We start from the raw sequence: 42863 nt of genomic DNA on the forward strand, positions 1-42863 counted from the left end.
TGAGATTCGAGCTCGGGCTCGCAGGAGACCCAGGCTGCGCGTTGGCGAGTCAACCCGCTCGGCAATCAAGGCGCTCACCGCCTTGACTACTGAAGTTTGAACTATTTGAAAGATATAAGGAGACAACCCATGAAACTCAAGCACACCACTGTCTTTGCCGCCCTGCTTGCAGGCGCCGGCCTTGCCTTCGCCGCTGACGCGCCCGTCATCGGCCTGATCACGAAGACCGATACCAACCCCTACTTCGTGACGATGAAAAAGGGCGCAGAGACAGAGGCCGCCAAGCTGGGCGCCAAACTGCTCACGGCGGCCGGGCGGATCGATGGCGACAACGCGGGCCAGGTCACCGCCATCGAAAACATGGTCGCCGCCGGTGCCAAGACCATCCTGATCACGCCGAGTGACGCGAAGGCCATCGTGCCGTCGATCCAGAAGGCGCAGGCGCAAGGCGTGATGTTCATTGCGCTGGACAGCCCGACGGACCCGGTGAGCGCGGCCAATGCACTGTTCGCGACCAACAACTACACGGCCGGCGAGCTCATCGGCCAATACGCCAAGGCGGCAATGGCAGGCAAGCCCGTGAAGATCGCCATGCTCGACCTGTTCCCCGGCAACCCGGTCGGTGCGCAGCGGCACAACGGCTTCATGAAGGGTTTCGGGATGGCGGCGGCCGACGCCAAGAGCAACGAGCTGTCGACCAATCCCGCGATCGTCTGCTCGGCTGACAGCTACGGCGACCAGGCCAAGGGCCAGACCGGGATGGAGAACTGCCTGCAAAAAGATCCCGGCATCAACCTCGTCTACACCATCAACGAACCGGCGGCAGCGGGTGCCTACCAGGCACTGAAGGCCGCGGGCAAGGAAAAAGGTGTGCTGATCGTCTCGATCGACGGTGGCTGCAAGGGTGTCGAAAACGTCAAGGCGGGCGTGATTGCCGCCACCTCGCAGCAGTACCCCCTGAAGATGGCGGCCTTGGGCGTCGAAGCGGGCGTGACGTATGCCAAGACCGGCAAAAAGGTCTCGGGCTACACCGACACGGGCGTCACCCTGATCACCGACAAGCCGCTGGCGGGCGTATCCAGCAAGGACACCAAGTACGGCATGGACATGTGCTGGGGTAACAAGTAAGCGCCCGGCATAAAAAAGGAAGGCGGCGGCGGACCTGCTGCTGCCAGATCCCGTCACCCCCGGAGACCACCATGACCAAGACTTCCAGGCTACCGCCCGTTGCCACGCTCGGCCCGCTGATCGCGTTGCTGCTCGCGGTGATCTTCTTTGCCACGCAGAGCGACCGATTCCTGTCGGTGCAGAACTTCTCGCTGATCCTGCAGCAGGTCATGGTGGTGGGACTGATTGCCATTGGCCAGACGCTGATCATCCTGACCGCCGGCATTGATCTGGCGTGCGGCGCCGTGATGGCGCTGGGCGGCATCGTGATGACCAAGCTGGCGGTGAGCAGCGGCATGAATGCCTATCTCGCCATTGTTTGCGGGCTGCTCGTCACCATGGCCTTCGGGTTGGTGAATGGCCTGCTGGTCACACGCATCAAGCTGCCACCGTTCATCGTCACACTGGGCACCTTGAACATCGCTTACGCCATTACCCAGCTTTATTCGGGCGCGCAAACCATCACCGGCCTGCCGCCGGCAATGACCTTCTTCGGCAATACGTTCCGGCTCGGCCACGCGGAGGTGAACTACGGTGCCGTGCTAATGCTCGTGCTGTACCTCTTCATGTGGTGGGGTCTGCGCGAAACCCAGCCTGGACGCCATGTGTACGCGGTGGGCAACAATCCCGAAGCCACCCGCCTGACCGGCATCGCGACCGATCGCGTGCTGCTTGGCGTGTACGTCACCGCCGGCCTGTTCTACGGCATTGCCTCGCTCGTGTCGGTGGCGCGTACCGGCGTGGGCGACCCGAACGCCGGGCAAACCGAGAATCTGGATGCCATCACCGCGGTCGTGCTGGGCGGCACCAGCCTGTTCGGCGGCCGCGGCATGATCGTGGGCAGCCTGCTCGGGGCGGTGATCGTGGGTGTGTTTCGCAATGGCCTGACCCTGATGGGGGTGGCCTCGGTGTACCAGGTCCTGATCACCGGCATCCTCGTCATTCTGGCGGTCACCACCGATCAACTCTCGCGCAAAGGAGCACGCTGATGAACACACCCAATCAAAAGCCGGCCCTCGTGATGGAGGCGCGCGGACTGGTCAAGCGCTACGGCCAGGTCACCGCGCTCGACGGCAGTGATTTCGAGCTGCGTGCCGGCGAGATCATGGCCGTCATCGGCGACAACGGCGCCGGCAAGTCCTCGCTGATCAAGGCGCTGTCGGGCGCCACGATCCCCGACGAGGGCGAGATCTGGCTGGACGGCAAGATCATCCACTTCAAGTCGCCCATCGACGCGCGCCGCGAGGGCATCGAGACGGTCTACCAGGACCTCGCAGTGGCGCCTGCCATGACGATTTCCGAGAACCTGTTCATGGGGCGCGAGATCATCAAGACCGGCTGGCTCGCACAGCTGCTGCGCGTGATCGACAAGAAGCAGATGCTGGAGCAGAGCGTCGCGCGCATGAACGAGCTGAAGGTGGGCATCCGCTCCATGACCCAGGCGGTGGAAACACTCTCGGGCGGCCAGCGCCAGTGCGTTGCGGTGGCGCGCAGCGCTGCGTTCGCACGGCATGTCGTGATTCTCGACGAGCCGACCGCCGCGCTCGGCGTGAAGGAAGGCAACATGGTGCTCGAGCTGATCCGGCGTGTGCGCGACAAGGGCCTGCCGGTGATCCTGATCAGTCACAACATGCCGCATGTCTTCGAAATTGCCGACCGCATCCACGTGGCCCGACTGGGCAAGCGCGCCGCCCTGCTGGACCCGAAAAAGATCAGCATGAGCGATACCGTGGCGGTCATGACCGGGGCCATGAGTCCGCAGGACGTCCCGCCCGAATGCCTGGCACATTGAGGAAGCAAAGATGTTCAAGGGAATCGATCCGCCGCTCCCGCCTGAGGTGCTCAGGGTGTTGTGCGAGATGGGGCATGGCGACGAACAGTGCAAGGCGCTGGCACGCTTTGGCTTCCACGATCGCGTCGCCGGCGCCTGCGCCATTGTGCAGACGGGCGAACTGCGCGCGTGGCCGGATTTCATGTTGCAGAAGGGCGTGATCGCCGGGGAGTTTCGCCCGTGAACGGGGCACGCGCTGCGGCGGCGCCGATGGAGGCCCGGTTGCGGCCGCGGGGTTCCAACCAGGGTGGCATGCGGCAGTTCAACGAGCGGGTGGTGCTGCAGGCCATCAGGCTGCACGGGACTTGTCCGAAGGCCGAAATTGCGCGCCTCACGGGTTTGACGGCACAAACCGTGCAGCTCATCATTGGCCGCCTGGAGGCCGATGACCTGGTGCGCAGGTTGGCGCCCGTGCGCGGCAAGGTCGGCCAGCCTTCGGTGCCCATGGCGCTCAACCCCGATGGCGCGTTCTCCATCGGTGTGAAGATCGGTCGGCGCAGCGCGGACATGTTGCTGGTGGACTTCACGGGCCAGGTTCGCGAGCGCCTGACACTGAGCTATCTGTTCCCCGATCCCCTCAAGCTTTTCGGCGACATCGACGCCGGGCTGCGGCAACTGCGCAAGTCGCTTAAACCCGCGCTGCGCAAACGCCTGCATGGCATCGGTGTTGCTGCCCCGCTGTCGCTCGGCGGCTGGAAGGTTCTTCTTGGCATCACACCCGAACTCGCGCAAGAGTGGAACGACATCGACATGCGCGAGCGCATCGCATCCCTGGGCGCTGCGCAGGGTCTGCCGGTCGAGTTCGTCAAGGACACGGCCGCCGCCTGCGTGGCCGAACTGGTGGCGGGCCGCGGCCGCAGCATGCGCAGCTTCCTGTACTTGTTCGTCGACACCTTCATTGGCGGTGGCCTGGTGCTTGACAGCCACCTGTTCGGGGGCCTGAACGGCAACGCCGGTGCGGTGGGTTCGCTGCCGATGGGTCTGAGCACCAGCACCGGCGTGCCGCCCGAACAGCTGCTCAACGTCGGCTCGCTGTGGAGTCTGGAGGCCTTGTACACCAAGGCTGGCGTCGACGCGGATGCCTGGGTCGATGCGCGCGCGCTGGATGCGCCCTGGCTGGCAAGCACGCAAGCCTGGCTGGAGCGGGGCTGCCCCGCCATTGCGCTGGCCATCAACAGCGCCGCCTGCCTGCTCGATCTGGGTGGTGTGATCATCGACGGCTCCTTCGGCCGCGAATTGCTGGCGGAGCTGGTGTCCGGGGTCGAGCGTGCGCTCGATCTTTACAACTGGGAAGGTGCGGCGCGGCCCAGGGTGCTGGCCGGCACCATTGGCAGCGACGCGCGCGCCATGGGTGGCGCGCTGCTGCCCCTGTATGCGAATTTCGCACCGGATCGGGACTTGTTCCTGAAGGTCGACCCGTGAAAGAGACTTCATGACGAACTCGCCGCAAAGCCATTCGATGCAACGAGAGATGAGTTTTCGTCGCTGTGGCCGCACCGATGCGTCGACGGCCGGACTCATTCAACGATTGCGTGCGGCCTAGAGCCAACATCCTTCGCTGCACGGCACCACGCAAAGCGCCATGTCATTTGATCTTGTCCTTTTCGGCGGCACCGGCGATCTGGCGTGGCGCAAGCTGATGCCAGCCCTGTTCCAGGCCTTTCGTCACGGCAAGCTGCCGCAGGGCGGGCGCATCCTCGCCGCCGCACGCGAGGACTTTTCCGACGCCACCTATCGCAGCTGGCTGCGCGAGCGCTTTCTCGACGTCGAGGGCGCCAGGCAACCCGGCGGCGAAGAGTTCGCCCGCTTTGCCGGGTTGGTGCATTACCTGAGAGTCGACCTGGCGCAGCCCGGGGACTATGTGCAGATCCGGCAATGGCTGGACGCGCCGCGTGACGATGGCCCGGCGGACACCGTGGTGCTCTACCTCGCCACCAGCCCGCACCTGTTCCCGCAAATCTGCGAACAGCTCGGCAAGGTCGAACTGAACGGACCGAACGTGCGCGTGGTGCTCGAGAAGCCACTGGGTCACGATCTGGAGAGCGCGCAGGAAATCAACCGCGCGGTGCGTTCGGTTTTCAGCGAAGGGCAGGCCTTTCGCATCGACCACTACCTTGGCAAGTCCGCGGTGCAGAACCTGATGGCGCTGCGCTTTGGCAATGCGCTGTTCGAGCCCCTGTGGCGGCGCGAAAGCATCGCCAACATCCAGATCACGCTGGCCGAGCAGCTTGGTGTGGGCACGCGCGGCGACTTCTATGACCGTACCGGTGCGCTGCGCGACATGATCCAGAACCATGCCTTGCAGTTGCTGACGATGATTGCGATGGAGCCGCCTTCGCGCAACGATGCCGGTGCGATTCGCGACGAGAAGCTCAAGGTTCTGCACGCGCTCAAGCCGTTCACCGAAGACAGCGTGCTGCATGACGTGATACGCGGTCAGTACCGCGGCGGCACGGTCGACGGCCGGCCCGTACCAGGCTATCGGGGCGAGACGAAAGTGCCGCCGCACAGTCGCACCGAGACTTTTGTCGCGCTGCGAACCGAGGTCCAGAACTGGCGCTGGTCGGGCGTGCCGTTCTATTTGCGTACCGGCAAGCGCCTGGCCGCGCCCGAGGCGCAGATTGTGGTGAATTTCCATCCTGCGCCGCACCGTATCTTCCCGGGGGCGAATGTGCCGAACAAACTGGTCATCAAGTTGCAGCCTGAGGACGGACTGGAACTGCACTTGCTGGCAGCCAGAGGGTCGGGCCCATCGCAGGCGTTGTCACCGGTGTGCCTTGATCTCGACTTCGACAAGGCCTTCGCCGAGAACCGGGTGGGCGGCTATGAGCGGCTGCTGCTCGAGGCGATTGCCGGGCGCTTGAACCTGTTCGTGCGCAGCGACGAGCAAGAACAGGCATGGCACTGGATCGAACCAGTCTTGCGGGCCTGGGAGCGTGACGACGATGTCTCTGGTGGCCCTCGTCCCTATGTCGCTGGCACCTGGGGACCCGCTGCGGCCAGTGCGCTGGTGGCGCGGGACGGTTTCGCATGGCCCGAAGAACAGTGACGACAACACCCCCGTATCGAAAGGAATGGATCATGACAGACACTGAAAACCTGAAGCAACTGTTCCCCGGCGCAAATGAGATTCCGCCGGAACACCGTCTGGCGTCACCGGTTCACCAGCGCACCTACCTGGTCGGCGGCGAGTTCCGGACCTGGGGCGGCGAGTGCAAGACGGTGCTGTCGCCGATCTGCGAACGGCAAGCCGATGGCAGCGTGCGGCAACTGGAAATCGGGAGCTACCCGGTGATGGGCGAGGCAGAAAGCGACGCTGCACTGGACGCCGCGGTCTCCGCGTACGACAACGGGCGCGGCGAATGGCCCACGATGCCGGTGGCCAAGCGCATCGCCTGCATGCAGGACTTCGTCCGTCAGATGGTTGCGCAGCGCCAGGAGATCGTCAACCTGATCATGTGGGAGATCGGCAAGAGCCTGGCGGATTCGCAAAAGGAGTTCGACCGCACGGTCGAATACATCGTCGCCACCATCGAGGCGGTCAGGACGCTGGACAACAATGCCTCACGCTTCGAGATCGCCGAGGGCACGATCGGCCAGATCCGGCGCACGCCGCTGGGCGTGGTGCTGTGCATGGGGCCCTACAACTATCCGCTCAACGAAACCTTCGCCACGCTGATCCCCGCGCTGCTGATGGGCAACACGGTGGTGTTCAAGCCGCCGCAGTACGGCACACTTTTGTTCTGGCCCCTGATGCAGGCGTTCTGCAGCGCTTTTCCTCGTGGTGTGATCAATACCATTTACGCGCCGGGCGCCGTGGTGGTGCCGCACATGCTGGCGAGCGGCAAGATCGACGTGCTGGCGCTGATCGGTTCCAGCAAGGTGGCCGACCACCTGAAAAAGCAGCATCCCAAGTCGCACCGGCTGCGCGCCGTGCTCGGGCTGGATGCGAAGAACGCCGCAATCGTGCTGCCCGACGCTGACCTCGAACTCACGGTCAGGGAATGCCTGCTGGGCGCGCTTTCCTTCAACGGCCAGCGCTGTACGGCACTCAAGATGCTGATCGTGCACCGTTCCCTCGTCGATGAATTTCTGCACCGCATCACCAAAGCCGTCGGACAACTCAAGATAGGCATGCCGTGGGAGCCGGGTGTCAGCATCACGCCGCTGCCGGGGCTGCATCGTACCGCCTACATGACGGAGGCAATCGAGGATGCCAAGGCCAAGGGCGCCCGGGTCGTCAACCAGGGTGGCGGCGCCTATTGCGCGACGCTCTACTACCCGGCTGTGGTCTATCCGGTGAAGGAGGGCATGAAGTTGTACCGCGAGGAACAGTTTGGCCCGTTGGTCCCGGTGATGGCCTACGACGATGTTGAGGAGGCGCTGGCGTACGTGATCAGCTCCGACCATGGCCAGCAGGTCAGCGTGTTCGGCAGCGACCCGGTGCAGATCGGTGCCCTGGTGGATCCGCTGGTCAACCAGGTGTGCCGCGTCAATCTGAACTGTCAGTGCCAGCGCGGACCCGACGTATTCCCGTTCGCGGGCCGCAAGGATTCCGCCGAGGGCACGCTGTCCGTCAACGATGCCCTGCGTGCCTTCTCAATCCGCTCGATGGTCGCGGCCAGGCAGACGCCGGCCAGCAAGCGGCTGCTCGACGACATCGTGCGCGACCACCGCTCGAATTTCATCAACACCGGCTTCATTCTGTGAACGGTGCCGGATTCGTGCCAGAGCCATGAAAAAGCCGCCCCTTGGGCGGCTTTTTGAGGTGGGATAGCCTGTCAGGTGGCGGCGTGCGGCTCGCCGGCGCCGGGCGCATCGATACTGGCGACGCGCTGCTTGCTGTGATCGGCGCCGATGAACAGGTACATCGCCGGCACCACGAACAGCGTGAACAGCGTGCCGATCGAGAGCCCGGTGAAGATCACCAGCCCCATCGCCTGCCGGCCCGCCGCGCCCGCACCCGAGGCAATGACCAGCGGCACCACGCCGAAGACCATGGCCGCCGTCGTCATCAGGATTGGCCGCAGCCGTATGCCGGCGGCTTCTTCGATTGCCTCGCGCTTGCTCTTGCCGGCGCGCTGCAGCTGATTGGCCACCTCGACGATCAGGATGCCGTGCTTGCTGATCAGCCCCATCAGCGTGACCAGCCCGACCTCGGTGTAGATGTTCATCGACGCGAAGCCGAGAAAGATGAAGATCAGCGCCCCGAACAGGGCGAGCGGCACCGACACCAGTATCACGATGGGGTCGCGGAAGCTCTCGAACTGGGCCGCGAGCGCCAGGAACACAATGATCACCGCGAACAGCATCGTCACCAGGAAGCCGCCCGACTCCTGGATGAACTGGCGTGACTGGCCGGCATAGTCGGCGCTGTAGCCCGTGGGGGCTACCTCGGCGAGCGTGTTGCGCATGAACTGCAGCACGTCCCCTTGCGCCGCACCCGAAACGCCGGAGATCGTGACCGAATTGAGCTGCTGGAAGCGGCTGATGGACTCGGGCACGATGTCGTATTTCAGGTGCGCCACGGTACTGGCCGGAATCATGGCGCCGCTGGGTGTCTTGATGTAGAAGTTGAGCAGTTCGGACGGATTCAGCCGGTCGGTCTGCAGCACCTGCGGGATCACCTTGTAGGAGCGCCCCGCGATCGAGAAGTAGTTGACGTAGCCGCCGCCCAGCGCCGCGCCAAGTGCGGTGCCGACATCCTGCTGCGTCAGGCCCAGGGTGGTGATCTTGTCGCGGTCCACCACCACCGTCGCCTGCGGCTTGTCGATCTTGAGATCGGTGTCGACGAAGTAGAACATGTTGGCGGCGCGTGCCTTGTCGACCACCTGTTGCGCCACGGTGTTGAGGTTCTCGAAGGGCTCGGTCGAGGTGATCACGAATTGCACCGGCAGGCCCGAAGCCCCGGGCAGCGGCGGGAACTGGAAGGCAGCGATGCGCGCGCCGGCAATCTTGTTCCAGCGCGCCTGCAGGTCCTGCTGGATTTCGTGCGCGCTGCGTGAGCGATCGCCCCAGGGTTTGAGCAGCACACCGCCGATGCCCTGGTTGATCGTTGGCACCCCGGTGATCTGGAACATTTGCTCGTATTCAGGCGTCGCCTTGGCCACATCGAACGCCTGCTTCGCATATGTCAGCATTTGCTGCGAGGTGGCCGTGGGCGGGCCGACGACCTGCGACACGACGATGCCTTGATCCTCCTCGGGCGAGAGTTCGGATTTCGACATCTTGAACATCAGGCCGGCGCACAGCATCAGGATCACGCCCATCACGATCAGCACGGGCCAGGTATCGAGCACGCTGTGCAGCACGCGCAGGTAGCCGCGGTGCACCCGCCCGAACACACGGTCGATCGCCTGCACAAAGCGGCCCTGGTCCTGCTCCGGCTTGAAGAAGCGCGATGCCATCATCGGCGACAGCGTGAGCGCAATGACCCCGGACACCGCTACCGCGCCGGCGAGCGTGAACGCGAACTCGGTGAAGAGCGCGCCGGTCAGGCCCCCCTGGAAGCCGATGGGCACGTAGACCGCGATCAGCACCACCGTCATGGCCAGAATCGGACTGCCCAGCTCGCGCGCGGCAGTGAATGCCGCCTGCATCGGCGTGGCTCCCTCCTTCATGTGGCGATCGACGTTCTCCACCACGATGATGGCGTCGTCGACCACCAGGCCGATCGCGAGCACCAGCGCGAGCAGGGTCAGCAGGTTGATCGAGTAGCCCAGCGCCAGCATCATGAAGAAGGTGCCGACCAGCGACAAAGGCATCGCGATGACCGGCACGGTGACGGCGCGCAAGCTGCCCAGAAAGAGGTAGATCACCAGGGTGACGATGATCAGCGCCTCCACCAGCGTCTTGATGACCTCGTAGATCGAGGTGTTGATGAATTCGGTGCCGTCGTAGACGATCTGGCCCGTGAGGCCCGCAGGCAATTGCTGCTGAATGGCCGGAAAGGCTTCGCGCACGCGCTTGGCCACGTCCAGGATGTTCGCCTGTGGCGCGACCTTGATGCCGATAAAGACCGACTGCGTGCCGCTGAATGCGACGTTGAAGTCGTAGTTTTCCGAGCCGAGCGTGACGGTGGCCACGTCTTCCAGCCGCACGATGGCGTCGCCGCTGCGCTTGACCGCGAGGCGCTTGAACTGATCCACCGTGTGCAGGTCGGTGCCGGCCGTCAGCGGCACGCTCACCATCTGGCCCTTGGTGGTGCCGAGTGCCGTGAGATAGTTGTTCGCGGCCAGCGCGGAGCTGACATCGGCCGCGGTCACGCCGTGGGCGGCCATCTTGTCGCTATCGAGCCAGGCCCGCAGCGCGAACTGGCGGGCACCGAGGATTTCGGCGGTCTGCACGCCGTCGATCGCATTGAGCTTGGGCTGGACCACGCGCACCAGGAAGTCGGTCACGTTGTTGGTGGGCAGCGTGTCGCTGTAAAAGCCCATGTACATCGCGTCGATGGTGGAGCCCGTCTGCACCGTGAGCACGGGCTGCTGTGCTTGCGGCGGCAACTGGTTCTTGACCGAGCTGACCTGGGTGTTGATCTCGGTCAGCGCACGGTTCGCGTCGTAGTTCAGGCGCAGCGTGGCGGTGATCGTCGAGACGCCCGACGTGCTGCTCGAGGAGAGGTAGTCGATGCCCTGCGCCTGCGCGATGGCTGTCTCCAGCGGCTGCGTGATGAAGCCCGCAATGGTCTGCGCATCGGCGCCATAGTAGGCGGTTGACACCGTGACCACCGCATTCTCGGTGTGCGGATACTGGTTGATCGGCAAGCTGAACAGCGAGCGCAAGCCCAGTACCAGGATCAGCAGGCTGACCACCGTCGCCAGCACCGGCCGCCGAATGAAAATGTCGGTGAAGTTCATGAACGCGGCCTCACTTTTCCTGCGGAGTCGGGTTCGGACTGTTCGCGGGCTGGACCGAGTTGTCGACGGTCACGGGCGAACCGTTCTTGAGCTTCAACTGGCCGCTGGTGACGATCTGCTGGCCTGCCGTGAGGCCGGTCAGGACCGCAACCTGGTCGCCACGGGTCGGTCCCGTGGTCACGAAGACCTGCTGCGCCTCGAGCTGGGCGTTGCCCTTGTCGTCCTTCTTGTCGCCGGGCTTGAGCACGAAAACCGTCGAGCCGTAGGGGTTGTAGGTGATCGCCGTCTGCGGCAGCGTCAGGTAGCTCTTCTTGTCGCCGGCGTCGACGTCGACGTTGGCGAACATGCCCGGCAGCAACTGGAGTTTCTCGTTGGCGATCGTGGCTTCGAGTTGGAGGTTGCGCGTGGTCGGGTCGACCTTGGGGTTGATTGCCGTGATCTTGCCGGCAAAAGACTGGCCCGGGAACGCATCGCTCGACAGGGTCAGGCGCTGTCCGAGCGACACTCCGGCGAGCTGCTTTTGCGGCAGGTTGAAGTCGATGTAGATCGGGTTCAGCGTCTGCAACGTGACGATCTTGTCGCCCGGATTCAGGTACTGGCCGGGATTGACGGTGGTAATTCCGAGCCGTCCGCTGAATGGTGCGCGGATGGTCTTTTTCGCCACCAGCGCGGCCTGTTGCGCGACGCTGGCGCGCTTGACGCGCAGGTCGGCCTGGTCGGCATCGAGCTGTGCCTGGCTGATCGCCTTCACTTCGAACTGCTGGCGGTCGCGCGCCAGCACCGAGGCCGAGAGGTCGGCCGCGGCCTGCAGCGCCTGCAGCTGCGCGATGTCGGAATCGGCATTGAGCTCAACCAGCAGTTCGCCCGCCTTCACGTCCTGGCCCGAATGAAAGTGCAGGCTGCGCACCAGGCCTGCCACCTCGGTCGTGACGTCGACGCCGCGCACCGGATTGAGCGTGCCCACCGCATTGAACTGGGGCTGCCATTCCAGCATTTCGGCCTTCATGGCCGTCACGACTTGCGCGCCAGGCTTGGGCATGCTGGCGATCAGTTTCCTGATTTGCAGAAACTTGCCCAGGGCAAGCACGGCAATTAACAGAACAACACACAGCAGCATGATGAACATGCGTTTGGTCGTGCGCTTCATCGGAAGACCTCCAGGAATTCGAGTGTTTTTAGAGTTTGGCGTCGGCCAGTTCGGCGCGATTCCACCAGCCGCCGCCCAGTGCCTGAAAGAGTGCTGCCGTATCCGCGTAGCGCGCGGCCTGCGCCTGCGCCAGCGCGATGCGGGTCTGCTCATAGGTGCGTTGCGCGTCAAGCAGTGCCAGGTTGCTCACCGCGCCAAGCTGATATTGGCGGTTCACCAGGTCGAGCGACTCGCGCGCCAGCGATGCCGCCTGCGCCTGCGCGCTCAGCGATTGCGCATCACTGTCGAGCGCGCGCAGCGTGTTCGCCACGTTCAGGAATGCATTGAGGACAGTCTGCTGGTACTGCGCCTGGGCCTGCTCGTAGGCCGCGATCGCGGCGCGTTTCTTCGCCTGCAGCGAGCCGCCGTTGAAAATCGGCTGCAGCAGGCCGGCGCCCAGGCTCCAGGCCGCGCTCGGGCCGCTGAACAACTGATTGAGCTCGAAGCTTTGCGCGCCCACGCTGCCGCTCAGCGTGATTTGCGGGTAGAGGTTCGCGGTGGCGACACCGATCTGGGCGCTCGCCTGGTGCAGCAGCGCTTCGCTGGCACGAATGTCGGGGCGCTGGCGCACCAGCGACGAGGGCAGGCTGACCGGCAGGTCGCCGGGCAATTGCAGCGATTCGAGGGTGAACTCGGGCAGCCCCGCTTCGCTGGGCAATCGGCCGGCGTAGACCGCCAGCTGCTGGCGTGTTTGCGCCAACGCTTTTTCGAGCGCGGGTAGCGTCGCGCGGGTTTGCGCGAGCTGCGCTTGCTGCGTCAATACCGTGCCCAGCGCAATCGCACCGAGCGTCGCCTGCCGTTGCACCAGGTCGAGCGAGCGGCTTTCTGCCTCGATCACCTCCTGCGTGGCACGGAGTTGCGCGCGCAGCGATGCCTCCTGGATCGCCGTCGTGACGACATTGGCGGTGAGCGTGAGATAGGTGGCCTCGACCTGGTAGCGCTGGTAATCGACGGCGGCGCGCAAGCCCTCCAGCTCGCGACGGGTCCCGCCGAACGCATCGATCGTGTAGGAGACGTTGACCGAGGCGTTGAAAAGCGTGAAGTCGACGCCGCCAGGAATCTGGCTGGCCGCCTGCGACTCACGTTGGCGCGTGACGCCGAGTTGGCCGTTGACGCTCGGCAGCTGCTTGGCGCCGGCGTCGGCGTTGTAGGTTTCCTGCGCCTGACGCAGCGCCGCCTGCGCAGAGGCGAGGGTCGGGCTGTGCGCCAGCGCGGAGCGGATCAGACGGTCCAGCGGCTCGGAATGGAATACGCTCCACCAGATTGCGGGGATGTCCTGGCCCATCGCGAAGCGTTGCGCGGCCCCGCCGGTGCCGGGTGCGCTGGCGGTCTCGGCCGGTAGCGGTACGGGGGTGTACGGGTTTTGCGCATTGGAGATCGCGGGGGCCTCGGGAGCCTTGAAGTCGGGCCCCACCGCGCACCCTGCCAGCGCCATGCCGATCGCCGTGCTCAAGGCCGCCTGACGGGCCCGCTGCCAAAGGCGGGTTCGGTTGTGGATATCGGTCACCGATGAACTCTCGCGTTTGTTGTTGTATGGCCGCAGCACCGTGCCGAAGAGTTTGGCAGCGCCATGCTGACTGGAGCGGGTGAAGGGAATCGAACCCTCGTATGAAGCTTGGGAAGCTGCCGTTCTGCCATTGAACTACACCCGCATGGCCGAGACATTCTACGCGGGTTCAGTGAGTCAACGCCGGGGCCTCCGCATTGACGCTGGCCGGCGCAGCCTGCGCCGCTTCGGCAACGCGCCGGGTCAGGTGGGCCAGCGCCTGCTCGACCTGATCGATCAGGATCAGGCACAGATCGCCCGGCTCCAGGCGCGCCAGCGCGGTGTCGATGGCGTTGAATTCGCCGCGAATTTCCGTGGTGTAGCGCGTGCGTTTGGCCTGTGCCAGGCCAGTGCGCAGCAAGGCCAGCACTTCGCCGTCGGCGCGGCCGCGCTGGCAGGCATCCTGATACAGGAGAACGTCGTCGAACGCATCGCCGAGGATGGCGGTCTGTTCGCGGATGTCGTCATCGCGCCGGTCGCCGGCGCCGCTGATCACGACCGAGCGGCGCTTGGCGGGCAGGGCGTCCACGGCCGCGACCAGCGCCCGCATGGCATCGGGATTGTGGCCGTAATCGGCGATCACGGTGGCGCCCCGGTAATCCATCATGTTGAAGCGGCCCGGGACATTGCCGGCGTCGGTAGAAAAACTGGCCAGACCGCGGCGTACGGTATCCCAATTCAGGCCGACGCCCCAGGCCGCGGCGACCGCGGCCATCACGTTTTCGACCTGAAAGCCGATGCTGCCGTTGTGCGTGAAGGGAATGTCGCTCAATGCGATTCGCTCGCGCCACGACCCCTCGGCGGCCACGATGGCGCCGTCATCGACGTAGACTGTCCGTTTGCCTTGTGCGCGCTGCGTAGCCATCGCGGGGTGGTGGTGGTCGGCTGCGAAAAAGATGATGCTGCCCGGGCAGCTTGGCGCCATGGCGTGCACCATCGGATCGGCCGCGTTCAGCACCGCATAGCCCGTAGGTGCGACGTTCTGCACGATCACGCGTTTGAGCACGGCCAGGTCTTCCACCGTGGTGATGTAGTTGAGCCCCAGATGATCGCCAGCGCCGATGTTGGTCACCACGGCCACCTGGCAGCGGTCGAACCCGAGGCCTTCGCGCAGTATGCCGCCGCGTGCCGTTTCAAACACGGCCGCATCCACGTCGGGGTGCATCAGCACGTTGCGCGCGCTCTTGGGCCCACTGCAGTCGCCGCTGTCGATCTGGTGGCCGTTGACATACACGCCATCGGTGTTGGTCATGCCCACGCGAAGCGCGCTGCTGGCCATCAAGTGGGCAATCAGGCGTGCCGTGGTGGTCTTGCCATTGGTGCCCGTGACCGCTACCACGGGAATGCGGCCGTCGTCGCCATGGCCGAACAGGTGGGAGATGATGGCCTCCCCGACGGGGCGGCCCTTGCCGTAGGACGGCGACAGGTGCATGCGCAGCCCCGGCGCGGCGTTGACCTCGACAATGCCGCCGTGCTGCTCGCGCATCGGACGCAGCACGCTTTCGCACACCACATCGACGCCGCACACATGCAGGCCCACCATTTGTGCCGCCGCGATGGCGTTGGCCGCCACTTCGGGGTGAACGTCGTCCGTCACGTCGGTGGCGGTGCCGCCCGTGCTGAGGTTGGCGTTGTTGCGCAGGATGATGCGGCGGCCTTTGGCCGGCACCGACTGCGGGGCCAGTCCCTGCGCGTTCAGGCGCGCGATGGCGATTTCGTCGAAGCGGATTTTGGTCAGCGAGGTGGCATGCCCTTCGCCGCGCCTGGGGTCGGCGTTGACCCGATCCACCAGTTCGCGCACGCTGTGGATGCCGTCGCCGATCACATGCGGCGGATCGCGCCGCGCGGCTGCTACCAGCTGGCGCCCCACGACCAGCAGGCGAAAGTCATTGCCCGAAAGGAATTTTTCAACCATTACCCCACCCACTTCGGCAGCAGCGCGAAAGGCGACTTCGAGGTGTTCGCGGTTCGTGACGTTGACCGTGACCCCCTTGCCCTGATTGCCGTCCTGCGGCTTCACGACAACCGGCAGGCCGATCTCGCAGGCCACCGCCCACGCCTCGTCTGCATCCTTGACGGGGCGGCCGAACGGCACCGGCGCGCCCGCGGCATGCAGCAATTTCTTGGTCAGATCCTTGTCCTGCGCGATGGCTTCGGAGACGGCGCTCGTGGCGTCCACCTCGGCCGCCTGGATGCGCCGCTGGCGCGAGCCCCAGCCGAACTGCACCAGGCTGCCCTGGGTCAGCCGGCGCCAGGGGATACCGCGGGCGGCCGCGGCGTTGACGATGGCACCGGTGCTGGGGCCGAGCCGCTCGTCTTCGTCGGTGTCGCGCAAACGAGCGATGGCTGCATCCACGTCGAAGCCGGTGTTCTGCAGCGTCGCCTGTATCAGCGTTTGCGCCAACTCGAGTGCCAATCGGCCCACCGCTTCCTCGCTGTAGGCCACGACCACCTGGTACACGCCAATGTCGACGGTGGCCGCGGTGCGGCTGAAGGTGACGGGGCAGCCCGCCTGTGTCTGCAGCGCCAGGGCCGCAGCTTCCAGCACATGGGCCAGCGAAATCGGACCCTGGTAGCCGCTCGATTGCAAGGTTCCAATGGCCGGGAACAGTTCGCGCACCCTGGACTCGAAGTCGGGCAGTTCGGCAATGGAGCGCTCTGTCGGTGCGCAGGACACGATGGCCTCCAGCGCAGTGTGCCGGCACCAGAGATTGGGGCCGCGCAGGGCCCGGACGCGTGAGATTTCCATCGTGGGTTCTTTCTGTTTTGGCGTGTCGTCGGGATCAGGCGGCCGCAAACAATTCGGGCGCGGCAAAGTACGACTTCAGGTCGGTGTCGAAGGTTTCGATGCCGACGGAGATCAAATCGGGGGAGATGTTCAGCGCCCAAGCCGTGGCAATGGCCGCCAGGATGCAGGGGCGCAGCGTCTGGGCGGCTGACGGTGCGCCGCGTCCGTTCTGGCGGACCAGCCTGTCCAGGCTGGCCAGCACGATTTCAGCGGCGCCGGTGGCCAGGATCACATGGCCCGACCGGACAGACACCGCCCGGCCGCCGCCCGCGCGGTGCGCCACGATGGGAGCCGCCTCGGGATCGTCCGCATAAAAAATAACTTCCCCGTCACACAGCGGGGCAAGGCCGGCCACCAGCGCATCCGCCGCGTTGAGCACGGCGACGCCGTCCGGCAGCACCACATCGACCTGGGTGCGCAGTACCTTGGCGAGTTGATCGGCGGCGAAAATGTCGAACTCGGCCAGCGCCTGGGCGCCATCCAGGTCCGCCACGACGCCGACCTGGCAGCGGTCATAAGCCAGGCCGTCGCGCAGGATGGTTTCGGCCCCGTTTTCGATCACGGCGGCCTCGACCGCCACGTTCATGAGCAGGCGGCGAGCGGGCTCAAAGCCGGCACAGTTTCCGTGCGCAACCCGACGCCGGTCGAGGAACAGGCCGTCGCGGCAAGCCAGACCCACGTAGCGCCCACTCAGGTGAACCAGCCACGCCACCAGGCGGGCAATCGTCTGGGTGCCTTGTGATCCGGCCACGCCGATCACCGGAATGCGGCCCGCCGTATTGGCGGGATCTTCCGGGAAAAGATGGTCGACAATGGCGCGCCCCACCGGTCGCGGCGCGCCCACTGCGGGCTTGAGGTGCATCAGCAAACCGGGCCCGGCGTTGACCTCGACGACCGCACCGCCCTGTGCCTCCAGCGGGCGCGAGATGTCCTCGGCGACCACATCGATGCCGGCAATATCGAGCCCGACCACGCGCGCCGCGAGCGAGACGGCGTAGGCGACGGCAGGGTGGACCTGGTCGGTGCAGTCGATCGCGACATTGCCATTGCGCTGGATCAGCACCTGGCGGCCTGCCTCCGGTACACCGTCCGGCGTCAACCCCTGGCGCTGCAGTTCGAGCAGGATGGTTTCGTCGGTGCGGGTCTCGACCAGGTTGAGCGGACAATCCTCGGCCAGGCCGCGCCGCGGGTCGGTGTTGATCTGGCTGTCCACCAGTTCTTCCACCGACGAGCGGCCGTCGCCGCTGACCCAGGCCGCGTCGCCGCGCGCGGCAGCCACCAGGCGGCCGCCGACCACCAGCATGCGGTGTTCGTGGCCGCGGGCGAAACGCTCGACCATTACTTCGCTACCGTGCAACTGCGCCACCTCGAAGGCGGCACGCACATCCGCCTCGCGCGTCAGGTCGAGCGCCACGCCCCGGCCGTGGTTGCCATCGGTGGGCTTGACAGCCACCGGCAGTCCGATCTCTTGTGCGGCGGCCCAGGCGGCTTCAGCGCTGTCCACGATTTCACCTTCGGGAACCGGCACCCCGCAGGACTTGAGCAAACGCTTGGTCAGGTCTTTGTCGCTCGCGATGCCGGCCGCGATGGCGCTGGTGAACTCGGTCTCTGCCGTCCATATGCGGCGCTGGCGGGCGCCGTAACCCAGTTGCACCAGGTTGCCTTCGTTGAGCCGGATGTGGGGAATGCGGCGGCCGCTTGCCGCGGCCACGATGCAGGCGGTGCTTGGGCCCAGGTAACAGTCATCGACCTGGGTGCGTACCAGCGCGACGGCAGCCTGGACATCGACGGGTTGATCGTTGATCGCCGCCATCAACAGCCGATGCCCCTGTGCCAGCGCGGTGCGGGCGACATGCTCATCGCGCGCACGAAACACCATCCGGTAAATGCCATGCTGCGAGGTGCTGCGGGTCTGGCCAAAACCGGTGGGCATGCCGGCCAGATTCAGCAGCTCGATCACCACGTGTTCCAGCACATGCCCGGCCCAGGTGCCTTCGACCAGTCGCTGCAGGAAGCCGCCGCGCTCGCCAACGCCGCAGTGGTGCTCGGCCAGTGCCGGGAGCAGGGCGATCAGCCGGTCGTTGAAGCCGGGCAGCAGATGGGAGGGAAAATCTTCCAGCTCACCCAGATCAAGCCAGACCTCGAGTGCCGGGCGGTAGGTCCAGATGTTGGGGCCGCGCAGATAGGTGATGCGAAGCAGCTTGATGTCGTTTTTGGGGCTCATATATTCATTGGGCAAAACCAGATCGCTGGCCCGTGCAAGCCGGCATCCGGCATCGCCCGTTCGCCACTTCGGCGAGAATTCCCGGTGCCCAAGCGCCAGTAAGGCTACGCTGATCGCTATGGGGCATGGAAACAAAATGCAATATCACCATTCAATTGACGCCAACAGGACAGATTCGGAGTCCGCACAAAACAGCCTGCGCGGACAGCTCGCACCCGATGAGAACGTTTTAAGTCTGCTTGCGGTTGACTTGGACCACCGGCTTTGTTTTTCCAGCGGGCTGCTGGCCCTGACCGACCGGCGCCTGTGGGCTTTTGACGCCAGTCCTGCGCCCGGCGAAAGTCAATGGCGCAGCTGGCCCCTAGCCCAAGGGCTGGCGCTGCACCACTTTGACCATGCTGGCGTCGGTACCATTGAGCTGCACGACGCCCACACCCGGCGCGCGAGCTGGCGCTTTACCCTGGGCGCCAACGTCCAGGCGCTGCGCCTGATCAAACAGTTCGAGCTGCAACTGGCCAACCTCGCGCAGGGTGCCGCGCAAATGAGGGACGATCCCTCGCTGTGCCCGCAGTGCAAATCACCGCTGCCACCCGACAGCGACGAGTGCCCGATGTGCGCGCGCGAGTTGCACACGCCGCCGTCGACCTGGGTGCTGCTGCGCCTGGGGCGCTTTGCCAGACCGTACCGCAAGCAACTCGTCGCGGGTTTTGTTCTCACGCTGGTGTCCACCGCGGCGACGCTGATACCGCCGTACCTGACCATTCCGCTGATGGATGACATCCTGATTCCATTCCAGAATGGCCAGAAGATCGAGTCCTGGCTGGTCGCGGCCTATCTGGGCGGCCTGCTGGGCTCGGCCCTGCTGGGCTGGGGACTGAACTGGGCGCGTACCTACATGCTGTCGCTGGTGTCCGAGCGCATCGGCGCCGACCTGCGCACGGCCACCTTCGATCATTTGCTGTCGCTGTCGCTGGACTATTTTGGGGGCAAGCGCACGGGCGACCTGATGGCGCGCATCGGCTCGGAAACCGACCGGATTTGTGTTTTTCTGTCCCTGCACGCGCTGGATTTCGCCACCGACGTGCTGATGATTTTGATGACGTCGATCATCCTGTTTTCGATCAGCCCGTGGCTGGCGCTGGTCACGCTGCTGCCGCTGCCCTTCATTGCCTGGATGATCCACACCGTGCGCGATCGCCTGCGCACCGGCTTCGAGAAGATCGACCGTGTCTGGTCCGAAGTGACGAATGTGCTGGCCGACACGATTCCCGGCATTCGTGTCGTCAAGGCGTTTGCGCAGGAAACACGCGAGGCGCAGCGCTTTCGCGTCGCCAACCAGCACAACCTGATGGTGAACGACCGGCTCAACAAGATCTGGTCGCTGTTCACCCCCACGGTTTCGCTGCTGACCGAAATCGGCCTGCTGGTGGTGTGGGCGTTTGGCATCTGGCTGGTGTCCCGGCACCAGATCACGGTCGGTGTGCTGACCGCGTTCATTGCCTATATAGGCCGTTTCTACACGCGGCTGGATTCGATGAGCCGCATTGTCTCGGTCACGCAAAAAGCGGCGGCCGGCGCCAAGCGCATCTTCGACATCCTCGACCACGTCTCCAACGTTCCGGAGCCCGTGCAGCCGGTGAAAATTGGCACGGGGCCGGGTTTGCAAGGCATGCAGGGGCGCATCGAGATCAGCGGCATTGGTTTTCGCTACGGCAACCGTTCGGTCATTCGTGGCCTGGACCTGGCCATCGAGCCGGGCGAGATGATTGGCCTGGTGGGCCACAGTGGCTCGGGCAAGAGCACGCTGGTGAACCTGATCTGCCGCTTCTATGACGTGACCGACGGCTCGATCCGCGTCGATGGCACCGACATCCGGCGCTTTGGCGTGGCCGACTACCGGCGTCACATCGGCCTGGTGCTGCAGGAGCCTTTTTTGTTCTTCGGCACGGTTGCCGAGAACATCGCATACGGCCGGCCCGACGCGACGCACGCCGAGATCGTCGCGGCAGCGCGGGCCGCGCATGCACATGAATTCATCCTGCGGTTGGCGCAGGGCTATGACTCGCTGGTCGGCGAGCGCGGGCAGGGCCTGTCGGGCGGCGAGCGCCAGCGCATCTCGATTGCGCGCGCGCTCCTGATCGACCCGCGCATCCTGATTCTTGACGAAGCCACTTCGTCGGTGGACACCGAAACCGAAAAGGAGATTCAGAAAGCGCTGGACAACCTGGTGCAGGGCCGCACCACGATTGCCATCGCTCACCGCCTGTCCACCTTGCGCAAGGCGGACAGGCTCGTGGTGATGGACCGTGGGCAGGTGGTGGAAGTTGGCCCGCACGACGAACTGATGGCCCGGCAGGGTGCCTACTGGCGTCTGTATGAAGCGCAATTGCGCCGCGCCGACATTGGAGATGAGGGGGAAGACGAAGAGGGTGACGCTCCCGGCGCGGCGCTAGTAGCCCCTGCCGTGCATTTGCCCCAGACCCGTGAACACGAAAGCATCTGATGGACGCCTGTGATTTTCAGCTTGAGCGCAACGCCTTTGGCCGCCTGGTCTGGATCGCTGCAACCGGCGAGCGCTTCGATGGCGTGACGCCGGTGCGCGCCTTTCCTGTGTCTGCGCCCTTTGAAGGGCTCTCGCTGCTGCATGCCGACGGCCACGAACTGGCCTGGATCGACCGGCTGGATGCGCTGCCGCCGGCGGTGCGCAGCCTGATTGAGGAAGAACTCGCCGCGCGCGAGTTCGCACCTGAAATCCTGCGTCTCAAAAGCGTATCGACGTTTTCCACCCCCAGCACCTGGGAGGTGGAGACCGACCGGGGCAACACGCGCTTCGTGCTGAAAGGGGAAGAGGACATTCGCCGGCTCGATGGCGCCGCGCTGTTGATCACGGGCGGCCAGGGCGTTCACTTCAAGGTGCGCGACATGCTGGCGCTCGATCCCGTCTCACGCCGGCTGCTGGGGCGATTTCTCTGAGCCGGTGACAGGGCGGGCCTAGGGCCGCAGGTAAGCCCAGCCCTCACCCTGCTTGATCATGATTTCGGCGGCGCCGGAGGGTACGTAACCGACAGCAGGATTCATGTCTTCTTTGGTCAGTTTCTGGCCGCGCATGGTGTTCTCGCAGGCCGACACTTTCACGCCGCCCCTGACGGCGTCACTCACTCGGTTGCTCACCGGGGCATCGGCCTTGAGCATGCCGATGCCCGGGCCGTAGGCGACGATTTCCACGTCCACGTTGGCGGTGCCCACGTCCTCCTGCAGGTTCTTCGTGTTATTCAGCACCAGGTTCCATTTGGCCGCATCGTTGTCGCTCACCTGGATCACGACCTTGTAGTGTTTTTTTCCTGTAGCCCCCGTCCCTTGTGCATTGGCAGCTACTAAAAAAGTAGCGCCCGCGGTCAGGGCGGCGGATTGGACCAGATTTCGGCGATTCATTTTGGGGGGCTCCAGGACAAGGGGATGGCGATGAATATACGCCGATCCCGCAGCCCTGGCCGAGCGCGGAGTGGCGTTGCCGCTTGAGCGCTCAATCGTCGGGGAATTCCCACTTCTGCGCGCTGGCGCCGGCCAGCTCCTGCACGCGCTTTTCGTCCTGGCCGAATTCCGCGGCGGCGCCGCTGTAAGTGATGGCGCCGCGGTCGAGCACGTAGGCGCGGTCGGCGATTTCAGTGGCGGCGCGCACGTTTTGCTCGATCAGCAGAACCGACGTTCCCGCGTCGCGCGCCGCGACGATCACCTTGAAAACATTCTGCACGATGATCGGCGCCAAACCTTGCGACGGTTCATCAAGCAGGAGGAGTTTCGGGTTCAGCAGCAACACGCGGGCGATGGACAACATTTCCTGCTCGCCGCCAGAGAGTTGTCGTCCCTTGTGGTTCTTGCGCTCGGCGAGGCGCGGAAAAAGCTCGTAAACGCGAGGGATATTCCAGTGTCCCGGGTGGTCCACTGGTACCTTCAGGTTTTCCTCGACCGTCAGGTGGGAAAACACGCGGCGCCCTTCGGGTACCAGGCCGACACCGAGCCGGGCGATGCGAAAGGGCGGCAGGTGCGTCGAGTCGGTACCGAAAATGCGGACCTGACCAGAGTGCGCGGGGGTGAGGCCCATGATGCTGCGCAGCGTGGTGGATTTACCGGCACCGTTGCGGCCTAGCAGCGTCACCAGTTCGCCTTCGCCGACTTCCAGATCGACGCCGTGCAGGACGTGGCTCTTGCCGTAATACGTGTTCAGTCCGTGAACTTCAAGAGCTTTCACGCTTTTCTCCAAGATAAGCCACTTGCACCTTCTCGCTGGCCGCGATTTCGTCCGGCGTTCCCTGGTCCAGCATTTCACCTTCGGACAGCACGGTGATGCGGTCGGCGAGGTTGAAGATGACGCGCATGTCGTGTTCGACGAGCACGATGGTGAGCTTTTGCTTGCGGTGCAGCCGGCGGATCAATACCGCGGTGTCGTAGGTTTCCTGACTGCCCATGCCCGCCGCGGGTTCGTCCAACAGCAGCAGCTTCGGCCGGGTGGCGAGAGCCATCATGATTTCGGCGGAGCGCTGATCGCCGTGCGAGAGTTCGCCCACCTGGCGATTGGCGTTTGCCTTGATCGCGCCCATTTCCAGCAGCTCATCGACGCGCTGCTCGGTGGCGGAAACCTGGCGCCGCGTGCTGAACAACTTCAACCGCAGGCCGTCGGCGACTTCGACCGCGATGCGCAGATTTTCGCGCACCGTGAGCTCCGGGAACACCTCGGTGATCTGAAAGGTGCGAGCCATGCCCATACCCACGCGCTCATACGGCGGCAGGGCTGTGACGTCGGCGCCGCCGAAGACGATGCGGCCGGCAGTCGGCACGTAGAAGCCGCTGATCATGTTGAAGAAAGTGGTTTTGCCGGCGCCGTTCGGGCCGATGATGGCGTGCAACTCACCTTCCTCGACGTGGAGCGATACGTCTTTTACCGCAGCGAGTGCGCCAAAGCGCTGTGTGACGTTGTGGACTTCGAGCAGACTCACGATGTTTTTCCCTGCATCAGACCAGCGATGCCGCGGGGCATGAACAGTACCACCAGCACGAAGATGATGCCGATATAAAACATCCAGTTGTCGGTGATGCTGGAAAGCGAATCCTGCGCGATCACGAAGATGGCGGCGCCCAGCAGCGGCCCCCAAAATGAGCGCATGCCGCCCATCACCGCCATGAGTACGAAATCGCCGGACTGCGTCCAGTGTAGATCGTGCGGGCTGACAAAATTGTTGAGCATGCCGTACAGCGCACCGGCGGCCGCCACGAAGAAGCAAGAGACGGTATAGGCAATCCACATGTGGCGGTCTACCGGGATGCCGAGGAATTTGGCGCGCCGTTCGTTCTCGCGCATGGCGAGCAGCGTGTGGCCGAACGGCGAGCGCAGCAAAATGGCCATGAGCACCGCGCAGACGGCAAACACGGCCAGCACGAAGTAGTAGTAGACGACGCTCGAGGTCAGGTCGATGTTCGCGAAGCGGAGATCAATCGCCAGGCGCTGGAAGGTAAGCCCGTTATCGCCGCCGGTGACCGCGTTCCAGCGAAAGGCGATGAAGTAGAACACCTGCCCGAAGGCGATTGTTGCCAGCGCGAAATAAATGCCGCGCAGCTTGGACAAAAGGTAGCCGACCAGAGCGCCGCCCGCGGTGCCGACCACGACTCCGGCGAGGAATCCGACAGGTGTGCTCGGTACCAGATGCGTGATGACCAGACCGGTCGCGTAAGCGCTCAGACCAAAGTAGGCGGCGTGGCCGAACGCCATCACGCCAGAGTGGCCAACCAGCAGGTTGGTAGCCATCGCGGCGAGGCCGATCACCAGCACGCGGGAAGCAAGGTCGACGTAGCCGCCCACCGGAGCAATCCACAGCGGCACCGTCAGAAGGGCGACCCAGAGCAGGATCACCAAGGCAAAATTGCGTGGGTTCGTGCGAGTGCTCACAGTTTCGTCCCGCCTTCCTCACCAAACAGACCGTACGGCCTAAACAGCAGCACCAGCGCCATCATCACGTAGATGGTGGCCTCGGATGCCGAGGGGAAAAACACCGTCACGACGCCGGAGGCGACGCCGATCAGCAAGCCGCCGAACAATGTTCCGACAAGGCTGCCCAACCCGCCCACGATGACGGCAACGAAGCTCGGCATGATCAGCTGGTCGCCAATGGTGGGGGTGAGGCCGAGCATGCCAGCCGCCAACACGCCGGCCAGACCGGCGAAGAAGATGCCCAGGCCGAAATTGAGGTTGCGAAGGATGCGCACGTCAACGCCCAAAGCTGACACCATTTCGAGATCGAGCGTGCCGGCGCGGATTCGCATACCGAGGCGCGTCTTTTTGAGGATCACAAACAGCGCGCCGACCGCGATCGCAACCAGCGCCACCATGAATACACGGTAGCCGGTGAGGAAGAATAACGTTGAACTGAGCGAAGATTGCAGGGTCTCGGGCACCTTGAATGGCAAGCCCTGCGCGCCCCAGATCATGCGCACCGAATCCTGGATGACGAAGGCGAGGCCGAATGTGAGCAACAGGCCGTAAAGCGGGTCTCGCACGTAAAGCGGCCGGATCAACACCCGCTCGACAGCGATGCCGATCAGCGCCGTGAGGAACGGCGAAATAATCAACGCGCCCCAGAAGCCGAGGTACGGCTCCAGCGTGTAGGCGAGGTAGGCGCCGAGTGCGAGAAAGCCGCCGTGCGCCAAGTTGATGACGTTGGTCAGATTGATGATCAGCGAAAGGCCGAGCGCCATGAGCGCGTAGAACGCCCCAATCACCAGTCCGTTGAAGATGTTGAGAATAATCAGTTGCGTCACGTGCTACCCTCGTTAGCGAACCTCTGCGTGGTCCATTTGTGGCGCGTATATCCCACCCTCAGGTGGGTGCCCTGTGCCGCTGCAAATCTTCGGCAGGGCGCGCGCTACGGCTACGGTTTGCTCTCGCATGGCAAAGGCCAGCCAGTGCCGCGACTTCCTCGCGGCAACATGATGGGCACCACGCGCAACCTGCGCGCGGCTCATTTCTGGCTGAGGCAAGGCGCGCTCAGCTCGGCCATGTCATCTTGCAGTCGGCCTCTTCCACCGTTGGCGCGATGGTCTCGCTTACGATTGTCTCGTCGATGTGGAACAGGTCGTCCGGCGCGCTGCCGGAAGACTGGGCGTGACCCGCCCAGAGCGTGCCGATCAACAGGTGCTGGTTGGCGCGGAAGGTCGCAGGGTGGGGCTGCAGCGCCACTTCTGGCGGCAGCGTGAAGCCGTCCAGCGCCCGCGCCATTTTCACCGGTTCGAGCGACTTCGCATTGTTGGCGGCCAGCGCGCACGCGTGGATCGCCGTGAAACCGAACCAGGTGCGCGCGGTGGGCACACGGCCGGTTTTCTTCTTGATCGCTTCGGTGAATTCCTTGACGTGCGGCACACCCGGCTGGTTCCAGTACCACTCGATTACCCAGTTGCCGATGCGCGCGTTCTGAGGCAGCGCCTCGAGGGTTTCAAGCTCGATGTTGGCTCCGGCGATATGGAATTTCTTGTCGAGCCCAAACTGCACCGCCTGCTTCAGCACGTTGGTCTGGTCTTCGCCGTTCTGCAGAATCACGATCACGTCCGGTTTCGCGGCCTGGGCCTTGATCAGGTAGGAGGAATATTCGGTCGTGCCGAGCGGGATCAGGTCGGTGCCGACATTGGTCGCGCCGTACTTTTTGAAGTTGGCGTTGTAGGCATCGAGCAGACCGTGGCCGAACGCGTAGTCGGGCACCAGGCAGTAGAACTTCTTGCCGAAACGTTTGATGAGCGACGGTGCGATGGCGTTCACGAGCAGCGTGGTGGAGGGATCGACCTGGAAGACGTTCCAGTGGCAGTTCTTCCCGGTGATCGGATCGGCGTGGCCACCCGGATCGATCATGAACACACCTTTTTCGTAGGCTACCGCGGACATCGCAATCGCCAGACCCGAGTTGACGTTGCCGACCAGGAAGTCGACCTTGTCGCGGTCGATCAGCTTGCGCGCTTTCTGCACCGCCACGCCTGCGTCACCGCTGGTTGAATCCTCGACGATAAGCTTGGCGGGGCGCCCGAGGATGCCACCTTTGGCATTGATCTGCTGCACGGCCAGTTCCATGCCGTGCAGCTCGTTGCGCCCGGTGATGGAGTAGGTGCCGGTGAGCGGGTTGTCGACACCGAGTTTCACGGGCTGCTCGCCCTGCGCTTTCACGATGGCGGGAAACGACAGCGACGCGGCGCCAAAGGCCGCGGCCTGCAACGCTTTGCGACGGTTGACTGTCGCGGAAGTGGCATTGTCTTTGCTCATGGATGTCTTCCTTCGTGCTTTTTGTGTCGGACTCGAAACGCGAGCTACTGGATTACATGTCTGCGGTGCGTGCCGCTTTTCCGCTCGCGTTTGTCCTGTATCAAAGTGTGCGCGCCATCGGAATCCTTGTCAAATTGGTGCCCGCGACCGGTCTCAATCGTCGCTGCGCAACTCCAGCGCGGGCAGGCCCAGCGCCACGTCCAGCGCCGCGGCAGCTTTCGCGCCCCGTTTGCGCCGCTGCGCGCGCCAGGCGGACCAGCTGACACCGAGCACCACCAGGGCGCACACCGCCATGAAGCCCGCGCTGATGGGCCGGGTGACAAATACCGACATGTCACCGCGCGAGAGCAGCAGCGCGCGGCGGAAGTTCTCTTCCATCATGGGGCCGAGCACCACCCCCAGCAGGATCGGCGCCATCGGGAAATCGAGCGCCATCAGCACCGCACCGATGATGCCGAAGGCCAGCACCTCCCAGGTCTGGAACAGGTCGTTTTGCGTGGTGAAGACCCCAATGACGATGAAGAACATGGCCGAGGGGAAAAGGTAGCGGTAGGGCACCTGCAGCAGCTTGACCCAGACGCCGATCAGCGGCACGTTGAGCACCATCAGCAGCACGTTGCCGATCCAGAAGCTGGCTATCAGGCCCCAGAAGATGTCCGGATGCTCGCCGATGAGCTGCGGCCCGGGCTGAATGCCCTGGATCAAGAGCGCACCCAGGATCAGCGCCATCACCACGTCGCCGGGGATGCCCAGGCTCAGCGTCGGGATGAAGTCGACCTGGGTCTTGGAGTGGGTCGACGCCTCGGGCGCGGCCACGCCCGCGATCATGCCGGTGCCGAACTTCTCGGGCGTCTTGGAGACCTTGTGTTCCAGCGCATAGGCAATGAAGGAGGTGATGGTGGGGCCGGTGCCGGGCATGGCGCCGAACAGCGCGCCGACGCTGGTGCCGCGCACCATGGGCCAGAACGCCTCTTTCAATTCCGCCATGCTGGGGCGCATGTCGCGCATGCGCAGCGTGGCGGTGCTTTTGATCACCGGCATGCGGTTCACGCTGAGCAGGAAGTCGGCCACGCCGAACACGCCCAGCGCGATGGCCACCAGCTCCAGTCCGTCGCTGAGCTGGGGAATGCCGAAGCTGAAGCGAAACGAGCCGCTGTTCACGTCGGTACCGACCGCGCCGCACAACAGGCCGAACAGCGTCATGGCCACGCCCTTGAGCGGCGAGCCGCGCGACATGGTGGCGCCGGCCAGCAGACCCAGCAGCATGATCGAGAACAGCTCGGTGGGGCCGAACTTGAACGAGATGGCGACCAGCAGCGGCGAGGCAAAAATCATGATGAGGATGCCGACGGTTGCCGCGAAAAACGACGAGATCATCGCGATGCCCAGCGCGGTGCCGCCCTTGCCGGCGCGGGTCATCGGGTAGCCGTCCAGGCACGTCACGGCATGCGCCGCATGCGAGGGCAGATTCAGCAGGATGGCGCCGATGGCGCCGCCATACATCGAGCCGTAAAAAATACCGGCCAGCATCATGATGGCAGGCACGGGGTGCAGCACATAGGTCAGCGGCAGCAGCATGGACATCGCCGACAGCGCGCCCATGCCGGGCATCACGCCGATGAGGTTGCCCACCAGCACGCCGAAGAACGACCACATCAGGTTATGGCCCTGGAATGCGACGCCGAAGCCGAACCAGAGGTCTTGCAGAGCTTGGGAGATCATGAGGGTCAGCCTCCGAAACGGAACAACGGCATCTGCAGCTGCAGCGCCCACCAAAATACAACGCCTGCGATCACGCACATGGCCAGGGCCAGCAGCGCTGCCTGCCGGACCGTGTTGCCGCGGTCACCCAGCGCCGAGATGAACACGATGGCGAAGGTGGCGGGTAACAGGCCGCCATACTCGCCCAGCAGCAAAAACGCCAGGATGCCGGCGATGATGCAGGCGCAGCCGCGCAGGTCCGGCATGCCCTGGCCGTAGCCGTGCCCGGTGGTGGCCGGCGGGCCGTCGTCGGTGCGGGCCGACACCGCGATTGCCACGCCGATCAGGGCCAGCAGCACGCCGACGGCGCACGGGAAGAAGCCGGGCCCCATGCGGGCCAGTGTGCCCAGGTGGTAGCCAGAGGCCGCATAGGCCGCAGCCACACCGACGATGACCATCAGCGCGCCGGCGTAGTAGTCTTTTTTGAATTGGGAGGGAGCGCTCATCGAGCCTCTCCCGACCCGCGCCGCGGGCATGGCCCGGTGTTACAGGGGTATTTCAATCGTGTCTCCTTCGTGGTGTTCCCGGTAGAGCCCGGGGCCCACGCGAAAGTAGGGCGCCAAACTGCTCGGTTCGAGACCCGAAGTCTAGGAATCGAAGCTTCCAATCGCCTTTCGTTCGTGTTTCCGCGCCCCAAAATACGTGTAATTACGAATACGGAAGCGACCGCGGTGTGCCGGCCGGCAAGGTGCTATGCCGGGTCTGCCGGGGCGCTGTGTGCCAGCGGGAAACGGAGTAGGGCTCGCAGCCCGGGTGCGCCGCCGGCGCCATCGCCGTCGGCCAGTTCGATGTCGCCGTCGTTGCGCCTGGCGTAGGCGCGGGCGATGGACAGGCCCAGCCCTGCACCCGGGGTTTGAAGTGTCTTCGCATCGACGCCGGCAACTTGCGCAAAGCGCTCGAACACGCTGTTGCGCCGGGCGGGCGCAATGCCGGGGCCGCTGTCGCACACTTCGGCGCAGACCCGGCCGCCTTCGATCCGGACCGAGACCGTGATGCACCCGCCCTGCGGGGTGTAGCAAATCGCGTTGTGCACCAGGTTGGACAATGCCTCGTGCAATTCAAGGTCGCGGGCGGCAACGGGTGCGGCCGGTGGCTGGGGCGCAGCCGCATCGTCGTTGGCAGCTGCTTCGCCGCGCGCGTCGATCCAGCCGAGGTCCTGGTTCTTCTCGCGCGCCAGCGGCAGGTACTGCAGCACGACCTCGCGCGCCACGCGGTTCAGGTCCACGACAGGCCGGGGCGAAGGGTCGTCCGCCGCCTGGCTGGCCTGCGCCATTGCCAGCAACTGCTCGCACAGGCGCCGGCTGCGCGCGAGCTGCGCGACGATGGCGTGCAGGGTCTCGTGCGCGCGCGTGGCGTCGGGCTCGCGCAGGGCGTAGCCGGCCTGCGTCAGCATGATGGCCAGCGGCGTGCGCAACTGGTGCGACGCGTCGGCCAGAAAGCGGGACTGCCCGGCCAGCATCTGCTGGCGCCGGGCCATGTGGTGATTGACAGCATCGACCAGCGGCACCACTTCGTGCGGCACGCCACGCGCGTCAAGCGGCCTCAAGTCGTCTGGCGGACTGGCCTGCACCGATTGGCGCAGGCGTTCCAGCGGCCGCAGCGACCAGCTCACGCCCAGCCACACCAGCAGCAGGACGACGCCCACCAGGCGGGCGCCCTGCAGCAGTTCCTGGCGCAGCAGGTCGGCCTGCGCCTGCACGCGCGCACCGGTGCCCTCGGCCGCCTGGATCAGGACCTGGTAGGGCCGTGCGTGGCCGTCCAGCACGGTGCGGCGCAGTGCCACCACGCGCACCGGATAACCCTGGTAGTGAGCGTCGTACCAGACGAACGGGCTATCGTTGCCCGCACTGGCCGGCGGCGCTGGCAGGTCGGGCACGCCGATCAGCGTGATCTCGGCGGCGGGCGGTGCGCCGCCTGATCCATCGGGCAGCGCGCTCAACCCGACGTGCAGGAGTTTGTGCTGCGGCCGCGTCACGTCGAACATGGCCTGCACGTCGAAGGGTGCCTGCACGCGGATGGAGCCGTCGGCGGCCAGCGCAATGCCCTGACCCAGGGCGTTCACCGGCTCCAGCATGGCCTGGTCGTAGGCGTCCTGCACGAGGTCGTGCTGGGCGCGGTAGTCGTTCCAGCTGTCGAGGGCGAGCAGCGCCAGCAGGCAAGGCAGCAGCAGGGCCAGCAAGCGCGCGCGGATGCCGAAGCGCCGGCGCTCAGGTCCCGGACGCGGCATCGGCATCGCCTTCCAGCATGTAGCCCAGGCCGCGGATCGTGACGATGCGCACGTCGCTGCCCGCGAGCTTGCGCCGCAGCCGGTGCAGCACCAGTTCGATCGCGTCGGGGCCGGCGCTGCTGTCGTGCGGGAATACCTTGCCCGCCAGCTGCGATTTGCTCACCGGTGTGCCGCTGCGCGCCAGCAGCGCCTCCAGCGCCGCATGCTCGCGCGGCGTCAGCGGCAGCAGCACGCCGGCGAGCATGAAGGCCCGGCTCTCGTGGTCACACGACAGCGAGCCGCAGTGCAGCGGCACATGCGGGCGGCCGCGGCTGCGCCGCACCAGGGCGGCCAGGCGCGCCTCCAGCTCCTCCAGGGCGAAGGGCTTGGTCAGGAAATCGTCGGCGCCCAGGTTCAGGCCGCGCACCCGGTCCTGCAGCGAACCCTGCGCGGTCAGCACCAGCACCGGCGTGCGGTAGCCCGCGTCGCGCAGGTCGGCCAGCAGGGACAGGCCGTGCCGGTCGGGCAGGCGCAGGTCCAGCACCACGGCGTCGTACTGCGTGCCGGCCATGAGTGCCTCGGCCGTGCCCGCATCGGGCGCGTGGTCGGGCACGAAGCCGCTTTGCTTGAGCGCGCGCACCAGCCACGACGCCATCTCGAGTTCGTCTTCCACCAGCAAAATGCGCATGATCGGGGCGGCAGGCCTACTTGAGGATATCGCCCAGGCAGAGGTACTTCATTTCAACGTACTCTTCCATGCCGTGACTGGATCCTTCGCGGCCCAGGCCCGACTGCTTGACGCCGCCGAACGGTACGTGCTCGGTGGAAATCACGCCCGCGTTGATGCCCACCATGCCGTACTCCAGCGCCTCGGCCACGCGGAAGATGCGGCCCACGTCGCGGCTGTAGAAATAGCTGGCCAGGCCGAACTCGGTGTTGTTGGCCGCGGCTATGGCTTCCTGCTCGGCCTTGAAGCGAAACACCGGAGCGAACGGACCAAAGGTTTCCTCGCGCGCGCACAGCATGTCGGCCGTGGCCTCCGAGACTACGGTGGGCTCGAAGAACTGCCCCTGCAGCTTGTGCCCGCCGACCTGGACCCTGCCGCCCTTGGCCACCGCGTCGGCCACATGGCGCGCCACCTTGTCCACCGCCGCGTCTTCGATCAAAGGGCCCTGCACCACGCCGTCCTCGAAGCCGTTGCCCACCTTGAGTTGCTTGACCTTGGCGGAGAACTTCTGGACGAACTCGTCGTACACGCCGTCCTGCACATAGAAGCGGTTGGAGCAGACGCAGGTCTGGCCGGCATTGCGGTATTTGCTGGCCATGGCCCCTTCGACCGCGCTGTCGATATCGGCATCGTCAAACACGATAAAGGGCGCGTTGCCGCCCAGCTCCAGCGACAGCTTCTTGACCGTGGGCGCGCTCTGCGCCATCAGGATGCGGCCTACCTCGGTGGAGCCGGTGAAGCTGAGATGGCGCACCACATCGCTCGCGCACAACACCTTGCCGATCGCGATGCTGTTGGCCCCATCGGCCGAGAGCATGTTGAGCACGCCGGCCGGAATGCCGGCGCGCACCGCCAGTTCGGCGGCCGCCAGCGCGGTCAGTGGGGTCAGCTCGGCCGGCTTGATCACCACCGGGCAGCCGGCCGCGAGCGCGGGCGCCACCTTGCGCGTGATCATCGCCAGCGGGAAGTTCCAGGGCGTGATCGCGGCGCACACGCCGATCGGCTGCTTCAGCACGATCACGCGGCGGTTGTTGTCGTATTGCGCCAGGGTTTCGCCGTTCACGCGTTTGGCTTCCTCGGCAAACCACTCGACAAAGCTGGCGCCATAGGCGACTTCGCCCTTGGCTTCGGCCAGCGGTTTGCCCTGCTCGGCCGTCATGAGGCGTCCCAGGTCGTCCTGATTCGCCATCAGCAGCTGGAACCAGTTCATCAAAATGGCATGGCGCTGCTTGGCGGTCTGGCTGCGCCAGGCCGGCCAGGCGGCGTTGGCGGCGGCAATGGCGGCTTCGGCGTCCTGCGCGCCGAGATTCGCCACGTCCGCCAGTTTGCGGCCGGTGGCAGGGTCCAGCACGTCAAAACGCGAGGCGCCCTTGAGCCATTGGCCATTCACCAGGGCGTCGGTTTTGAGAAGGCTGGGGTCTTTGAGCAGCGAAAGAGGGGCTGTTTTCATGTCCATAAGGGGTCTCCGGAAGGGGGCGCGGCAGCAAGGTCGTACCGCTGACGGGGGGTACCGTTGTTCTGACAACCTTCAAGCATAGCGCGGAAGCCGGTGCGGCGCCGCGCGATGCCCATGGCCTGAAACTTATAATCAAAGGCTGTTCCCAACCACGCATTGACGCGCGATCTGCAGCCCCTGACGGCCGTCGGCATGACAACCCTCAAAAAATGAGCACACCCACTTTCACCGTTGCCGCCATCCGCAAGACCTTCCTCGACTTCTTCGTGTCCAAAGGTCACACCGTGGTGCCGTCGAGCTCCCTGGTGCCGGCGAACGACCCGACGCTGATGTTCACCAACTCGGGCATGGTGCAGTTCAAGGAGGTGTTCCTCGGCACCGACAAGCGCAGCTACGTGCGCGCGGCCTCGGTGCAGGCCTGCCTGCGCGCGGGCGGCAAGCACAACGATCTGGAGAACGTGGGCTACACCGCGCGCCATCACACCTTCTTCGAGATGCTGGGCAACTGGAGCTTTGGCGACTACTTCAAGCGCGAATCGATCCAGTGGGGCTGGGAGCTGCTGACCCAGGTTTACAAGCTGCCCGCCGACAAGCTCTGGGCCACCGTCTACATTGACGACGACGAGGCCTACGACATCTGGACGAAAGAAATTGGCCTGCCGCCCGAGCGCGTGGTGCGCATCGGCGACAACAAGGGCGCCAAGTACGCGTCCGACAACTTCTGGATGATGGCCGACACCGGACCCTGCGGCCCGTGCTCCGAGATCTTCTACGACCACGGTCCCGACATCCCGGGCGGCCCCCCCGGCAGCCCGGACGCCGACGGCGACCGCTACATCGAGATCTGGAACCACGTGTTCATGCAGTTCGACATGCAGCCCGATGGCAGCGTCAAGCCGTTGCCCGCGCCGTGCGTGGACACCGGTATGGGCCTGGAGCGGCTCGCCGCCATCCTGCAGCACGTGCACAGCAACTACGAGATCGATATTTTCGAGGCGCTCATCAAGGCGGCCGCGCGCGAGACCGGTTGCGACGACCTGGGCAACAAGAGCCTGCGCGTGATTGCCGACCACATCCGCGCCACCGCCTTCCTCGTGAGCGACGGCGTGAATCCGGGCAACGAAGGGCGCGGCTACGTGCAGCGGCGCATCATCCGCCGCGCCATCCGCCACGGCTACCAGCTCGGCAAGAAAACGCCGTTCTTCTACAAGCTGGTGCCCGATCTGGTGGCGCTGATGGGCGAGGCTTATCCCCATCTCGCGGCCGAGCAGCAGCGCATCATGGACGTGCTCAGGGCCGAAGAGGAACGCTTCTTCGAAACACTGGAGCACGGCATGGCCATCCTCGATGCCGCGCTGGCCGAGGGTACCCAAGTGCTGCCCGGCGAGGTGGCCTTCAAGCTGCACGACACCTTCGGCTTTCCGCTCGACTTGTCGGCTGATGTGTGCCGTGAGCGCGGCGTCGCGGTGGACGAGGTGGGCTTTCATGCGGCCATGGACCGGCAAAAAGCCCAGGCCCGCGCCGCCGGCAAGTTCAAGATGGACCGCGCGCTCGAATATGCGGGCCTGGGTAACACCTTCATCGGCTACGACCAGCTTGCGCAAGCTACCAAAATCGTAGCGCTGTACGAAGACGGGAAGCAGGTCAGCGAGCTAAAAGCAGGTCAAGCGGGCGTGGTGGTATTGGCGTCCACGCCGTTTTACGCGGAGAGCGGCGGCCAGGTCGGCGACGAGGGCACCATTGCCAGCGACACGGCCCGGTTCGATGTGGCCGACACGCAAAAAATCAAGGCCGATGTGTTCGGCCATCACGGTACGTTGACGCAGGGCTCGCTCAAGGTGGGCGATGCGGTCACGGCGCAGGTCAACACGGCCGTGCGCGCACAAACCATGCGCAACCACAGCGTCACGCACCTGATGCACAAGGCGCTGCGCGAGGTGCTCGGCCCGCACGTGCAGCAAAAGGGGTCACTGGTGAATGCGTCGCGCACGCGTTTTGACTTTGCACACAATGCGCCGGTGTCGGATGTGGACATCGCAGAGATCGAGCGCCGTGTCAACGCCGAAATCCTGGCCAACTCGGCCACCAGCGCGACGGTGATGGACATTGAGTCGGCCAAAAATTCGGGCGCGATGATGCTGTTTGGCGAAAAGTACGGCGATGAAGTGCGCGTGCTGGAGATCGGCTCCTCCAAAGAATTGTGCGGGGGCACCCACGTGCAGCGCACGGGCGATATTGGCTTCTTCAAGATCGTTGCCGAGAGCGGCGTCGCTGCCGGCGTGCGCCGCGTGGAAGCGGTGACGGGCAGCGTGGCGATGGCCTATGTACAGGAGCTCGAAGCCGCCATGGCCAAGGCGGCTGCGGCGCTCAAGACGCAGCCTGCCGAACTGGTCACACGGATTGCGCAGGTGCAGGACCAGGTCAGGACGCTGGAGAAAGAAGTCGCGGCGCTCAAGGGCAAGCTGGCGTCCAGCCAGGGCGACGAGCTGATGGCGCAGGCGGTGGACGTCAAGGGCATCAAGGTGCTCGCGGCCCGGCTCGATGGTGCCGATGCGAAAACGTTGCGCGACACGCTGGACAAGCTCAAGGACAAGCTCAAGACGGCGGCCATCGTGCTCGCCACGGTGGACGGCGACAAGGTCCAGATCGCGGCCGGCGTGACGGCCGACAGCCTGGGCCGCGTCAAGGCCGGCGAGCTGGTCAACTTCGTGGCGCAACAGGTCGGCGGCAAGGGCGGCGGCAAGCCGGATATGGCCATGGCCGGCGGCACCCATCCGGCGGGCTTGGCGGCGGCGCTGGAGAGCGTGCCGGCCTGGGTCGCCAGCAAGGTTTGAGGTGCTATTTAATGAATAGCTATATGTGCATATGGAACAAGGGCTGCAGCACGATATGACTGATATTCCATCTGCACGGCGGCGGTTTCTCAAACATCTGGCCGTGCTCACTGCGGCGGGTGCTGGCGCGGCCTGGGCGAAGGATTTTGAAGTGTCGCGCTGGCCTGCCGGGCAGCGCGCACCGTCGTTGCAAGCCGCCGATCTCGACGGCAAAACCTGGCGCTTGGCCGACTTGCGCGGCCGCGCGGTGCTGCTCAATTTCTGGGCCAGCTGGTGTCCGCCATGCCGCGCCGAGATGCCCTCGCTGCAGGACATGGCCGCGATCTACGGGCCCGACAAAATCGTGGTGCTGGCCATCAACTTCAAGGAATCCAGGGCCACGGCGGCGCGCTTTGCCCAGGCGTCGGCCTTGAGTCTGCCGGTGCTGCTGGACCCCGCGGGCGACATGGCGCGGCAGTGGGGTGCGCGAATTTTCCCCACCACGGTGCTGATCGATGCCGTAGGCCAGCCGCGCCAGCGCGTGCAGGGCGAGGTGGAGTGGACCAGTCAGGCGGCCGAGCAGTTGATCGCGCCGCTGCTGCCGCCATTGCATACCTGAGCCGGTTTCCCCGCGCGCGATAATGCGCACGCTGCCGTGCCGGCCTTGCGGCAGGGCAGCAACAAGGCATCCCGAGGCACCTTGACATGCCCCGGCGACGTCATTTTTTCTCATCCGGAGATCTCTTCATGACCACCGTGCGCCGCACTTTTCTGAAAAATACCGCTGCAGCGGCCGTCGCTGCTGCACTGCCAGCTATCAATTTTGCACAAAACAGCCCGGCCGCCGATGCCGCTGCGCGCCGCTTTGCGCCCAAGCCCGGCGACTGGCGCACGTTTGACGTCACCACACGGGTCGATATTCTGCTGCCGCAAGGCGCCACCCGCGTCTGGCTGCCCATCCCGTGCGTCGACAGCGACTACCAGCGCTCGCTGGAGAGCAGTTTCTCGAGCAACGGCAAGACGCAGCGCATGGCCGATGGCCGCTCCGGCGCGCAAATGCTCTACGCCGAGTTCGCCGCGAGCGAGGTCAACCCCTTCGTGGAGCTGACCAGCCGCGTGCAGACGCAAAGCCGCGCCGTGGACTGGTCGACTACAGGGGGCGCGCGCGAGGATGCCGATACGCTCCAGCACTGGACGCAGCCCACGGCCCTGATACCCACCGACGGGATTGTGCGAAAAACCGCGCTGGAGGCGACCCGGGGCGCCCACACCGACGTGCAGAAAGTGCGCAAGATCTACGACTGGATCGTGGCCAACACCTACCGCGAGCCCAAGGTGCGCGGCTGCGGCGAGGGCGACATCAAGACCATGCTGGAGACCGGCAATCTGGGCGGCAAGTGCGCCGACCTGAACGCGCTGTTCGTCGGGCTGAGCCGCGCAGTGGGCGTGCCGGCGCGTGACCTGTACGGCGTGCGGCTGGCGCCCTCCAGCTTCGGCTACAAGGCGCTGGGGGCCAACCCGGCCGGCCTGCAGCGCGCGCAGCACTGCCGCTCCGAGGTGTTCCTGAAAGGCCATGGCTGGGTCGCGATGGACCCGGCCGATGTCGCCAAGGTCATGCGCGAGGAAACGCCGCAGTGGATCAAGAGCACCCGGGGCGACGTGGTGGCGCCCGTGAACCGGGCACTGTTCGGCGGCTGGGAGGGCAACTGGATGGCCTACAACAGCGCGGCCGACGTGCTGCTGCCTCACTCCAGCGGCGACAAGCTCGGCTTCCTCATGTACCCCGCAGCCGAAAACGCCGGCGGACGACTGGACCCGTATTCACCCGACGATTTCAGGTACCAGATCACGGCCAAAGAGATTCAGGCCTGAGGTTGCGGCAACGCATCGTCTGACGCACCCGGGGTGCGGCGCCACCGGCACGCCTAGCCGATCAGCCCCGACACCGCCGCAAAGACGCCAAAGACGCTGGTCACCACGATCAGCGTACCGGCAACCCATGCGTACCAGCCGTTCAGTCGATGTGGGCCCGTCAGCGCCCTGCGCGCCAGCAGGAACAGAAAGCCGAGGACGACCGGCAGCAACAGCGCATTCATGACCTGAACGGCCACCGAGAGCTTGACGAGGTCGGCGCCGGATGTCACCAGCACGCCGCCGGCGACGAGGACCAGGCTGAAGACGCCGTAGAACCAGGGCGCCTCGCGGGGGTTGTGCTCAAGGGAGCGTTTGTAGCCGGCGACCTCTCCCAGGCCCCAGGCGGCCGTCAGGCACACCACCACGGTGGCGACCAGCGCCGCACCGGCAAGGCCCATGGCGAAGACGATCCGGCCGACCGAGTAGCCGAGCGTCGGCGTCAGGGCATCGGCGATTTGCGAAACGTTATCGAGTTTCACGCTGGTCCCGCTGCCGCCACTGAGCACGGCGCCGGTGGTGATCAGCACGGCCGCCATGATGAGCTGGGTGATCAGCGCACCGATCGCCGTGTCGATGCGCGCGGCCTTCAGGTCGCCCAGGCCCAGACCCTTGTCGACGACGGCCGATTGTTGATAGAAAACCATCCACGGCATGATCACCGCGCCGATGTTGGCGGCGGCGAGATAGAGGTATTGGGAGTCCGCGAGCGGCACCGCGAAAAACTGCGCCGCCACTTCATGAATGTCCGGCGCAGAACGCCATGCCACGAAGACGAACGCGAGCTCGAACAGCCCGAACGCGATCGCCACCCGCTCCACCGAGTGGTAGGAGCCTGTCCACACCATGAAGATGATCCCGGCGATCGTCACGACAATGGCCGGGACCACCGGAACGCCGAAGAGTTGCGCCAGCCCGGCGATGCCGCTGAGCTGGGTCAGCAGCGCGCCCACGCAGGCCACGCACAGGGTTCCGACCGACAGCCAGGCCCAGCCGCGCCCGAATGTTTCGCGGATCAACTCGCCGTGCCCTCGCTGGGTCGCCAGACCCAGGCGAACGGTCAGTTCCTGGACCACAAACAGGATCGGGATCAGCACCAGCTGCAGGATCAACAGCTTGTAGCCCCACTGCGCGCCGCTCTGGGCCGCGGTGATGATGCTGCCGGCGTCCGTGTCGGCCAGCATGACCACCAGGCCAGGGCCGACCACCGCCAGGAACTTGCCGCGGGAGATCGCGGGCCGGACTTGCTGGGTGGGAGACGGGAGGGGGAGCGGCGTGGACATGGGCGACTTCGCAAATGAGAATCAATCTCATTGTAACGCTCCCTTCGATGGGGCTTCAATGCGGCTTCGATGCAGCCTACCCAGCCGTACCGGGATGGCCCAGGCTCAAGCGCTGCGCACTCTCGAAGCGCCGGGCCTGCCCGGTGACGGGGTCAAGAAAGGCGATGGTGCGGGCCAGCAGTTGCAGCGGCCGGCTGAAGTCGTCTTCGGCCCCATCGACGAGGTGGGGGTAGAAGCGGTCGTTGACGATGGGAATTCCCAGCGCCGCCATGTGCACGCGCAGCTGGTGCTTTCGCCCGGTCACGGGCTCCAGCCGGTAGCGCGCCAGCGCGCCACTGACTTCGAGCACGTCGATCCGGGTTTCGGCGTTGGGGGCGCCCGACGCTTCGCACAGCCGGAAAAAGGGTGTACCCGCCACGATCCGGCTGCGGCGCACACACGGAAAGGTCAAGCCGGCACGCCAGGGTGCAATCGCTTCGTACTGCTTGGCGGCTTCGCGCCGGCGGAACAGGGCGTGGTAGGCGTCGCGCGTGGAGGGCTGGATAGCGAACACCACCACGCCGGCCGTGTCCAGGTCGATCCGGTGGATCGGCTGGAGCGTGGCGATGCCGAGCTTGCGTTTCAGGCGCACCAGCAGGGTCTCCTGCAGGTAGCGGCCGGACGGCGTTACCGGTAAAAAGTGCGGCTTGTCAACCACGACCAGGTGCTCGTCCTGGTACAGCACGACCTCATCGAAGGGGATGCGCGGCTCGCTCACCAGATCGCGGTAGTAGTACACCCGCAGGTGGCCTTGGTACGCGCGAGTCGGCGTGACCGGCACGCCGTGCTCGTCCACCACGTGCCCCTCGTGCATGCGCTGCAGCCACACGGCCCGCCCGATCGCCGGGAAGCGCTGCACCAGAAAATCCGCGATGGTGGGCCAGTCGCCTGCGGGCAGGCCGACGCAGCTCGGGCCGACGCCGTTGCGGGTCGGCGGCAGGGCGCGGCGGGGCGGCGTGCTCACTGGAGTACCTTCGTGCTGCGCACTGCGGTGCGAGCTTGCTTGGGAGCGGCCCGGCGCGGCGCTCACACCCGCTCGAACACCACGTCCCACACGCCGTGGCCGAGCTTGATGCCGCGGTTCTCGAACTTGGTCAGCGGGCGGTAGTCGGGCTTGGGCGCAAAGCCGTCGCCCGCTGCATCGGCGGTGTTGCGCAGCAGCGGCTCAGTGCTGAGCACCTGCAGGATTTGCTCGGCATAGGGCTGCCAGTCGGTGGCGCAATGCAGGTAGCCGCCAGGCTTGAGGCGCGCGGCAAGCTTGGCCACCAGCGGGGCCTGGATCAGGCGGCGCTTGTTGTGCTTCTTCTTGTGCCACGGGTCGGGAAAGAAGATGTGGATGCCAGCCAGGCTGTGCAGCGGCAGCATGTGGTCGATGACTTCGACCGCGTCATGCGCGAGGATGCGGATGTTGGCGAGGTTCCGCTCATCGATGCGCTTGAGCAGGGCGCCGACGCCGGGCGGGTGCACTTCGCAGCACAGGAAGTTTTTGTCAGGCATCAACGCCGCGATGTGCGCGGTGGCCTCGCCCATGCCGAAGCCGATCTCGAGGATGGTCGGTGCGCTGCGGCCGAAGGTCCCCGCCAAATCGATACCGTGCCCGGAATACGGCAGCACAAATTTCGGCCCCAGATCGGCCAAAGCCTTGGCCTGGCCGGTGGTGGTGCGGCCGGCGCGGCGCACAAAGCTGCGAATGCTTTTGGGGTGGGCCACGCCAGGCGGAGCGGCGGCGGGAGCGCAGGAGGGAGCAGGAGCGGCGGTCATGAGGAGTCTGGATTGTAGAGATGCCGCCACGCGCCCACCCACGCGGCCAGCGCCTCGGCCACCGTGCCGGTCTGCGGCGGCAAGCCCAGCACGGCGGCCGCGGCCGCCAGCGCGTTGAAGGCGCTCGCCGCGCTGGCGGTATCGAGCGCCTGCGCACCGTTTTGCTTGGAGAGCTTTTCACCGTTCGCCGCGCAGGCCAGCGGCGTGTGCAGGTAGGCAGGCAGGGGCAGTTGCAGGGCGCGCTGCAGCAGGATCTGGCGCGGCGTGTTGTCCGCCAGATCCACGCCGCGCACCACGTGGGTGATGCCCTGCGCCGCGTCGTCCACCACCACGGCCAGTTGGTAGGCCCAGAGCCCGTCGGCGCGCTTCAGCACGAAGTCGCCGACCTCGGCGGCCACGTTTTGCTGCTGCGCACCGAGGCGGCGATCAATCCAGGCAACGATGGGGCTTGCTATCGAAGGTGTAGCTGGCTGCGTAGATCCAGCAAGGGCTACAGGCATTTTTTCTTCAAATTTTTCCGTGAGGAAGCGCCACGCGCGTGCGCGCCGGCCCTGCAGGCCGTGGCGGCAGGTGCCGGGGTAGACCAGCTCGGCGTGGCGCGGGCGCTGGACCCCCAGGGCGGCGAGCGCGTCCTCGATGTCCTTGCGCGAGCAGGCACAGGGGTAGGCCTGGCCACTGGCTACGAGCTTGTCAAGAGCACGCTGGTACAAGGCCTCGCGCTGCGACTGGATCAGCGGCGGCGCATCGGGCAGCAGGCCGCAGGCCGCGAGTTGCGTCAGGATGAGGCGGTCCGCGCCGGGCACGCAGCGCGGCGTGTCCACGTCCTCGATGCGCACCAGCCACTGGCCGCCGTGCGCCCTGGCATCGAGCCAACTGGCCAGCGCGGCGACCAGCGAGCCCGCGTGCAGCGGTCCGGTCGGCGACGGCGCGAACCTGCCTATGTACGCCGTCATGCTGCCCCTCTCTTCACGCCATGGACAGCGCCAGTTCCAGCCCTGACACAAACGCGTCTTCCACGCGGTGGCCGATCAGATAGTCGCCGCACAGTCCCAGGCGCGCCTTGGCGTCCCAGACGTGGGTCTTGCCCAGTGGCTTGAGGGTCTGCGCATAGCGCCAGCGGTGCACCTCGGCGTGGCCCGGTTCGGTGCGGATGCCGGTGACTTCGGCAAACGCCTTGAGCAGCTTGGCCTGCACGCGCGGGGCGTCGTCTTCCAGGTGTTCGTGCGACCAGGCGTCGCTGGCCTGCACGGTCCAGCGCTCGATGGCGCCGCGTCCCGGCTTGGACGACTCGCGCGCCAGCCAGGCGATGCGGTGGTGCGTGCTGCGCGCCGCGTTCCACTGCGGGCCCAGATGCGTCAGCGTGGGCTGCACCGCCTGCGGAAACGCCAGCATCAGCGTCCAGCAGGGAGCGACCCGCACCGCGCTGATCTGCTTCGCGAGCCGCGAGCCTTGCCTTGAATTTTGCAGCAGCTCCTGCGCCTGCGCCGAGGGGGTGGCCAATACCACGGCGTCAAAACCCGAGAACACGTGCTGCGAATCCTCGGCGCCGCTGGTGCGCAACTGCCAGTGCCGCGCGCTGATCGGGTCGGGCTCGATGCGCGTGACCCGAGTCTGCAGCTCCACGCTGCCAGCCTCGTGCAGCGGCTGCGCCCACTGGGTCGGCAGCGTGTTCATGGCGGGTGCCGGCACCCAGTGCGGCTCGCGCGCGGGCAGGCCGGCGGCGGTCACGCGGCCGTACGTGTCGAGCACGCGCACAGTGTTCGCGCTCCATGGCTTGCAGGCGCCGGGCGTGGTGGCCAGCGCCTGGGCAAAGCGCGCATCGCGCACCGTGAAGTACTGCGTGCCGGGGTCGAAGGTGCCGAACGGCGTGTCGCGCGTGGCCATGCGCCCGCCCACGTCCTGGTTCTTGTCGAACACCGTCACGCGATGCCCGGCCTGCACCAGCGTGCGGGCGCAGGCGATGCCGGCCATGCCGGCGCCGATCACGGCGATGTGGCGGGGGACCTTCGAGG

33 protein-coding genes and 1 tRNA gene are annotated in these 42863 nt (G+C 65.5%); 12 read left to right on the top strand and 22 right to left on the bottom strand.

The window, feature by feature from the left end:
- The first annotated feature begins 129 nt into the window (after positions 1 to 129).
- The 7 genes from B0E49_RS19745 (at position 130) to B0E49_RS19775 (ending at position 7708) form a co-directional block, all read left to right on the top strand.
- Complete coding sequence (locus B0E49_RS19745; RefSeq protein ID WP_077564510.1) at positions 130 to 1128, top strand: sugar ABC transporter substrate-binding protein; 999 nt, start codon at positions 130 to 132, stop codon at positions 1126 to 1128.
- A gap of 71 nt (positions 1129 to 1199) precedes the next feature.
- Complete coding sequence (locus B0E49_RS19750; protein ID WP_077564512.1) at positions 1200 to 2156, top strand: ABC transporter permease; 957 nt, start codon at positions 1200 to 1202, stop codon at positions 2154 to 2156.
- The gene (locus B0E49_RS19755; RefSeq protein WP_077564514.1) at positions 2156 to 2959 is read left to right on the top strand and encodes an ATP-binding cassette domain-containing protein; all 804 of its coding nucleotides are present in this window, start codon (positions 2156 to 2158) and stop codon (positions 2957 to 2959) included. Before B0E49_RS19750 ends, B0E49_RS19755 begins: the two co-directional genes overlap by 1 nt.
- 10 nt (positions 2960 to 2969) lie before the next feature.
- Positions 2970 to 3182 (top strand): RbsD/FucU domain-containing protein, encoded by a 213-nt coding sequence (locus tag B0E49_RS19760; protein WP_077564516.1) that lies wholly within the window; start codon positions 2970 to 2972, stop codon positions 3180 to 3182.
- 26 nt (positions 3183 to 3208) lie between these two features.
- Positions 3209 to 4420: an ROK family transcriptional regulator gene (locus B0E49_RS19765; RefSeq protein WP_077564561.1), complete on the top strand. Its 1212-nt coding sequence runs from the start codon at positions 3209 to 3211 to the stop codon at positions 4418 to 4420.
- Positions 4421 to 4580: 160 nt separating this feature from the next.
- The gene (zwf, locus tag B0E49_RS19770) at positions 4581 to 6047 is read left to right on the top strand and encodes a glucose-6-phosphate dehydrogenase (RefSeq protein ID WP_077564518.1); all 1467 of its coding nucleotides are present in this window, start codon (positions 4581 to 4583) and stop codon (positions 6045 to 6047) included.
- 32 nt (positions 6048 to 6079) lie between these two features.
- On the top strand, positions 6080 to 7708 hold the full coding sequence (locus B0E49_RS19775; RefSeq protein WP_077564520.1) for an NADP-dependent glyceraldehyde-3-phosphate dehydrogenase: 1629 nt from the start codon (positions 6080 to 6082) through the stop codon (positions 7706 to 7708).
- A 71-nt stretch (positions 7709 to 7779) separates the two neighbouring features.
- Here B0E49_RS19775 and B0E49_RS19780 read toward each other — a convergent pair whose 3' ends face one another.
- From B0E49_RS19780 to B0E49_RS19805, 6 genes are all read right to left on the bottom strand, one after another.
- On the bottom strand, positions 7780 to 10854 hold the full coding sequence (locus tag B0E49_RS19780) for an efflux RND transporter permease subunit (RefSeq protein WP_077564522.1): 3075 nt from the start codon (positions 10852 to 10854) through the stop codon (positions 7780 to 7782).
- Positions 10855 to 10864: 10 nt separating this feature from the next.
- The gene (locus B0E49_RS19785; protein ID WP_286138156.1) at positions 10865 to 12001 is read right to left on the bottom strand and encodes an efflux RND transporter periplasmic adaptor subunit; all 1137 of its coding nucleotides are present in this window, start codon (positions 11999 to 12001) and stop codon (positions 10865 to 10867) included.
- Positions 12002 to 12029: 28 nt separating this feature from the next.
- Positions 12030 to 13547 (bottom strand): efflux transporter outer membrane subunit, encoded by a 1518-nt coding sequence (locus B0E49_RS19790; RefSeq protein ID WP_353647365.1) that lies wholly within the window; start codon positions 13545 to 13547, stop codon positions 12030 to 12032.
- A gap of 71 nt (positions 13548 to 13618) precedes the next feature.
- Positions 13619 to 13692 (bottom strand) — tRNA-Gly (locus B0E49_RS19795).
- Positions 13693 to 13716: 24 nt separating this feature from the next.
- Complete coding sequence (cphA, locus tag B0E49_RS19800; RefSeq protein WP_077564567.1) at positions 13717 to 16335, bottom strand: cyanophycin synthetase; 2619 nt, start codon at positions 16333 to 16335, stop codon at positions 13717 to 13719.
- Between the two features lie 34 nt (positions 16336 to 16369).
- Positions 16370 to 18598 (bottom strand): cyanophycin synthetase, encoded by a 2229-nt coding sequence (locus B0E49_RS19805; protein WP_077564524.1) that lies wholly within the window; start codon positions 18596 to 18598, stop codon positions 16370 to 16372.
- 136 nt (positions 18599 to 18734) lie between these two features.
- Here B0E49_RS19805 and B0E49_RS19810 point away from each other — a divergent pair, with 136 nt between their 5' ends.
- Entirely contained in the window at positions 18735 to 21101 is a 2367-nt protein-coding gene (locus tag B0E49_RS19810; RefSeq protein WP_077564526.1) for a cyanophycin metabolism-associated ABC transporter, read from the top strand.
- Positions 21101 to 21571: a cyanophycin metabolism-associated DUF1854 family protein gene (locus B0E49_RS19815; protein WP_077564528.1), complete on the top strand. Its 471-nt coding sequence runs from the start codon at positions 21101 to 21103 to the stop codon at positions 21569 to 21571. Before B0E49_RS19810 ends, B0E49_RS19815 begins: the two co-directional genes overlap by 1 nt.
- Positions 21572 to 21589: 18 nt before the next feature.
- Here B0E49_RS19815 and B0E49_RS19820 read toward each other — a convergent pair whose 3' ends face one another.
- From B0E49_RS19820 to B0E49_RS19870, 11 genes are all read right to left on the bottom strand, one after another.
- Entirely contained in the window at positions 21590 to 22030 is a 441-nt protein-coding gene (locus tag B0E49_RS19820; RefSeq protein ID WP_077564530.1) for a DsrE family protein, read from the bottom strand.
- A gap of 91 nt (positions 22031 to 22121) precedes the next feature.
- Positions 22122 to 22847 (bottom strand): ABC transporter ATP-binding protein, encoded by a 726-nt coding sequence (locus tag B0E49_RS19825; RefSeq protein WP_077564532.1) that lies wholly within the window; start codon positions 22845 to 22847, stop codon positions 22122 to 22124.
- Positions 22834 to 23592 carry an ABC transporter ATP-binding protein gene (locus B0E49_RS19830; protein ID WP_077564534.1) on the bottom strand — a complete coding sequence of 253 codons (759 nt, stop codon included), beginning with the start codon at positions 23590 to 23592 and terminating at the stop codon, positions 22834 to 22836. Before B0E49_RS19830 ends, B0E49_RS19825 begins: the two co-directional genes overlap by 14 nt.
- Positions 23589 to 24506, bottom strand: coding sequence for a branched-chain amino acid ABC transporter permease (locus B0E49_RS19835; protein WP_286138157.1), 918 nt, complete (start codon positions 24504 to 24506; stop codon positions 23589 to 23591). Before B0E49_RS19835 ends, B0E49_RS19830 begins: the two co-directional genes overlap by 4 nt.
- 29 nt (positions 24507 to 24535) lie before the next feature.
- Positions 24536 to 25408 carry a branched-chain amino acid ABC transporter permease gene (locus B0E49_RS19840; protein ID WP_077564538.1) on the bottom strand — a complete coding sequence of 291 codons (873 nt, stop codon included), beginning with the start codon at positions 25406 to 25408 and terminating at the stop codon, positions 24536 to 24538.
- Between the two features lie 226 nt (positions 25409 to 25634).
- Complete coding sequence (locus B0E49_RS19845; RefSeq protein ID WP_077564540.1) at positions 25635 to 26894, bottom strand: ABC transporter substrate-binding protein; 1260 nt, start codon at positions 26892 to 26894, stop codon at positions 25635 to 25637.
- A gap of 153 nt (positions 26895 to 27047) precedes the next feature.
- Positions 27048 to 28616, bottom strand: coding sequence for a tripartite tricarboxylate transporter permease (locus B0E49_RS19850; RefSeq protein ID WP_077564542.1), 1569 nt, complete (start codon positions 28614 to 28616; stop codon positions 27048 to 27050).
- Positions 28617 to 28621: 5 nt separating this feature from the next.
- Entirely contained in the window at positions 28622 to 29101 is a 480-nt protein-coding gene (locus B0E49_RS19855) for a tripartite tricarboxylate transporter TctB family protein (protein WP_286138158.1), read from the bottom strand.
- A 245-nt stretch (positions 29102 to 29346) separates the two neighbouring features.
- On the bottom strand, positions 29347 to 30882 hold the full coding sequence (locus tag B0E49_RS19860; RefSeq protein WP_502688717.1) for a sensor histidine kinase: 1536 nt from the start codon (positions 30880 to 30882) through the stop codon (positions 29347 to 29349).
- The gene (locus B0E49_RS19865; protein ID WP_077564546.1) at positions 30863 to 31549 is read right to left on the bottom strand and encodes a response regulator; all 687 of its coding nucleotides are present in this window, start codon (positions 31547 to 31549) and stop codon (positions 30863 to 30865) included. The genes B0E49_RS19860 and B0E49_RS19865 overlap by 20 nt, the downstream gene beginning before the upstream one ends.
- A 16-nt stretch (positions 31550 to 31565) precedes the next feature.
- Complete coding sequence (locus B0E49_RS19870; protein WP_077564548.1) at positions 31566 to 33044, bottom strand: NAD-dependent succinate-semialdehyde dehydrogenase; 1479 nt, start codon at positions 33042 to 33044, stop codon at positions 31566 to 31568.
- 209 nt (positions 33045 to 33253) lie between these two features.
- Between B0E49_RS19870 and alaS the strand changes: the two genes are divergently transcribed.
- The 3 genes from alaS to B0E49_RS19885 all read left to right on the top strand — a co-directional run bounded on the left by alaS (position 33254) and on the right by B0E49_RS19885 (position 37729).
- Positions 33254 to 35878, top strand: coding sequence for an alanine--tRNA ligase (gene alaS, locus B0E49_RS19875; protein ID WP_077564550.1), 2625 nt, complete (start codon positions 33254 to 33256; stop codon positions 35876 to 35878).
- A 55-nt stretch (positions 35879 to 35933) separates the two neighbouring features.
- The gene (locus B0E49_RS20775; RefSeq protein ID WP_077564571.1) at positions 35934 to 36476 is read left to right on the top strand and encodes a TlpA family protein disulfide reductase; all 543 of its coding nucleotides are present in this window, start codon (positions 35934 to 35936) and stop codon (positions 36474 to 36476) included.
- 128 nt (positions 36477 to 36604) lie between these two features.
- Positions 36605 to 37729: a transglutaminase-like domain-containing protein gene (locus tag B0E49_RS19885; RefSeq protein ID WP_077564552.1), complete on the top strand. Its 1125-nt coding sequence runs from the start codon at positions 36605 to 36607 to the stop codon at positions 37727 to 37729.
- 53 nt (positions 37730 to 37782) lie between these two features.
- On the opposite strand, the gene B0E49_RS19890 is transcribed toward B0E49_RS19885, so the two are convergent.
- The 5 genes from B0E49_RS19890 to B0E49_RS19910 form a co-directional block, all read right to left on the bottom strand.
- Positions 37783 to 39051 carry an Nramp family divalent metal transporter gene (locus tag B0E49_RS19890; RefSeq protein WP_077564554.1) on the bottom strand — a complete coding sequence of 423 codons (1269 nt, stop codon included), beginning with the start codon at positions 39049 to 39051 and terminating at the stop codon, positions 37783 to 37785.
- Positions 39052 to 39127: 76 nt separating this feature from the next.
- Positions 39128 to 40054 (bottom strand): pseudouridine synthase, encoded by a 927-nt coding sequence (locus tag B0E49_RS19895; protein WP_077564556.1) that lies wholly within the window; start codon positions 40052 to 40054, stop codon positions 39128 to 39130.
- 62 nt (positions 40055 to 40116) lie between these two features.
- Entirely contained in the window at positions 40117 to 40851 is a 735-nt protein-coding gene (gene trmB, locus B0E49_RS19900) for a tRNA (guanosine(46)-N7)-methyltransferase TrmB (protein WP_077564558.1), read from the bottom strand.
- Complete coding sequence (gluQRS, locus tag B0E49_RS19905) at positions 40848 to 41804, bottom strand: tRNA glutamyl-Q(34) synthetase GluQRS (protein WP_077564559.1); 957 nt, start codon at positions 41802 to 41804, stop codon at positions 40848 to 40850. Before gluQRS ends, trmB begins: the two co-directional genes overlap by 4 nt.
- Positions 41805 to 41817: 13 nt before the next feature.
- A partial coding sequence (locus B0E49_RS19910; RefSeq protein WP_502688718.1) for an NAD(P)/FAD-dependent oxidoreductase occupies positions 41818 to 42863 on the bottom strand: 1046 nt, incomplete at its 5' end.

The sequence above is a fragment of the Polaromonas sp. C04 genome, from assembly GCF_002002705.1.
Taxonomy (GTDB): Bacteria; Pseudomonadota; Gammaproteobacteria; order Burkholderiales; family Burkholderiaceae_C; genus Rhodoferax_A.

Coding starts and splice junctions, on each gene's coding strand:
- B0E49_RS19745 (WP_077564510.1), top strand. CDS start 130: ATGAAACTCAAGCACACCACTGTCTTTGCCGCCCTGCTTGCAGGCGCC.
- B0E49_RS19750 (WP_077564512.1), top strand. CDS start 1,200: ATGACCAAGACTTCCAGGCTACCGCCCGTTGCCACGCTCGGCCCGCTG.
- B0E49_RS19755 (WP_077564514.1), top strand. CDS start 2,156: ATGAACACACCCAATCAAAAGCCGGCCCTCGTGATGGAGGCGCGCGGA.
- B0E49_RS19760 (WP_077564516.1), top strand. CDS start 2,970: ATGTTCAAGGGAATCGATCCGCCGCTCCCGCCTGAGGTGCTCAGGGTG.
- B0E49_RS19765 (WP_077564561.1), top strand. CDS start 3,209: ATGGAGGCCCGGTTGCGGCCGCGGGGTTCCAACCAGGGTGGCATGCGG.
- zwf (WP_077564518.1), top strand. CDS start 4,581: ATGTCATTTGATCTTGTCCTTTTCGGCGGCACCGGCGATCTGGCGTGG.
- B0E49_RS19775 (WP_077564520.1), top strand. CDS start 6,080: ATGACAGACACTGAAAACCTGAAGCAACTGTTCCCCGGCGCAAATGAG.
- B0E49_RS19780 (WP_077564522.1), bottom strand. CDS start 10,854: ATGAACTTCACCGACATTTTCATTCGGCGGCCGGTGCTGGCGACGGTG.
- B0E49_RS19785 (WP_286138156.1), bottom strand. CDS start 12,001: ATGAAGCGCACGACCAAACGCATGTTCATCATGCTGCTGTGTGTTGTT.
- cphA (WP_077564567.1), bottom strand. CDS start 16,335: ATGGAAATCTCACGCGTCCGGGCCCTGCGCGGCCCCAATCTCTGGTGC.
- B0E49_RS19805 (WP_077564524.1), bottom strand. CDS start 18,598: ATGAGCCCCAAAAACGACATCAAGCTGCTTCGCATCACCTATCTGCGC.
- B0E49_RS19810 (WP_077564526.1), top strand. CDS start 18,735: ATGCAATATCACCATTCAATTGACGCCAACAGGACAGATTCGGAGTCC.
- B0E49_RS19815 (WP_077564528.1), top strand. CDS start 21,101: ATGGACGCCTGTGATTTTCAGCTTGAGCGCAACGCCTTTGGCCGCCTG.
- B0E49_RS19820 (WP_077564530.1), bottom strand. CDS start 22,030: ATGAATCGCCGAAATCTGGTCCAATCCGCCGCCCTGACCGCGGGCGCT.
- B0E49_RS19845 (WP_077564540.1), bottom strand. CDS start 26,894: ATGAGCAAAGACAATGCCACTTCCGCGACAGTCAACCGTCGCAAAGCG.
- B0E49_RS19850 (WP_077564542.1), bottom strand. CDS start 28,616: ATGATCTCCCAAGCTCTGCAAGACCTCTGGTTCGGCTTCGGCGTCGCA.
- B0E49_RS19855 (WP_286138158.1), bottom strand. CDS start 29,101: ATGAGCGCTCCCTCCCAATTCAAAAAAGACTACTACGCCGGCGCGCTG.
- B0E49_RS19860 (WP_502688717.1), bottom strand. CDS start 30,882: ATGCCGCGTCCGGGACCTGAGCGCCGGCGCTTCGGCATCCGCGCGCGC.
- B0E49_RS19865 (WP_077564546.1), bottom strand. CDS start 31,549: ATGCGCATTTTGCTGGTGGAAGACGAACTCGAGATGGCGTCGTGGCTG.
- B0E49_RS19870 (WP_077564548.1), bottom strand. CDS start 33,044: ATGGACATGAAAACAGCCCCTCTTTCGCTGCTCAAAGACCCCAGCCTT.
- alaS (WP_077564550.1), top strand. CDS start 33,254: ATGAGCACACCCACTTTCACCGTTGCCGCCATCCGCAAGACCTTCCTC.
- B0E49_RS20775 (WP_077564571.1), top strand. CDS start 35,934: ATGACTGATATTCCATCTGCACGGCGGCGGTTTCTCAAACATCTGGCC.
- B0E49_RS19885 (WP_077564552.1), top strand. CDS start 36,605: ATGACCACCGTGCGCCGCACTTTTCTGAAAAATACCGCTGCAGCGGCC.
- B0E49_RS19890 (WP_077564554.1), bottom strand. CDS start 39,051: ATGTCCACGCCGCTCCCCCTCCCGTCTCCCACCCAGCAAGTCCGGCCC.
- trmB (WP_077564558.1), bottom strand. CDS start 40,851: ATGACCGCCGCTCCTGCTCCCTCCTGCGCTCCCGCCGCCGCTCCGCCT.
- gluQRS (WP_077564559.1), bottom strand. CDS start 41,804: ATGACGGCGTACATAGGCAGGTTCGCGCCGTCGCCGACCGGACCGCTG.